Genomic DNA, 57,671 nt, shown 5'->3' with positions numbered 1-57,671 from the left:
TTTAAAAGAAGTCAAAGATCGTTCCGCTAAATTAAATATTCCACTCATTCAAGTAAACAATATGGATGGCCTACATTTAGAATTATTAATACGTATCTCTAAAGCTAAAAAAATTGTGGAAGTTGGTACTTTAGCTGGGTATTCAGGAATATGCATTGCTAGAGGAATTCAAAATGATGGTATTTTGCATACCATTGAATTAGAGCAAAAACATGCCGATGCCGCAAAAGAATCTTTTCAAAAGGCGGGTGTTTCTCATTTAATAAAACAACACGTTGGTCCTGGGATCGAAATGTTAAAATCAATTGAAAAAGAAGGCCCATTTGACGCCATTTTTATTGATGCAGATAAGGTATCTTACCCTAAATATTTAACCTGGGCTGAAGACAATTTAAAAGTGGGTGGATTAATTATTGGTGACAATACTTTTGCTTGGGGAAATATTTATAAAGAAAATATAGAAGACCCAGAATTAAATACAAAAGTAATTGCATTAAGAGAATTTAATTCACGACTCGCAAATAGCTCTAAGTTTAGAAGTACTATTTTACCCACAGGAGAAGGACTCACTGTAGCCATTAAGGTTTCTTAGTTTCTTAGTTTCTTAGTTTATTTCTTTATCATTTTTTTTCTTTAGAATTAAAAAGTAAAAAGTAAAAACAAGAAGAATACTCGAGGCCAACATCACACTTGCCATAGGCAATTGTGATTGTGATTTAAATGCCCCAGATAGATAGCCTGCAAATACCCCAGTCATAATTTCTATAAAGAAAAATAAGCCTGTAGCTACTCCAACCATTTTTGGAAATATATCAATTACACCTACTTGAGTTAAAGGAAAAATAATACCAATTCCTATCATAATTACAATTAAAGGAATTAATATAACAGCAACTGAAGTATAATTTAATATTGCAAAAATAAATAATATACTTGAACCTATTAAACACAAAAAAGTAGCAATTGAAATTAAATTATTTAATGGAATTTTATTGGACATTTTTCTTGCTAAAACAGTACCCGATATATACCCAAATGAAACAAAGCCAAAAATAATTCCATAAACAACTGGAGAAACTCCTATAATATCTTGAAAAATAAAAGAGGATGAAGAGATAAAAGAGAAGAAAACACACCAAGCAAAAGCAATAGTTAAAGTATATCCCATATACATTTTATTAGTTAACATAATTTTGTAATTTTTAAATAAATTTAAAATATTTGTAGCTTTTGGATTTAAATCTTTATTTGTTTCTTCTAATTTATAATATGCTAAAATTAATACCAAAGTAGAAACTATAAATAAAAATACAAAAGACGAACGCCAACCCCAATAACTTTGTAATGTCCCACCTATAATAGGAGCAATGGCAGGTGAAATTGCCATACCAGTAGAAATATAAGTAAACACTTTAATTTGATCTTTTTTCTCGAAGGAATCACGAACTATCGTCCGCCCAATAACAATTCCACAACATCCGCCTAATGCTTGGAAAAACCTAGCTATAATTAAAATCCAAACATTAGAAGCAAAAATACAAATAAAAGTTGAAATAATATATAATGAAATACCACCTAATAATATGGGACGTCTACCAAAACGATCTGATAAACAACCACAAGTTAACATAGATATGGCAAAACCAATCATATAAAAGCTTAAAGTTAATTGAATTAATGCTTGTGTCGTATTTAAGTCATTGACCATATGGGGCAGGGAAGGAACATATGTATCAGTTGAAAACGTAGACAATGAAACAATTAAAATAAGAATAAAAATCTTAAGCGTGCTGGATCGATTTTTCAACTGATATCTCCTCGGAAAGCGCTTGACTACAAAATAACACGCAAAAAATCCATGCAATATCTGCAATAAGTAAATGAATTATTTGCATCCAAACAGGCGCAAGAAGCGCAATATTAATGAACCCAATAAAAATTTGAAGAATAAAAATTCCTGTAATACTAAAAGTTAATTTTTTTTGTATTGATGATGAATTTTTATTTGTTAAACTCCAAGCTGTAAAAACAGTATATATAGCAACAATAACAGCAAAAATAGGATGATATATTCTTAAAGACATTAAAAAATGGGAAGGATTTATTATTTCATTAATAACACCTTCGCCAACAGAATTAGGCCTAAATAAAGTATCGCCTAATGCTGTAATAGCACCAGACATACCCACAACAAACATTCCAACTATAATTAAAGAAACAGGTAAAAACTTTTTAGTTTGCATATTAAATTTATTAAATTTAAATCCAGAAGACCATGCTGCAGTCAAGGAAATAGATGCTATTAATATAAATGTGGCAACTAAATGTAATGACATGACGATTGCTCTAAAGTATGAAGAATTATTAGCTACTAGTCCAAATATAACTAAACCAGCTCCTAATAACGCTTCAAATACCACAAAACAAAATGCAATAATAGCAGAAATTCGTATAGGATCCTTTTTTTTCGTTACTTTAAAAGCCCAGACTAATAAAATAATAGAGCCAATTCCAACGATTCCGCTTGAAACTCTGTGAGTATATTCAATTATTGTATGAAAAGTGGAAAAATTAGGGACAACTACACCATTACATAAAGGCCAATGTTCTCCACAACCTGCACCAGAGCCTGTCGCTCTAACATAAGCTCCACCTAAAATTACGTAAAAATTATAAGCAAGAAACGCCCAAGCAAATCGAGAATAGTTTTTCATTTTTATCATAATTTAGTTCCGATGTGTGATTAGGAAGAATATAATAAATAAACATCGGCCAAATAGTAATTAAGAAAATTTTGAAAATCAACTTTTGGAATTATAAATTACTAATATAAAAAGCAGATCTTAACTAGTTTTTAAGAGGTCATCAATCATCCCATCAACATCATCTTGCGCTAGTTTTTTATTACGTGGATCAGGAAGAGAAGCAATTAAGGAAAGATAATTTCTATATATTTCATCTTCTTCTGAAGAAAATTGTTTTCTTCTTAAATCTCTATGAAGAAAAGAATGAAGAATTTCACCACCTTTACGAACCGCATAAAGAGGATTTGGATAAAGTGATTCATTTTTGGTTAAGTATTCTACGTTAAAAGCACAATTCATCCAGTTTGAAATATCCACAATTGCATTTCGATATTGATTTTCAGACTCAAATTGTGCTGCACTCATAATACTATTAATTAAATTTGAAATGGTAGCAAAAGATTTTTCATCAGGAAGCGGATTTACTTTTTCAGGCTCATAACGACCTAACATAGCAAGAATAAGCCTAATTCTATGCTTAGATTCGCTATATAGATCTTTTATGGAGTCTTTTGAAATCGGTTTATCCGCAGTCAAATTTATTCTCCTAAACAGAGAAAACAAAAGATTTAGATTAAAATCGTCTTTAAGTAACAACTGCAAGCGTAATATCATCTTTAACATGTCTAGGAGGATCAAGACATGATAATTTGCCTAATAATTTTGCCCCTTCTTCTACAACAAGCTTATAGGAGGCAATATCTCCTTGAACCCTAGCAGATGGAGTCAGCCTTAATAACTCAGCAGCATGCAATGTTCCTTCAAACACCCCACTAACCTCAATAACGACCCCTTGTATTTCACCTTTAATCAACGCAGATTCTTCAATAATAAGAACATCTTCTGATATAATTGTCCCTTCCACATGACCAGCTAATCGCGCTTCTCCTTTTAAAATCACTTTTCCTTGAAAAAAGGTTTGACTTCCAAGTAATGAAAAAGGCACGCCTTTATATTTTTTTGAGACATTTTCAATACTTTGAGTAGACGACATTACTTTAGCATCTTTCGCTTTTGAAAACACCACTAAGCTCCTAGAATAATAAAATGCGATTTTTTTGAAACTCAAGATAAATACTCGTAATATAAAGGTATAAAAGTGCAGTAAAAGTTGTGAGATACAAAATGTATTAGGACGGTTAAATGACTTACAAAGAATATATTGCCGCAATTAGAGTTTTTAATCATTTTCCTGATATGCAAAATATTCCCTATGAACGCTTATCCTCTTTATTTCGAGAAAATTTATTATTTTTAAGAAAAAAAGATTGTTATTGTGAGGATGATGCTGGAAATATCCCAAAAATTCCAACAATATACCCTATTTTTCCAACCACAGGAGAAGCTAGTAAAGGCTTTTATAATTCGCTACCTTTTGCCTATATTTCATGGTATATTCCATCGAATGCTTTGCCTATTATTGAAGTCATTGAGACCCCAATCCCCCATAATGAACTCATTTTCAATTCAATGGAAAAAGAAGAAATTGATAAGGCCTTAAGCCCAAAGGGAATAAGTATCATTGGAAGCTTTGAAAAAGTAACATATCCAATTTTAAACGCAGGTTTAACATCTATTAGAAAAAGAGCCTTAAGCAAAATTTTAGAAATTTCCAATAAAAATGCAGTTATTTACCTTTCAATTTTCCGAGATATGCCGAAAATACTTGTTGGAGATAGTTTTTCCAGTTATCAACAAGGTTTTGAGGTTTCTCAAAATTTGAATGGTTGGGCTTACCAATCAAAAAGAACCATGCCAATAATGTTTCAAAAGAAACTTTATGTTTATACCTTGGATTGCTGGGCACTTTCAAAAAAAGATTTGATTATTTAAAGGAACGAGATCCAAAATGAATTTTGTGTGTTACAATTTATTAAAAGTAACTTAAGGAAACTATAATGTATTTTTTATCAAGATTAATACCAATAAAAGCATTGAAAATGTTCCTTATCCCATTATTTGGTTGTGGATTTATTTTATCAAATTCTCAAATTGCACTAGCTCAAAGCGCCGGCAATAAAAACGTAACGATTTTATATTCACAACAAAATCAAAATAAAAATAAAAAAAATTCGAATAAAAAAGTCCGCAAAAGTAACAAAAATGTAAAAGCAAAAAAAACTTCTCGCTCAAAGACAAAGCATAGAAGACAAGTTGAAGAAAACTTTGCTAGAACTGACGCTAAAACGGTTTACGTTACAGCTCAACCCGTCCTATTTTCAGCGTATAACGGTTCATCCATTATAAATCCCACTCGATTTGCTCAAAATACTGTAAAAGTAAAAGCATTTACGGATCCAAGAGAGTCTTTAAATAATAATGGTGCGGCTTTTAATACTCCATTTGGTCAAATTGATTGGCCTGAAGTTGCATCTAAAATGTTTTTTAAAAATGGAAAAACCTATTCTTATTACAAAAATTTCAAACTAGAATTAACAATTGATCCACAGCTTCAAGATGCTTCCGAAAAATATTTAAGCCAAACTAGAATATTAAATGGATCTACAGCAATTATAGATCCTAAAACAGGAAAAATTCTTGCATTGTCTCAAAACGGAGGTAACAGAAATGCCGTCATTTCTGTAAGCTCAAGAGCCCCAGCAGCAAGTTTAATGAAAATTATTACAGCTTCAGCTGCTATTGAAAAACGCAATTTAAATCCTTATGATGAGATCGCTTTTAGAGGAGGATGTGGGTCACTCAGAAATGGAAATTGGCTTGCCGATCCTGCTCGAGATTCACAAAGATTAACATTTGCTAAAGCATTTGGTTCAAGTTGTAATACTGCATTTGCAAGAATTGCTTTGTATGATGTTGGACTCTCTTCCTTAAAGTTTTACGCTGAGAAGTTCATGTTTAATAAAGCAATCCCAAGCGATATTAAATTACAAACTAGCATGTTTTTATTACCCGATCCCGATACAGCTACTCCTCAGGAAGTCGCTGAAGCTGGCGCTGGATTTGGTGCTACTAGATTAAATCCTATTCATGCTGCATTATTATCTGCTGCTATAAATAATCGTGGGGTCATGATGGCACCATTTCTTGTAGAAGCCGCATTTAATTCGGATGGAAGAGAAGTTTATAGAGCAAAACCAATGCAAATAGGAAGAATAGTTTCTCCTCAGACGGCTTTAAAAGTTGAGACCCTTATGCTAGCTACTATTGCCACTGGAACAAGTAGACGCACTTTTCATAAAGCAGGCACACGAGCTGATGCAGATGAAATTGGTGGAAAAACAGGAACTCTACTAGACCCTGAAAATAGAGATGTTCTTTACACATGGTTTAGTGGTATTGCTCCATTAAATAGTCCTAACAGTATTGCTATCGGGACTGTTGTAGCCAGTCCACAAAACTGGGTTGTACGAGCTAGTTCTGTTGCGCAAACGACATTGGCTGATTACTTAAAGTTAGAAAAAAGTGATAGCAGAGTTGCAAGCAGAAGCAATTAACTTAAATCATTAATTTATTAATTATCACTTTAGAAACTTTGTAAATGTAGAGTTTATTTAGTTTTTAAAGTAACATTTAGACAGAATAAAAATGACATCAAATTCTTTTATTGATTTTGTATTCTCTCAATTCCAAGCTACTAATTGGCAAAATGGAATTTCTATTTATAGATCAGGTGGTATTCATAATTTCCAAGCATATGGAGAATTATTAAGCTGCCGCGTTAAAGCGGGAATCGGAGAAAATTACGAAGTCCGTATGAAAATCCATGCGCAAGGACGTTTTGTTCAATGGATGGAATGTACATGCCAAGCAAATAGAAGAAGAGCTGAAAAATGCCAGCACTTAGCCGCATTTTGTATTTATTTAGATCAAGAAAAAGCAACTTATCTTCAAAAATTAAATTTAGGCACAGGGGGTTCTGAACTCCATTTAAGTTCAGTACACACCAAACCTCAAACAGTTCCACTACAAGAAAATAAAAATGCTATTTTTAGTGCTGAAGAAAAATGGGAAATTATTAATGATGCAAAACAAGTATTAGAAAGTAGCAATTTAGAAAATATTTTCTCTTCTAATGTTGCAGAACTTGTTTCTATTGACATTGATAAAGAAGAACCTTGGCTAAACGCATTGGTTCAAATTGATAGTGCCCGAAAATTAAATTATCGTTTTGGTGTTGATGACACTTGTAAACTTTTATTTAATACAAAATATTCTGATAAAGCTTCCGCCCCAGTTCAAAAACTTATTAAACATGAAATTGTTGCAAAAAGATATTTTAATATAAAAAACAATGGGAAATCAGGTTTTTTAATTCAAAAAAATATTGCTCTCGTAAAAGATGGTAAAATAATAAAAAAACTTATTATTGCCGATTTAAACCAAACTCATATTGGTAAAATTGGTATATTTATTAAAAAAACGGGATATATTCCATTTGCAGACAAAATGAATAATACACAAATTTCAAGATGGCACGAATATCCTAAAACAGGCATTGTTGAAGGCGACACTGCCGCAAGCTTGATTGAAAGTGATTTTTCTCGACTTAAAGAAACAGCTGATATTGTTGTAAGCGATAATTTATCAAAAATTAAAGTTTACAAAAAAATATCTATCCCTGAATTTACCTTAAATAAATCATTAGATGGTTCAATACTAATTGATGCTAAATTTAATTCAAACTCAGATGAAAAAATAAGCACGGATACTTCTGGTACTTTATATCAAATTCTTAAAGCAAGAGCTGAAGGTAGACAGTATCTTGAAACAGATAAAGGTTTTATTAAAATCACACCAGAACTTGATTGGTTAAAAAACAAAGTTCAGGAAGATGGTCAATTAAAACTTTCTACTTTAGAATTTGTACGTTTTCATGAACAATTTGGGTCAGAAAGTAAAGTCAAAGGAAAAGCCGCTGTTATTGAAAAAATCCGATCAGGTTTAATTTCAAGAGACAAACTTCAATTACCTTCCTTAAAAGAAACAAATTTGGCTTTAAGACCCTATCAAGAAGACGGTTTAAAATGGTTATGGTGGTTATATAACAACCAACTCGGTGGACTTTTGGCCGATGAAATGGGTTTAGGAAAAACGCACCAAGCCATGGGACTCATTTCAAGCATTACAAAAAATGAGCAGAATTCCATTTCACTTGTTGTTTGTCCTACCAGTGTGATTGATCACTGGCTAGATAAAATGACGAAATACATCCCTAACGTAACAAGCATCTGTTTTCATGGACCATTCCGTAAAAACCATTTATCTAAAATAGATAAATCAAAAAATATTCATTATGCATTTGTTACAAGCTATGGGATTTTACTTCGTGATATACAATTAATTATGCAATTTAAATGGAATTTAGTTGTATTAGATGAAGCTCATTTAGTAAAAAATCAAAGCACACGCACTTATAAAGCTGCTTGTAAAATTAATAGCAACATGAGACTTTGTTTAACGGGTACACCTTTAGAAAATGATCTCATGGAATTAAAAAATCTTTTTGATTATATTGCTCCAAGTTACCTTGGTACAGACAATGAATTTAAAAAGAAATATATGCTCAACGATGAAAAAACAGATCCAATTGCAGATATTGAATTACACCGATTAATTCATCCATTTAAAATGCGCCGAAATAAATTAGATGTATTGACTGATTTACCAGAAAAAGTTGAAGATATTAGATATTGTCATTTAAATCCTTCACAAAAAAAATTATATAATGAAGCTTTAAATTTAAAAGGCAAAAAATTAATTGATGATCTTCAAAATGAAAAAAATCCAATTCCTTATATTCATATTTTTAGTCTGATTAGTTTATTGAAACAAATATGTAATGACCCTGCTATAATTGATCCACAATATGCAAATGTAGGTAGTGGAAAATTACAAGTTTTTGATGAATTACTTAGCGAGGCAATTGAAAGCAACCAAAAAGTTGTTATTTTTTCTCAATATGCAAAAATGGTTTCTAAATTATCTGAAAGATTAAATAATAAAGGCATAAAACACGTCACTTTAACAGGACAATCTATTAATCGAGGAAATATTGTTAAAGAATTTCAAGAAAATGATGATGTAAAAGTATTTATTGGTTCTTTATTAGCAGGAGGAACGGGTATTGATCTTACTTCTGCAAGCGTTGTCATTCATTTTGACAGATGGTGGAATGCGGCAAAAGAAAATCAAGCAACAGATCGTATTCACCGCATAGGCCAAATAAGAAATGTCCAAGTCTACAAATTAGTTACCAAAGGAACCCTTGAAGAACGTATAGATGAAATCATTAGCCGTAAAAAAATGATTTTTGAACGTTTTGTAGAACAAGATGAAGAAGTCTTTAAAAATCTTTCGAGAGATGACTTACTTCAGTTGCTAAAAGCGCCTGTAGATAATAGTGACCTTGGAATTCAAGAAGATGACAGTATAGAAGTATATAATATTTAAAATATTTATTTATTTTATTTTTATAAACTCCTTTAATTTATCAAAAATACTACTAATATAAATTTATTTAATATTAAAACTAAAAATAATGTCTAAAAAAACGACATTATTTTTCTTTATTTTAGATACCCAAAAAATTAAATATAAAAATAAAGGCTCATTGCTTCTTCTATTTTCTAAAGGAAATAAAGCATGATTTCATCTATTTTGAAAAGAATATTACACTATAAAAAACACGTCAGAAAAAAATTTAATTAGCTTCAATTAAATAACAAATACAAAAATAATAAAGGAAATTTTTTTATGAGAAATTCAAATATAGGCCTTATTGCGTTTTTTTTAGGAGCTATTGCAAGTTCTGAAGCATATGCCGAAAGTATTCCAGAAATAATTCCTCCATCATCAAAACAAAATCTTATAATAAATCCATCGGCAAAAACTGAAAATAAAACTTTTAACTATGTACAGTTTTTAAAAGACTATAATAGTAGAATAAAAGATAATAACCAAAAAGTAAATATTGATAATACAACTAAACAATTGGTTGAATTATCTCAAGACGATTATTTTAAAAACCAAGCCTCTCGTATTCAAGCTGAATTAAATATAGTCATAAGTAATGCTCAAAGAAATAATAATCAAATTGATAAAAATTCTTCCGACTATAACCAATTAAAAGTTGATTCCCTTGCCATGCAAAAATATATTAAAGAAAAATATCCTGATGCATATACTTCACTTGAAAAATTAAAAAATGATAAAGAATCTGTAAATTTATTACAAAGTATTCCAAGTATGAGCGTTCTATTAGACTCTTCCGTTTATGCCAATGCAGCCGTGAATACAAATGTATATGCAAACGCAGAAGCTGTTGCAAATGCCGTTGCCGCAACAAATGCTGTTGTTGCTACGAATGGATTTGTTGCAGCCGAAGTTTTCATAGTCATTGCTGTATTTGTAGTATAAGGAAATTTTAAAATGTTAGTTTTACCACATTCTCTTTCATTAATTACAACACACCATTGTACTGCAGCATGTGACCATTGCTGTTTCTCTTGCAGCCCTAAAATTACAACAAGAATTCCAAAAGAAAAAATAACTTCTCTAATTGAGGAAGCACAAAAAATTCCAACGATGAAATTAATCTGTTTTACAGGTGGAGAATGTTTTACTTTAGGAAATGAATTGGATGAACATATTTCTCATGCAACCCGCTTAGGATTTGTAACAAGATGTATCACAAACGGATATTGGGCATTTTCTTTAGAACATGCGAGAAGAAGAATAAAAAAGGCTAGAGAAAGTGGTTTAAAAGAAATTAATTTTAGTACGGGCACATTTCATCAAAAACATGTTCCGATTGAACGGATTCTTAATGGAACTCTTGCTGCTGCTGAAGCTGGAATTTTCGTTGTAATTAATATGGAAATATGTGACCAGAGTGATGAGTATATTAATGATATTATTTTAAAAAATGAAAAATTAATTGAACTTCATAATTCTAAAAAAATTATAATACAAAGGACTGTATGGATTGAAGCAGATGGAAATACTTCTTTAAGCCATCCCGAAAACCGCTCCCGTTTTAACCCTAAAAATAAAAGCTCATGCAGAACAGTGCTCAATGTTCTTTCTGTTACTCCAACTCAAGATCTTATTGCTTGCTGCGGACTTCATTTAGAAAAAATTGACGAATTGCATTTAGGAAGTTTAAAAAATAACTCTATTATGGATGTTTTAAAAAATACCAAAGATGATTTACTTAAAATTTGGATTCATTTAGATGGCGTGGAAGAAGTTTATTTACAAGCCCAAAAAGAAGACCCTTCCATTTCATTACCATATTCTTCAACTCATCCTTGTGAAACATGTTTGAGTTTGTATAAAAATAAAGAAGCTTTTCATGCTATTCAAAAAGTTGTTAAAAAACACGAAAAAGAAATTATGGAAAGATACATGAATAAAATGACATTACAGATTTTTGATCGAAATGTAGTTAACTAAATTGTAAGTATAATAATTTTTTGATATTTTAGCCCCTTAGTTCAATTTTGTTTCTTTATATATAACAATTATTTAATACAGGGGCTAAAATGAAAATATCATTTATATTTTTTAATTTAATAAAATTTTTTTATATTCTTTTATTTATATCATCTTATCAAATATTTTCAAGCACAAATAAATCAAATAATTTAAAAATACCAGAAACTCTTAAAGTTTGTACAGCTGGTGGATTTATCCCTTTTACTTATATTTCTAATGGTAATTGGTACGGATTTGATATTCATATGATGGAAGCTTTTTCAAAACATTTAAATTCTAAACTAGAAATATTAAATTATAGTATTGATGGAATTATTCCTGCTTTAAATGCTAAAAAATGCGATTTAATTTCAACGGGTATGGTTATTACTGAAGAAAGAAAAAAATCTGTACTTTTTAGTAACTCTTATTTCAAAAGCAAAATTATTTACCTATTTAAAAAAAATAATCTAAATATTGATAAAATTAGCAATTTACATGATTTAAATAATTTAAATTATAAAATAGGAGTAAAAATTGGAACTACAAATGATTTTTATGCTGCTAAAAACTTAAATAAAGCAAATATTTTTAAATACAATGAGTATGGAGATCTTGTTAATTCTGTCCGAATTGGAAAGGTGGATGCTATAATAATAGATTCTACTTATGGGTTATATCTAGAGAAAAAATTTCCAAATATTTTTAAATTTAAAGAAACAGAAGGAAACGATCAATATTTTGGCGTTGCAACAAGATTAACAGAGAAAGAGCTCATGAAAGAGTTTAACTATTTTTTGAGTAAATGGAAAAGCAATGGTGAATATGAAAAAGAATATAAAAAATTTTTTTAATGCATTTACTTTGAAATTTGCCATGATTTAGGAAATTTTTTTAGCATAAATTTATTATCTATTATCCTTTGTAAAATTCTTTTATTACTTTCAGTCATATTAAAAAAAACCAATCCAACAAGATTTTCATTTTCATTTTCAAAATGCTTTACCTCTGCTTCAATAGGATCGAGCATTAAGTTAAATTCTTTTAATAATCTTTCATCTTCTATAATCAAGACAAGCCTTTCACCACATTTAAAACTATAGTTATTTGAAATTTTTAATAATGCACCATGAATTGAAATATTTTTAAAAGAGTTATTTGGTGATAATAAAGTCCCATTCCTATATAAAGAAACAACAAACTCTACATTATGTCTTGCACTTTTTCTATTTTCTTTTTTAATTTTAGATACATTAGCCATATAGATTAATAATCCTTAATTAAAGCTTAAAGAAAAGTTCGTCTGAATAGTTTCCTTGTTTTCGGATGTTTCTAGCTGATTGAATAAGATTCAAATAACAATTATAGGATGATGGATAAACAGCAATGCAAGGATGAATAGCGGACTCAGACAAATACCATAAAAACTCGTCCGTTACTTTTTTTTGCATTTCAATTTCAGAAGACTCTGTAACAAGATCTTTTAAAAATGGAATATTAAATTGCTCAGCAAGCCAAAGAAAAAAAGATTTAATATAATCTGAAAACATTTTTACATCAAAAAGAAATAAAATAGATTGAGCACGAATTTCTTGAATATGAGGAAAAATATTTCCTAAATAAACTTGCATAAACTCTTCGGCACTTCGTACATTAAGCAATTCATCTGTAGGAAGATAACGTTTTACATCAATTTTAGAAGAGTGAAAAATGCTTAAATGCTGTCCAATTAATAACCATCTTGAAATAGGAAAATTTGCAATTTCACCCATAGCAACCTGCATAAGTAATGATTCTTTTTCAAAAACAGAAAAATAACCTTGCACAATGCTATCTGAAATCTCATTTTCAAAAAATGTAGGTGTCGAAAAAATGGATAATCCGTTTCCAGAAACGGGAACGCGAGTTGAAAATGAGCCAATTCCAAGAAATGTTTCAGGCAAAAACCCTTGAGATGTCCGATTTAAGACATACTTAGCGCATGCTGCATTATTTTCTAGTAAATGAATTTCTCTCATTAAATAAGTTGCCTTATTTGAAAATGATTAATAACTCGAATTAGCGAACAGACTTAGCAATCGCATCTAAAATTCCATTTACAAAACTTGGAGAGTTTGCTGAGCCATATTCCTGAGCAATAGAAGCTGCTTCCGAAATAATGACGCCAAGATCCGTGTCGTTTCGCTCTAAAAGCTCTATCGTTGCTACTCTCAAAACTGCTAAATCTACCTTTGCAATACGTGATATTTTCCAATTTTTTGCGTTTTTTTCAATAAGCTCATCAATCTTTTTACTGTGATCAAAAATAGCGTTTAGAAGCGACCTTAAAAAGTCTTTTTGTAACTCAACTACTTCAGACTGTCTCATAAAATTATCAAGAGATTGTTTCTGCATAACAAATTGTTGATTTAAATCTTGCTGATAAATAAATTGTACAGCATATCTCCTAATTTGCTTAAAATCTGCTGGTTTTAATCCAGTAGCGCCATCAATCATAAAAATGAATTTCCTAATAGAGAAGATTTTAACATAACCATTTCTAAAACGGCATCAGCAACATCGGCTCCTTTGTTGCCTGATTTTCCACCCGCCCTGTCAATTGCTTGCTCCATTGTATCGCAAGTCAAAATACCAAAAGCGACAGGCACAGAACGTGATAATTGAACATTCATCAATCCAGAAGATGTTGAAGAACATACATAATTATAATGATCTGTCGCACCTTTAATAACAGCTCCTAAGGCAATTACACCATGAACTTTCTTTTGATCAATTAAAATTTGAGCTGCTAAAGGAGTTTCGAAACTACCAGGAACCTCAATTTCTACTATATTTTCAGCCTTAACTCCTCTTCTTAAAAGAAGATTTTTTGCACCTGATGCTAACTTAGAAGTAATTACTTCATTAAATCTTGCAACAACAATACCTATTTTTACTTCTGATGGCTTCATTTTATACCCCCCAAAGTCAAAAAAATTGAATCAATCGGAGAGTGTCTAACACAATGAGTCATTTTAACAAAGGAAAGTTTAATGCCCCAAAAGAATTCTTCCCACAATCATTCTTTGAATTTGTGAAGTTCCTTCATATATTTGAAAGATTTTTGCATCCCTCATTAACATTTCTACTGGATATTCTTTATTATAACCGTATCCACCAAATATTTGAACTGCGTCAGTTGTAATTCTCATACACGCATCTGCTGCAAACATTTTTGCTAAAGAAGCAAAATAAGTATTTTTTCTTCCTTCATCGACTTCACAAGCAGCCTTCCAAACAAGAAGCCTTGAAGCTTCAATATCTCGCGCCATTTCAGCAAGAATAAAGCTAACACCTTGATTTTCTGAAATTAATTTTCCAAATGCAGAACGTTGTTTCGCATAGTCTATGGCACACATCATTGCTCTTTGTGATAAGCCTACGCATTCAGCTGCCACGGCAGGCCTTGTTCTATCAAAAGCGCCCATAGCTAGTTTAAAGCCATCTCCTTCTTTTCCTAATAAATATTTTTCAGGTATTTCAACATTATCAAAGGTAACACCACGTGTATCACTACAGCGTTGCCCCATATTATCTTCTTTTCTTCCAATTGTGACACCTGGTGTTTTTGCAGGAACGACAAATCCCGTCATTCCCTTATGACCAGCAGCAGGATCTGTTTTTGCTAATACAAAAAACCAATTTGCATAATTTGCATTCGTAATCCACATTTTAGAACCATTAATAATATATTTATCTTTTACTTTTTTAGCTGTTGTCTTAATTCCAGCAACATCACTTCCAGCTCCAGGCTCGGTCACACAATAAGAAGCCATTAAACAATCATCCACCATGGGCGCTAAAAACTCTTTCCAAACTTGTTTATTTTCGGACAAAATAACAGGCACAGCAGCAAGATCATTTGCAAGTGCTGCTGTACAAAATCCTGCACAACCCATGGCTAAAGCTTCCGAAATAAGGCAATGATCAAAAGTACCAAGACCTAATCCTCCCACTTCTTCTGGAACAAAAGCATTTAGCATTCCCAATTCATGGGTTTTTTTTAACAATTCAATAGGAAATTTTGCTGTTTCATCTAATTCTTTTGCTTTAGGCCAAACTTCTTTATTTGAAAAATCTTTTGCCATTTCAAATAATTGCTTTTGAGTTTCATTCAAATCAAACATAGCCATAATCTATCTCCGTATAAATTAACAAAACAAGTCAAATTCTCTATTCAATCAAATTATGTTCAAATTAAAAAAGCCGCAATGGTAAAAAATAAAATACAAGACAATTTGGCATTTACTGCAATAAAGGAATATGAGAGTTTGCTCAAATCCATCTAATCAGATAATTTAAAAAAAGCAAAGGTAACTCAATTTGAGAAAAATCTTTTTTTAGGGGGATTTGTGTCAGAAAATACAAAATTTAGTTTTATGAAAAATATTTTTAATGGTCATATACCTGAAAAGTCTTTACATCATTTTCCATTTTTTAATACACATCGTGAAAATGATTATATGTTGATGGCTAATTCAATAAATGACTGGATGAAACAAAATGTAGATAGCATGAAGTTTGATCAAGAAAAAAAATTGCCTAGCGATATTATAAAAGGCATGAAAGAAATGGGGTTATTTGGATTAATTATTCCTGAAGCTTTTGGTGGAAGTGAGTTTACACAAACTCTTTATACAAGAACTCTTGAATTACTAAATAAACACGACGCTTCAGTTACCTTAACAGCAGGCGCTCATAGCTCAATTGGCTTAAAAGGTTTGTATCTTTACGGAAATGAAAAACAAAAAGCGAAGTATATGCCAAAACTCGCCACAGGTGAAATGATAGCTTCATTCGCATTAACGGAACCTACTGCTGGTTCTGATGCGGCTGGAATTAAAACTCGTGCGGTTAAACAAGGCGATCATTATATTATCAATGGATCAAAATTATGGATAACAAATGGTGGATTTGCTGATTTTTTCACAGTTTTTGCGAAAGAAGAAATTAATGGTGAGGATAAAATAACAGCTTTTATCGTAACAAGAGATATGGGCGGAGTTACTCATGGATCAGAAGAACTTAAATTAGGAATAAAAGCATCTTCAACTGTTGAAGTCTTTTTTAAAGATGTAAAAGTTCCAGCAGAAAATATATTAGGTAAACCTGGTGATGGATTTAAAATTGCAATGGGAATTTTAAATCAAGGTCGAATGGGGCTTGCTGGTGGCGCTCTTGGAGCCATGAAATCATTAATGGATGAAAGCATAACTTATACAAAAAATAGAAAAGCTTTTGGCCACTCTATTTCTGATTTTGGACTTGTTCAATCCATGCTTTCCGATATGGCAATGTATATATATGCCTCGGAATCTGTAACTTACTTTGCAACAAATTTAGTTGATTCTGGAGATACAGATTACAGTATAGAAGCTGCAATTTGCAAAGTATTTGTTACTGAAGTTGGTTGGAAAACGATAAATACCGCTATGCAGATTCATGGCGGGAATGGCTATATGGTTGAATACGGAATTGAAAGAAAATTGAGAGATGGGCGTATTGGGCTTATTTTCGAAGGTACTAATGAAATATTAAGATTATTTATTGCTATGACAGGACTTAAAGAAACTGCTTCGCAATATCAACGATTAGGAAAAGAATTACAATCTTTACAAAGTACAAAAAATTTAGACTTTTTAAATAATGCAATTGGAAAAATAGGATTTTTATCTGAGTTTGCTTTTAGTGAAGTGAAAAAAAGTGTTATTGCTGAAAGATTGGAAGGTTTTCACCCAGCTTTAGAAAAAGAATGTGAAAGGCTCTCATCAGCAACTCATGCTTTAGCAAATGCATCTTCAAAATTAATTCGAAATTATGGTCATAAATTAATTGATGAACAACTTCAGTTGGCAAGACTTGCTGATATTGCGATTGATACCTACTTAATAGCTGCTGTGTTAGCTCGCATCAATTCTGTAATAGAAAAACATGGTGGACCTGAAAAAAACGAAACAGAATTAGCAATGGCAAAACTTATTATTCGTGACGCTAAAGCAAGAGTGAATCAAAGCGTTTATAATTTAAAGGCCAACCATGATGATGTCATTAAAAATGTAGCTAAGAAATTAATAGAAAAAGAGAAATATCCTTTCCCTATTGATAATGTAAAATAATTTTATTTTGTTGAAAGTTTTAGACCTATTATTCCGCTAACAATCAATAACAAACAAATAATTCTTATTAAATTAGCGGATTCCCCTAACATTATTATGCCATAAATAGCAACACCTACGGCACCAATTCCAGTCCAAATTGCATATGCCGTTCCTATAGGCAAATTTTTAAGCGCTAAAGATAAAAAAGTAAAACTAATTGCCATTCCCACAATAGTTACAATTATAGGTAACGGCTTAGATAAACCATCAATATTTTTTAACGAAACAGCCCAAACAATTTCAAAAAGTCCTGCTAAAAATAAATAAACCCAAGCCATAACATTTTCCTTAAAAATTTTTAATATAAAAATAAAAAAGAAGAAGAACTCTAACAAAAGAAATTTAATATTTCATATTTTTTTAATTAAATCCAATATATTTTAAAAAATATTTTAATTTATTTTTAAAGAAATTTCATTTCCAATTGCTAAAGCGGAAGTCAGGCCAGGGGATTCAATTCCTAATAAATGAATAGAAAATAAATTATCATTTGTTATTTCTTTAATTAAAAAATCTTCATAAAGATTATTATCAACAAATAACTTTGGTCTTACACCTACATAATCAGGATAGATATCTTCAGTCTTAAGAGATGGAATTAACTTTTTTCCAGATTCTAAAAATTTATCTTGGCATAATAAATCATTTTGATTTATTTTATAAAGATCAATATCTGTAGCTTCATGAGTTTCAGAAAATGACCAATCAATATCGGGGCCTAATTTTAATTTACCATTAAGATCAAATGTAATATGTGTTCCTAAACCTCCCATTGGATCTGGTAAAGGGTAAATTAAATTTTTAAAATAATTTTTATATTTGTAGCTTAGTGAAAAATAACGACCACGACAAGGTTTTATTTTGAAATTATCTTTAATACCACAAGATTTTGCTACTTTATCAGAATTTAATCCAGCAGAATTAATAAAATTTCGACATTTAATATGATATGGTTTATAATTTTCATCTAATATTTCAATTAAATAAGCATCTCTATTCATATCTATCATTTTATGAAAAGAGCTTTTATATACAAAATGTACATTATTTTCAATTGCAGATTGTTCCAAATATTTCATTAAGGAATGACTATCTAATATACCCGTATCAGGTGACCATAATGCTCCAGTAAAATGGGATAAATTTTCTATTTTAGACAATTCTCTTTTATCTAAATATTTTAAATTTACTTCATTATAAAAAGCATTTTCTTTTATTTGAATAAGCTTTGAATACTGTTCATCGTTATTTATTATAATAAATTTACCGCATTTATTAAATGGAATCGAATTTTTTTTACATATATCGTAAATCATTTCTCTTCCTAATTTACAATATTTCGCTTTAAGTGAATCTTTTTTATAATATATTCCAGCATGAATAACTTCACTATTTCTTGATGAAGTTTCTACTCCAAATGTTGGGTTCTTTTCTAAAACAGCAATGGTCATATTTGGAAATTTTTTTGAAATATAATAAGCTATACTTAATCCTAAAATTCCCGAACCAATTACGACAGTATCTACATAAATTTCACTATTCATTAATATTTAAAATCCTTGAGTCATTATGATTTAATTACAGCTTTTTTCTTTTTTATTTCCTCTAATTTATCAAATATATTTTCCTTAGCCAAAGGCTTCAATATATTACCTGTCGCTCCATGTGATAACATATTTTGTATATCTAAAGCTCCATTTTTAGAGGTCATCATAATAACAAAAATTTTAGGATAACGTTTTTTTATCTCAACCAAGGCCTCAAGCCCATTCATAACAGGCAAATCCCAATCTAAAAAGACACAATCTATATTTTTTTCATCTTCAATAGTTTCTAAAGCATCTTTACCACTTTTTGCTAAAAATAATTTATAATCATCAACATTATCGAAATAGTCATTAACAGATGCCAAAACATTTTTTGATGCATCAACTACCAAAACATTCAGTTTAGACATTTAATTTCTCTCTAAAAAATGATTCTTGCAGAAGAAACACTTTATACTTTAAAGAACATTATAATTTTATATGAGTTTAAAGAATTAATCATCATGTGTCATTATTCTGTCAGTATATTTTATGGTAAGTCTGATTTTTTAAAGTAAATCCATTTAAAATTATAATAATTTTTCATAACACCTTGAACAAATTCTTTAATTTTTTTATCTGGAATATATTCCATAAAAATAGCGTCATCATTAATTTTTAAATTATTTTGAAGCCATAAATCAGTTGAAACGACACCTGCTTTATAAGCACTAATTGCATTGACAACATTATTTTTATACTTTTCTAAAGTATTTTTCATATTACATACTTTAGTCAAAGTTTCTTGATATGAAGTTTTTTGATTGATAAAAAAACCTTCTTGTCTAAAGATAGAATACATAATATCAGGATCTACATAACAGCTATCAACAGCAAGTTTTAACTCATCTTTATGAAACTGTGGATAAAATAAGAAATAAAGAAAATTATTATTCTCCGAAAATCTATCTAATGTATTTTTTATTTTTGAAACAAGAAGAATGGCATCTAAATATTCACCAGTTAAATAATTAAGCCAAACAATATTATTTCCAATAATTTCAGGTTTATTTTCTTTAGGCCAATCTTTATAAAAATTTTCCCAATTTTTAGTTAACCATTTAATTTCATCTTTAATAATTAAAATTTCTATATTTTTTTTCGTTTGAAATGTTTTTTGAAAGTCATCTATCTTCATTATTTTATTTTCAATTTTCAACTGTGAAATAAATAAAATAACCGATTTTAAAGCAAGCTCCATAGACGAATTGTTTTGTATTTCTGGATAACGAATCCATTTTACCATTTCATTTTCCCAAGCATCAGGAAATGGAGATAAATCTTTAGTCGATGCTCTACCAGATAAATTTTTAATCATTTGTCCTGAAAGAGAATCATATAATCCTAAAGGATTAGACAATCCAGACATTAAATAATATTTTTTTGCTTCTTTAAAATTATTTTCAGCAGTATATGCTCTTCCTATCCAATAATATGAAGAAGACTTTACTGATATATCGTTAGTACTCTTAGCAATTTTATTAAATAACTCAATTGATTTATAAAATTCTCCATTTAAAAAATAGGAAAGTGCTACTTTTTCATTTAGCATTTCAGCACTATCAATATTTTCACTATTAAAGGATTCCGTATTTGCATTTTCAAAAGAAATATTTAATTTTTTAGGTTTTTTTTCATTATTACCTAAAAAAATTGTATCTATTAATAGTACTGGTTTTTCTTGATCAATTGCAGCAAAAATATCATTAGATAAAATAATGTCATTATACCCTAGAGGCGTAAATAAAATACTTTCATTTTGTACAAGATTTTTCCAACCATAACTATCACATAATGAATTACACTGATCGTTTTGAAATGAAGTAAAATCAAAATTTTTAACAATATTTTCTTTTTTAGAATATTCACTAATTGATAACAATGTAGAAATAGAATATGCTTTAAATGCGAATTTATACAATGAAGTTGTTAAACCTTCTTTATATAAGATATTTTTAGAAATCTCTTTAGCATTACTAAATTTTTTTTCTTTTAAATTTTCAAATGCATTTAATAATAAATTAGTTGTATCCAAAAGAACAAAATCTTCATTTGAAATATCACTTAATAGTAAATTCTGAATTTCTTTTTTTGTACTACCAACTTTAAGATCTTCATGATCTATAGACTTAGGTAACGTAGTACAAGACGAAATAAAAGCCGCGACAGTAAAAGTCACAGCCTTCTTAAAACCAAATAACTTATAAATAAGTTCTTTATGACTCAATTGAATTAAGCCCTCTGTGCTCCTAGCTTATTGCCGAGAATATCTGCCACCATTTTTTCAACTTCACCGGCAAACGGCTTATGAGTAAAAGCGATTTTTCTTCTTACTTCACAAATTTGTACTTTACCATTATCATTTTTAAGTTCAATGCAAATTTCACTTGTACCCATTTTTTCTATTTTAATTATTAGTTCATTATTATTCCAAGAAGTTTTTACATAATCTTTTTTTATTTCTTTTGCTATAAGACCTGTCAATTCTGATTTAACGGATTCAATCTCTTTATTTATAACATAGTTAATTGACATATTTAGTCCTTTTTATAATTGAAAATATTTATAAAAAAATTTGAAATTTAAGAAATTTCAAATACATAAAAAATCACCTTATCAGAGGCTCAAATTAAAAACCAGCTTTTTGAAGCTCTTCAAAAAGTGCTCGATTTTCATCGGAAAGTTCATCTTGAGTAGGTACTTTAACTGAAATAATCGCATAAAGATCTCCTCTTTCAGAAGTTCCCATTATTGGAAATCCAAGACCTTTTAAACGAACTTTTATTCCATTTTGCATTCCTGGTCTTATTTTAATTTGCTTAATTCCTTGAGGCGTATTTACATCTAAAACACCACCTAAACATAAAAGGCTATATGGAGTTTTTGTATCAACTTCAATATCATTATCTTTCCGAACAAAATCGGGGTGAGACATAACTTTTACATTCAAATAAAGATCCGCTTTATGACCATCTGGAGCTGTACGCCCATGATTTTTTACTCTTAACTTTTTACCTGTATCAATCCCTGCTGGTACTTTAATACGGGTTGATATATTTTCACCATTGCTCAAAGAAAAACTAACATATCTCTCTGAACCCAAATAAGAATCCATAAAGCCAATCTCAAGATCATGTTCTAAATCATAACGAGAATAATCTTCGGGTTCTTGTTTAAATCCGCCCCTACGTGCACTTGCTCTATGCTGTTGCTGTGAGGCACCTTTTCCAAAACCTCCAAATTTTCCTCCGCCATTGAATCCACCAAAACCTGAAAAGCCCATTTCTCTGAAAATACTGTCAAAATCCATATTTCTAAAAATATCTTCTTGAAATCCAGTGCCTTGTTGTTGAGTAAAGCGTGCGTCACCTAACATATCGTATTGACGTTTTTTCTCTGGATCTGACAAAACTGCATAAGCTTCTGACATTTCCTTAAATTTTTCTTCTGCTGATTTATTTCCAGGATTTCTATCTGGGTGATACTGCATAGCCATTTTTCGATAGGCTTTTTTTATCTCGTCCGAGCTCGCGTTTTTATTTACACCTAAAATTTCATAATACTTCATTTGGTTCTCCAATCCATAAACGAATTCTTTTAAGAATTACGTTTTATGAAAATTTAATGCCCAAATGAATGATGGCAAGGGCTTTTTCTAAGACTTTTTAACTAGTTGTTCTATATGATAAAATTCATGCTCTAAAACAATTTCCAAGAGCTCTTCATCTTCAAACCCAAAAAATTCAAACCAGTTTATTCCAACCAATTCAGGAGTAGGGGTTACTTTTTCTTCTCCTTCGTCATTTTCATAATATTCAAATGCTTTTTGAACAACTCCATCACCAAGCATTTCAAAATAATGATATCCATCACCATTTAAAAACTGACCATCACGAGAGTCACCAGTCCAAAATTCTCTACAATACCAAACTTCATCGGGTTTTCTTTTGACTCTGACGGGAAAATTAATAACATTTTCCATAATTTAAAAATATCCTTTTAATTAATGAAGCTTTTCATAAAAATTCTCACATGAAATGCTCTGTCTAGGAAGTGACTTTAACAATTTTTCAACGTGAATCAATCTTTCTACCCTCGGCTTTATTCTATTTTCCCCCAAGGGAAATAAAACAGTATGATAAAAATGCTGCTGTGAAAGAAGTTTCTCTCCCGATTTCCTAACATCTAGAAGCAAAGGTAACAAAGCTTTTGCTTGTTCATGGGAACGATTTTCCATTTTAAGGGCTTCTAAAATGTCTTTGAGTACCATTTCTGAAAGTTTTTCAAAATTCTTTACCCGATTTAATCTTCTATTAAAAATTAAAAATCTCAACTTTTTTTTATTTTTAAAATAGCTTTTTTTGAAAGATCTAAAAAAATACAATATCAATAGAATAGTTGGGATAGTAACAGAACTTATGTAAATTGCTTTTAAATTCAAATCCATATTTATTCCCAATATGATTCTTTTATTCGTTTTGTATCGGCAATTTTTTTTTATTAGGAAAAAATATATAGATAAATATGTCAAAAATAATTTAAATTATATGTTTAAACGCGAGGGCCCATAAAATCTTTAGACATGATGTATTCATTTGGAGTTACAAAAGCAGGATTCACTATTTCCTCATTCGATTTTGAAAACTCAATATGATTTGCAAATTCTTCATTACTCCGATGAATTTCGCCAGAATGAAACTCATCAATTTCCTCTTGTGGGACAGCCAATTGTCCTAAACCTGTATAATATTTTTCTGATGATTCCATATCCATTTGCACTGAAGAAGAATTTATAAGTGCTTGAACTTCAAGTTTTTCTTCCTCAAAGTTGATACTTCTTTGCACATCATTTTTAACATCTTGCCAAGAATTTTGCACATCTTTAGCAACTTTTTTTGCCTGATTAAAACCCTTTATCATCTTTTTCATATTTTCAGGTAATTTATCATTACCAAATAAAATAAGTGCAATAAGAGCTATTAAAAGTATTTCACCGCCGCTAAAACCAAACACAAAGATACTCCAAAATAATTGGAAAACATTAAAAATAGCGTACACTTTAGCATTAACAATTGAGATTAATGAAATCAAGCCTTAAGTAGGGCTATCTCCAACCTGACATTTGATGAAACTTTTTAAGATCCTTATCGAATTTTGACATTTTTTTGTCTGTGGAGCAATTCTTTTTTTTCTTTTTTAGATGATTCACTGATTGAATGACGTTTACTTTCCAAATAATGTTTCCCCTTCCATCTGCTAATAACATAACAACATCAGTAGAACCAATTTTTTTTGCTTTTAAACAAATTCTACCTGATAAATAATCATTTTCAATATCCAAAATATCTTTATTTTTAATTGAAATTTCTAAAATTTTTTTTTGTGAAACTATTTTGCATTTTTCAAATAAAATTTGAACTTCTTTTCTCTCAACAAAATTATTTGGAAATATTTTTAGAAATATCATTAAATTTAAAAATAAAATAATAACTTTTAACATTTAATATTTAATCCATTCAGAGCAATTTTGAATATTTTTTAATTTTTCAATTTCATTAAAATCTACAATTAAAGTTATTAATTTAAAAGATTTCATATTTGAATATTTATATAATTTTGATTGATATTTTGCCTTATCAGACTTAAAAGATAAGTTATTATTAATATTTTTATTTAAAAAAAACAAACCTAAAAAACAAATATACTTCCCATCTATTGAATGCAATAATAAATACTTTTTACCAATTATAAGATTAAGTGATTCATGATACAAAATCCAATTATCTTTCATTATAAAATAATCATACTTCATTTCTTTTGGTATATTTTTTAGCATTGAAGTATTGTTTTTAAGTTGATTATTTTTGTCTATATTTAGACTTTTATAAACCTTAAATAAAGAGCTAAAAATTAATACAATAACTGCAATAATTAAAAATAATGTAATTATTTTTTTCATTTATTTAAATTCCTATAAAAAAACCAGAGTTAAATTTAATTAATTTAACTCTGGGATAAATAGGGTGAACAAAAATAATACAACTTTATAAAATTTTAATTCGAAATATTTATTTCTTTTTTAAGTAAGTTCTACTTGGCATAGGAACTTTTTTAACATTACTAATCCCTGTAATTTCAGACTTTAAAGCACCATTTAAGGGGCTTGAAACCACTTCAAATTTTGAAATAGGCATAGAATCATTTAAAGTAGCAGAAAAACGATTCACTCCCGATAAAGGAATTAAAGGCTTTCTGTGGTTCTGAATAGAATCAGAAAATATAGAATCCATTAAAACCTTGCCTTTAGCTAAAGAAGATTCAATTTCATTTTTAAATTTTACCTTATCATCTATACCTGATAAATTAGTATAGAGGTGGCAAAGCTCAGTATGACTGCGAACCCAATCATAAATTTGACGAAGATTCTCAACCTTTTCAAAATCCATGCTAGATATAAAAGAATCATTAAAAAATTTACCTTGCATTATCCACCTCCTTTCTAAAAAATAAAATGAAAATAAGAGCCATCTAAGCCCAATTTTTATATCGACAAAATTTAATTGCAACTTTAGAAATTATAACAGCTTAGAGTTCTTAGGACTTTTTGTCTTCTACAAAAAAATACAAATTAACATAAGGCATTATAACATAAATTTTTAAAAAATGGTGAATTTTTTATAAAAAAAATTAAAGGCTAAACATCTGTAATATCAGATGTTTTTTTTCCGTCTATTAACTGCTGATTTTTCCTAGATAATAAAATGGCACGTATTTGTTTTGCACTCAATCTTGCAAACAAAATACCAACTGCCGATACCGCCAATAAATTGACGGATGTTTGGAGCAGCTGTGAAGAACTCGCGGCCTGGGGTGAAATTAGAAAGAGGGAAAACACAATGGCAGCAATAATTTGCATTCCACCCACACCTGCTATACCTATTGGCAATAAAGAAGCGATAGACAAAATAGATATTGTTGCAAGAATGACTTCAAAAGGAATTTTATTGGATAAGGCAATACTACTTAAATACAAGCCTAAACAGGATAAAAGAACACACATAATGCTATAAAAAAAAGGCTTCCAAAATAAATATAATTTACTACTACCTAATACAATTGCATCTAATAAAGAATTTATTTCATGAAATAATTTTCTAATAATCTTATTTAAAAAACCCTTTTTAAATAAAGCAAGAAATAGACGTTCAAACCTACTTAATATTTTACGAAATACCTTTGATTTTGAGAGAAAAGGCAACATAATTATTGCTATAAATAATAACAAAGTAAGAACTAAAAAACCTTTTAAACTATTTGCTTTATCAATCATATTTAAATTTGAACTTATTTGAAAATAGACAAATGATGAAACAATTAATCCAAATCCTAACATGACAAGTATACCAATTAATCTATCAATAATAGAAACAGCTGCTAATTTTGACTTTAACGCCAACTCTGCCAAGTTTTCTTTTATTTCAATTTCTTTTTTATCTAAATTTTTTTGATTAAGATGTTTATCAGCACCTAACATTAATCCTATTCGTATAACTTCTATAAAAGCCATAGATCCGGGCATCCATTGACCAATACCATTACTAACAAATGTAGCAGCTAAAACATTTTGAAAATCAGTTTTAATTTTAAAAATCTTTAAAAGGCTAAAATATCTTAAAGTCATAAATAAACAAACAGAAATTTGAATAATTGCAATTAAAAGAATTAAACTTTTATTGGTATTAAAAGCATTTTTTAAGGCATTAATATCAATTATTTTTTGATGTAATAAAAAGTAAATTGCTATAACAGAAAACAAAAATAAAACGATAAATTTAATTAATGTTTTCATTTAACTTTTCCTCATCATTATTTTTTTCATTTTCTGGTACTAATTCAAATTGCCTCATTTTTCTATATAAATGGCTTCTTTCCATTCCCATTGCATCTGCAGTTCTTGTTACATTTCCATCAAACTCTTCAAGTTTTTTTAATATGAAAACTCTTTCAAATTTTGCTCTAGCTTCTCTAAAATCAATAGAAGTAAATAAATTTTCAAATTCTTCATTTTTTTCGAATTTAATAGAATTAATTGGAAAAGGTAAATGCTGAGGCTCAATAAAATCTGCTTTAACCATTATAGATAATCGTTCCATAATATTTTTTAATTCTCTAACATTTCCAGGCCATGAATATGTTTTTAATATTTGAATTGCAGAACTAGAAATAACTTTATTTTTAATGCTATTTTCAGCAGAAAATAGGGATAAATAATGAGATGAAATCAATTCTATATCTTCTTTTCTTTGTCTTAAAGGTGGTAAATGAATTGGAATAACATTGATACGATAATAAAGATCTTCTCTAAACGTACCTTTTTTAATTTCTTCTTCTAAATTTTTATTTGTAGCAGCAATAATTCTGGTATCGACCGAAATTGTTTCGTCAGAACCAACTCTCTCAATTTTTTGTTCTTGTAATGCTCTTAATAATTTACTTTGAGTTTTTAAACTCATATCACCAATTTCATCTAAAAATAATGTACCATTGTGAGCTAATTCAAATTTTCCTCTTTTAGAAGAATGGGCTCCAGTAAATGCACCTTTTTCATAACCAAATAATTCACTTTCAATTAATTCATCTGGTATAGCAGCACAATTAATTGCAACAAATGGTTTAGAACAACGATTCGATTTTTGATGTATTAATCTAGCAACATTTTCTTTTCCAGTTCCATTTTCACCTGTAATTAAAATTGTAGTATTTTTATTTGCTACCATTTCTACAGTTGAAATAATATCTTTAAGAGCTTGAGAGCTTCCTAATAAAGTATATTTTTTTTCAACCCTATTTTTTAGATTTTGATTTTCAAATTTTAAATCTTTTAAATGCAATATGTTTTGAACATTTAATAAAACTTTTTCTAGACTTAATGGCTTTTCAATAAAATCTGTCGCACCTAATCTAGTACATTTAACTGCTGTTTCTATATTTGCATGCCCACTCATCATAATGACATATAAATCAGAATTTAAAGCTTTTAATTTTTCGAGAGTTTCTGTTCCGTCAGAGTCGGGTAACCAAACATCTAAAAAACAAACATCAGGGAGTTCTCTTTTAGCCAGTTTTAACCCTGATTCAGCTGAATTTGCAGTTATTACTTTGTAACCTTCATCACTTAATATACCTGATAAAGTAGTACAGATATCTTTTTCATCATCAATAACCAAAATTTTTCCTGGTAAATTTGTCATATTCAAATTATTTTATCCTCATTTTCCCTAAACTTTATAGCAGGGATTTCAACGATAAACACTGTACCTTTTGGAAGGTTTTCTTCAACATAAATTTTTCCAAAATGTTCATCTACAATTTGTTTCGCAATCACAAGCCCAAGCCCAGTTCCTGTTTTTTTAGTACTAAAATAAGGTTCAAAAAGTCTAGCTTTTATTTCTTTTGAAAGGCCCTCTCCCAAGTCCATAACTCTTATTTTAACAAACCTCTCACCTGTATTATAGGATAATGAGACTGTTACTGGCTGATTCGTACCATGAGAGACTGTTACGGCGTTAGAAATTAAATTTACAAATAATCGTACAATTTGGTCTCTATCATAATTACATATGATTACAGGTAAAAGCTCTATACGCTCCTCATTCTTTAATACAACATTATTATTATCTATTTTTATATGAAAAACCATTGACACATTCTCAATGTTACCAACAAATCCTCTTAAAGCCATATAAACAGATTCTACAATATTACCTTCTTGCAAAAAGGATTGAGGCATTCTAGAAAATTTAATAAACTCATCAACTAGTATCTTTATACTTTCTGTACTCTGTAAAATAATTTGAACAGATTCTCGAAATATATTTCTCTCAACTCCAACAAAATGATCCGAAAAACGTCGCTCAATTCGCTGAGCTCCCAATTTAATAGGTGTTAAAGGATTTTTAATTTCATGAGCAATCCTTCGCGCAACATCTCTCCAGGCAGCCATTCTTTGCACTTTAGCAAGTTCAGTAATATCATTTATAAATATTATTTTAACAACTTTTCCTCTAGATGAAAGTAACATACTTACTGCAACTTGTAATTGATAGTCAATTTCAGCAATTTTTCCCGACCATTCTAATTCAATTCTTTTTTGTGATGATTCTGTTATTTCAGATAGAGGTGGTAGAAATGCTTTTTCAAATATATTTTTTTCTATAATTTGAGAAATATGTTTACCTAAAGCTTCTGACTCTTTATAATTAAAAATATTTTCTGCTCTATAATTCCATGTTTCAATATACAAGTCTTGGTCTAATGCAATAACTGCTGCATTTACATTTCTTAATAAAATTTCATTATATTCTGATTTAATTAATAATTCATCTGCTTTTCTTTTTATTTCGTTTGAATATAAATCAACTCTTTCTTTTTCTAATTTCAAATCTGATACCATAGATCTAAAACTTAGAGCTAATTTTCCCATCTCATCATCTGAAACAATATCATCAATTTTTACAGAATAATCACCATGCGCAACGCTTTCTGTTGCATCTGAAAGTATTTTCATTGGAACAGTGATCTCTCTTGCTATTGTAAATCCTAACCAAGTTGCAGAAAAAATAATGAGTAATGTAATAACACCTAACATAACATAATAAGATAATTTTAAAACTTTTGTAGCATTTTTAGATTCAGGATATTCTGACTTTAATAGTAACCATTGAGGATGAAGCATTTTTGGAGAAATAATCCCAAATATAAAGTTTACATTTGATTTTAATAAAATCATTCTTTCGTTATCATATTCAAACCAAATTGCTTTATTAGTTAATTGTGATTTATTTTTTTCAATTATCTCATTTATTTTATGATCACTCTTTAATTCTTTTTTTGATAGATAAATAAATTTATCTTTCTTTTTATCTTTAACGAAATCAAATGTATTAAAATTGTCTTTTGTTGGAATTTGATTATCAAATAAAGAAAGAATTTGAGATTGATACATAGCTTCACTATTCAATGTTTCTTCAGTTGCTTCAACAAAATTTGATGGAAGCCATTTTTCAAAATTTGTATTTACAAATTTTGTAGAAACATACAATAAAACCACAGTAGGTAGTAAAGAAAAAAACAGGAACGCAGTAACGAGTTTAGTATTTAATTTACTACCAAAAGCACCTTGTGAATTATCTACAATTAATTTAACACCACTTCTAAAGGTTAGAAACACAAATAATAAAAGAAGAATTACATTAATATTAACAGCTGAAAAAAATAAAAAAAAGGAACTTCCAAAAAATTTATTTCCAAATATCGCTCCATCGCTAACAATATAATTTTCAATCCAGGAGCCTGTAAAAGCTATAATAATAGCAAAAAAAGCCCATACGAAAAGAACATATAGTCTTGAACGATATTTCATGATTTATTTTGCCTCATTTTCTAACAAAATTTTAGTGGCATTCACCACATCAATAGTATATATGATAGCTTCTATGAAAAATAGAACAATATTTTTTATATTAATACATAAAATGGTGGAATAATGAACGTAAAATCAAATGATGAAATTGAAAAATTAAAGAATATCGGTCAAATAGTTGCCGATACTCTTGTCTTAATGAAAGAAAAAGCAAAGCCTGGAATGACATCAAAAGAATTAGATGAAATTGGCTTTGAATATTTAGATAAATTTGGAGCAAAATCAGCTCCTAAAGTAACTTATAACTTTCCTGGATATACTTGTATTTCAATTAATCATAAAATAGCTCATGGGATACCTTCTGAAACTAAATTAAAAAAAGGCGATTTAATTAATATTGATGTTTCTGCGGAATTATATGGTTATTTTGCTGATACAGGAGGTACATTTACGCTAGAAAATACAAACCCACATTATGAAAGATTATGTAAAGCCACTATTGATTCTATGTATGCTGGTATATTTGCGGCAAAAGCAAATAAAAAAATATCTGATATTGGAAAAGCTATTCAAAAAACGGCAAAAAGCTATAATTATAATATAATTGAAAATTTAGGAAGCCACGGCGTAGGAAAAGCACTGCATGAAGAACCTAAATTTATATCTTCGATTTATGACGATAATGATAAAAGAATTCTTTCAAATGGATCCGTAATAACAGTAGAACCTTTTTTATCAAATGGAAGTAACTACGCAAATGAAAGTCAAGATGGGTGGACTTTATATATTAATAAAAATCACCGAGCAGCTCAATTTGAACATTCCATAATCGTAACAGATGGGGAGCCAATTATTTTAACTATTCCTAGTAGTGGAAGATTTTTTTAGCAAAATTTTAAATATTATTACAACATTAAAAAATTATAAATATTAATAAATTAGATTTCAAATGACATTATTTTAACTCTTTTATTTTAAATTTTGATTTAATAAAATTAAAACTGTATAATTAAAAATAATTATCAATGAGGTGAATCTTTGTTTTTTAAATTTTTAATTAAAATATTTATTTTTATTATTTTATTTTTTCCATTAAATGTGTTTTCTGAAGAAATTACTTTACTCGCAGATCCGAGCTTCACCGGTGAAATTGAAGAAACCAAAGATAAAGAACTTGGAGGACTGGGTGGAATAATTATTGCAAAAGCATTAAAAGAAAAAAATATAAAAATTAATCTTGAATGGCGCCCATGGACAAGAGCTTATAAAGAAGCTTTAGATAATAAGGATAATAAAACATTTATTATCCCTCTAACTAGAATACCTGAAAGAGAAGAAAAATTTATCTGGGTCTCAAAAATATATGATGCTCATACAATGTTTATAACCATGAAACGTTCAAAAAAAATTAATTCTATACTAGATGCAAAAAATTTAAAAATAGGAGTACTTGCATCATCATCATACCGCGCAATTCTAGCTAGACCTGAAAATGGACTAGACTCCAAAGACATAGATGAAATTCCAATTGATATAAGAAATTTTAAAAAGCTAATAGGAAAAAGAATTGATACTTGGTTTACGATTGATATTGTTGCAATACATGCAATTAAAACATTATCTTCTGCAGAAAATTTATCAGAAAGCGACTTTAAAATAGGAAATTCAATTTCAATTCAATCTAAGTATATTGGAACAACATCAAAAACTTCCCCTGAATTAATTAAAAAAGTTCATAATGCTGTAGAATATTTTAAAAAATCAAAAGAATACCAAAAAATTATAAATCAAATTCCGAAAAAAAATAGTAATAAATAATTTTTATAATATTAACTATTAATAATTAAAAATTAAATAATCAAAATAAAATTGATCTTTATTAATTTTAGACATTCCATTATTAAAATCTTTTAAAATTTTATTATTTAATTTATTAGAGTTAATCTCTTTAAATGTAGCTCTTCCTGAACTAGTAAGACTGATAAATGTAAGACTGTCAATGATATCTCTTCTATCGGATATTGTTCTTCCAAATAAACTTATTATTATGGATTTAAACTTCATCTTATTGAAATATTTAGAAATACAAAATTATCTATACCAAATATTAATATAGTAACAATAGTAATATTCATTAATTAACTTTAATTAAAGAGGAAATTCTGACTATAAAAACTAAATTTCTAGCTAAAAATTCGTATATAGTTAAAAAAATAAAATATAAATTTGACTTTATTTTTTCATAATTGCATTTTCCAATTAAACTTTCAAAATCAAAAAAGGAGCTTTTTTTCTGATGAAGAAGTTTATTCAAAAATAGTTAGTTCTTGAAAGCGGTCAATCGAAATTCTCTTCAACTCATTAATAAAAATTAGTGGAATTCAAATCGCATCAAAAGTGTGATCCACTAAGGGACTAATAGTTCATATTTTCGGACAATTTTCGCCTAAATATTTAATTATATATTATAAACTCTTAATTGAAAATATTACAATACTCGAAGAAACTAATTTCAAAGTTGAAGTTGAAGAAAATCAAGTGAAAAAATCATTGAAAAATAATTTTTTAATTTTAATATTTAAGAATAGATGATGATTTATTTAAAATAATTTTAATATTCATTCTTTTAAAAATGTCTTTTTTTATAAGTATTTTAGCCCCCCAATCCGTATATTGAACTAAATTATTTTTGCAAATATTTAAAAAATAATTTAGTTCAATATTATTAATTAAATCATGATAAGATGAAAATTTTTCTTTAATAGATATTTTTACATATTTTTTACTATCAATTATATTAATAAAAATAGAATTATCTTTCCCAACACACTTAATAGAATAATCAATTAAATCAGATAATAATTTTTTAAACTCAAAGGGATTTATTTTTGAAAATATTCTTGATGTTTTTTCATCGTATTTTAATTCTATTTTTGCATATTTACTTATTGGATACTCAATTTTTTTAGTAATAACAACCGAAATAACAAAACATAATATCAATTGGTTTGTTGAATGATTTTTACTCAATTTAAAATTATTTATATTTATATTTTCATAACTAAGATTTTTAAAAATAGCATTCATAAATGTATTCCATAATATAAAATATTTAAACCTAAAGAAAAATATAGGCTTAAGTATTTTATATAAACCTATATTTTTAATGTAAAGAAATTGATATATCTTTCGTATTTATCGTTTGGCAAAATCTTTATCGGAATTTCCGTAAGAAAAAACATGATTAAAATATAGTCAATAAATTTTAATCACAAGCCCAAAAAAGTTATAATTGAATCTTCTTGACTAAGATAAAATTATAATGAATATCTTATATTTGTAATATTTTGATTTATATTGCAATTTTTAAAATTTTATAGATAAAATATTTATTTAAGGTTATAAAATGTATGAATAAGATATTTATTTTAATAGTAGTTCAATTTTTTCATAGTATTGTATTTGCAAATATAAGTAAAATAGCAAATGAAGATATGGTTACATTACACTTCACGTCAGATAATAGATTACCTTATAAAATAGGAGTCCCATTTATAAGTTATGGAACATTTACAGAAGCCGTCCAAGGACTTTTAATTGAATCAACAGATTCAAATCTGCCAGATTTTCAAGATAGTTTATCATCATTAGAATATGCAGAACCAAATAAAAGCGATCCTTCAATTATAAATCTTAAACTAAAGAAAAATTTATATTTCATTGATGAAGATTCATCATGGGAAGCCACTGCAGATGATGTTAAATTTTCTCTAGCTAGGTATTTTTTCACCAATTTAGATATAAATGCAAAGCATAGTTTGTCAAATATTGAAGGCACAGAGAATATTAAACCTGGTACTCCATACGATCCTGAACTCATAAAAGCAATAAGCGTAATTAATAAATATGAACTTACAATTAAGCTAAAAAAAATTGATATTCATTTTATAGAAAAATTAACACATGCGGGTACTCCTCTTGTTTCCATAAAGACTCTAAAAGATAATTATTTTAGCTGGAAAAAATGGCCTATTGGAGTTGGCCCTTATTACGTTTTATCATCTAATTACGAAACCGGTGAAACAATTATTAAAAAAAGAGAAAATTCAAAATATGATTCAGCGCCAAAATTCGTTAGATTTATTTCATCAAATAATAGTGAAGGCGACATATTTTGGAAAGATATGTGGAATTTAAATCATGAAATTTATAAAAAGGAAGTTATTAACGTTTCATATGGAACTCTAGGAATATTTTTTAATTATGATAGTGAACTTGGAAAAAATGAAAATTTCAGAAAAGCAATATCACTGTCAATAAATAGAGATGAACTGGTAAATAATATTAATTATATCGTTAAAAACAGTGAAATGATACCTATAAGTATTTGGGGAAGAGCTAATATTGATTTAAAACAAAACATAAATTTAGCTAAATTTTATATAAATAAAGTTCCGAAATATTTATTAAAAGATACTATTGATATTAATACTTTTGGACAAAATACTGATGCTTTAAGTAAAAGCAATTTTGTTAATTTAAAAAAACAATTAGAAATTTTAGGAATAAAAACTAGATTTATTTTAGATGATGGAAAATTAAATTTAAATTCTCCGATGCATATTGTTGGAATTCAAGCTTCACATAAGGATCCATCATATGTTTTTAGTTATTTTAGAAAAGGGAGTTTTTATAAAAATAGTTATCCTAAAAATGATGAAAATATTGAAGACTATTTTAATAAAATTATTTTATCTAATGACCCCAAAGAAAAATTAAAGTATTCTAAATTATTAAGTACATATTTATCTGAAAGTGCTATTGTAGTTCCTTTATGGGATTTATATTCTGTTTATTTTTATAACTCAAATAAAATTGACTCATCAACTTTTATAGCGCAGCCAGGAGGCATGAGATTTAAGGTATGGGAGATTAAATATAAAATAAATAAATGATAAATAATTTAGAATTAAAAAAAACAACACACATAATATCTTTTTCGATTTTTTTAATATATATTTTTATCATTTTTATATCTTTTTTCTATTTTTCAATTCAAACATATAAAGAAAAAACTATTTATATATTAAAATATAATAATACTTCATTTATAGCTTCTTTATTATATATGGATATGGATAAATCCATACGAAACTCATTACAGTCAATGTTAAAATCTGAAATAATAAATTCATATCAAATATATTTTAATAATTTTTTAATATCAAAAAGTAATTATAATATAAATTGCAAAACTGGGTATTTAATATATTCTTCATTATACAATAATTTTATTAACGAAAATATTTATATATTAAATAGCAATAGAGAAATAGAGATATGCTATGAAAAATATTATTATAATAATGACAATAAATTCATAGGATCAATTCAAATATCTGTTCCTGTAAAGCTTTCTGATTATAAAGATTTTTTTGTAATAATTATAATGTTTTTTATTATTATTTTTATAATATATATATATTTATTAATTTACATAAAAAAATATATAAGAATTGTTGAAAAATCTAGAATTTTATCGCATGATATTACATTACCATTACTTATGGTTGAAAATAATTTGAAAAACTTACTAGTCAGAAAAGATAGAATCAAAAAAAATATTTTTAACTGCATTAATACTGTTAAAACTTCTAGAAGTATAATTGAATATTTCATTGATAAGTATATTTATAATAAAGAACAGAATCACAATAAAAGTTATAAATTACTAGAAAAAATTATACATGATTCATTTCTTTCTTTAAAAAACTTTAAAAAAATAAATATTTCTTATGAAATAATTAATACCAATAAATTATTTATTAAAATAATTAAAGAAGATTTATATATTATATTTATAAATTTAATTAAAAATGCAATTGAATCATCTTTAAATAATAATTTAAATTATATTCACTTTTTAATAGATTATAAAATACAAAATAATAATTTAATTATTAATTTTTTTAATTCAAACACTTATATGAGTGATAAAAATATAAATAAATTTACTAATCAAAAATTTAATAAAAACATTAATTCTAAAGCAAATGGTGCTTTTATAATTTTTAATGCTTTAAAAAGGAATAATGGTAAAATTGAAATTAATAATAACCAGATAACAAAATATCTTGAAATTAAGCTTATTTTTTATAAAATTGAATTTATCGAAAAAAGAATCTCAAAAATTGATTCTAAGAAGCTGAATTTTATAATAATTGATGATGATTACAAATCACAGGATATTTGGAATCATTTATTAAAAAAATGTCAAATTAAATTCTATTTTGAACCGGATACATTTTTTGAAGATATCATATTAGGAAAAATAAATATTAATAAATACGACGTAATTATATCTGACTTTATATTTAAAAGCGATAATACATCCAACATTTTAACAGCTGATAAAATAAAGATTAGCTATAAATTAAAAGAGAAATATAAATATAATGGATTACTTTTATTATCTAGTAGTTTGAGCGAAAATGAATTTAATAATAACAAAGATCTTTCTTATTTTGATAAAAATATTGAAAATAAATTTTTATCCTATAAAAAAATTAGAACATTATATTTAAAAAAGAAAGAAAAAATGAGTAAGATAATTGAAATTGATGGAAATATAATTGAATATTATATCATTGGAAATTCTAAGCATCAAATTTATTTATTTAACGGATTTGGTTCATTTATAAATAATTGGAGTAAGAAATTTTTAATTAAACTTTCTAAAAATTTTCAAATTATATTATTTAATTATCCAAATTTTGGATTATCAAAATCACAAGAAAAAGTTATATCCTTTGACGATTATTCAAGATTTTTCTATTTATTATTTAAGAAAACTTATAAAGAAATAAATTATGCATTACTTGGGTATTCAATGGGCGGATATGTTTTAAGAAATACTTTATTATTATATCCCAAACTTGCCCCAAAAAAAATCATATTTTGTTCTACTTCATACGGAGGTATATATAGAATTCAGCCAAACAAAAAGATAATCGATCTTATTATAAAACAAGATATAAATTTAAAAAAAGTTATATATAATAAAAATTATTATACAAACTTTAAAATAAATAAATTATCTTATAGGAAAAATAATATTAAAAATTGCAATGAAAATTTAAATTTACAAACAAATCTTATTTATAAGTTTTTTAATGAAAAATGCGATGGAATAAAAATACATATAGATTCATTAATTATACATGGTAAAAATGATTTAATTTTCCACAAAAATAACGCTGAGTTATTAAGATTATTTTGCAATAAAAATTCTGAAATATATTATATAAATAGTGGCCATGGTTTGTTATTTACTGATAATTCTATTGTAGTTAATAAAATTAATAAATTCTATTACAATTAACATCTAATCTATAGATATTTTTAATAATTTAATTATTGATATTATTTTATTTTTTTCCTTAATATCATTTTGATTGTATTTATTGATTATTAGAATAAATAAATTTAATATTTCTTCTAAATCTTCTTTTTTTTTCATATTACATATAAATGAAATAATTGAACATAATTTAATTCTATTTTCAAAATCTTCGTCATTTAATTTTATCATATTTTCCTTAGCTTTTGAACTCCAAGTCTTTTTTTCACAAGTTAATTCTGAACTAATTTCATTTGTTTTTATGCCAAAAAATGAGTTTATAAAGTCATTTAAATTATTAAATTTTCCAACTTTGGCTAATTCATTCAATGTTTCAAAAGCATTAAAAAACTTATCATATTCAGATCTCCAACGCCTTAATTTATTTTTTTCTATTCCAGTTTCTTTTGATAACTTAATCCATTCTTCTTCCAAATATATTTCAGATTTATTTGTATCTTTTAAAAATCTTCTTTGCACGCCAATTTTTTCAAACGAATTTCTGTAATAGTGAAGTATATACTGCTTAAATTCTAATTCCTTCATAAAATAGATTTCCTAAATTTTTCTACTTGGATTTATTCCTAAAACACGCTAATAGCAAACTTATCCCCATACTAAGACTTAAAAAGGAGGTGGATATGGATTACTCTAAGGCAATTAGTCATTTAATTCCATTTATACTAGAGAAATATGAAAACTTTGAATTAGATGCTGAAAATGCTACTAATAACTTTTTAGAACAGAATCCCTCTGAAAAAATAGCCTGTACTAAAGGATGTGGAGCTTGTTGTTACTTTCCTTTAGTTCCCATTACGGCTGGAGAAGCATTTGTTTTATTAAATAGACTTCTTGCAGAAGGGATTGACCTCAACCAATTAGCTGAAAAATTATTCCTTTATGCTGAAAAATACTTTGAATTCGCATATGAAAATAATTCACTTCCTTTTAAAGATTCAGACCAAAAAAAGTTTTTAACAAAAAAACTTCCTTGCCCTTTTTTTGTGAAGGAACAGAAAAATGAATTTTCAGGACATTGTGGCATATTTGGTTTACGTCCTCTAATTTGTGGTTTTTATAATAGTATTGATTCTCCCAAACTATGCACACAAAAATTATCACATCGAAGTATCGAACAAACAGTTGGATTAGGCTCATTCACTCAAGATTCCATAAGAGATTTTGAGAGAAAAACTTTTGGAAGAAGTACATTAGGACATCTTCCTTTATTATTAGCTGCACTTTGTACAAAAGAAGGATTAGAAGCTTTTTTAAATGAAGTTCCTCTATCCGATGAAGAATTAAAAGAAGAATTTGCAGAGGGAATCCACGACTTTTCGCTTTATACCGAAATGTTAAAAAGTATTGGATACGAAATTGGTGAAAATGATTTACTTGCTTTGGAAGAAGCTCAATCAGAAATGATTAAAAATTGTTTACCAACATAAATACCATTTTTTAAATAAATCTTGGTTGTTATTTTTTTTGCTTGTTTCATATTTAAAAAATATTTTTTGCATGAATATGTATTATGTTTTTCTTTAATATCTGAACCAGAGATATTAGGTAATGTTATTCTATCTATTAAAATATCATCAACGTACCATTCATGATATATTCTTGAATAAAAACCTGATGGAGCAATAATGGGAGATATTGCACAAATTTGTTTCCCGGAATTTATCGTTTTTAAAAATTCTTTTCTTGTTCTAATATTCCCTTTAATAAGCTCATAAGAATTACTACTAGGTTTTTCAATTGAATAGTTACTATTTTCAACCCAAATTGAGATAACAGGAAATTGATATTCTGATGGTATAAAAGAATGAATAGCAATAATAATAGTTAAAATAAATGAAGCCGCAATTTCTTGAATTTTAATTTTTCGATTTATAACAAAAGAATTCCAAGGAAAAATAACAAAAAAACAAACTACTGTAAACCAAACATAATAATAATCTATGAATTTAGGAAATAGCACAGCATATAAAAAACCAAAAGCCATACAAGAAGAAATAAGTCTTAAAAATAATCTAAAAATTTGTATTTTAAATAGCCTTACCCAAAAAGGATCCCATAAGGTCATTCCAACAAAAAAGGATAAAAAGAAAAGCCAAATCCATTCTTGCTTAAAATATAAAAAAGGAAGGCAAAACATAAATATATATTGAATAAAATATTGAGTTGCGGTTAACCCAACAAACTCTAATAAATCTTTTTGTTTATGAATATTAATATGAATTTTAGTTAATTTATTATGACTTTGTAAAGAGATTTTTGTAATATAACTATACCAAGTTGACATAATTATAATTAATAAAAAAAAGGCTAATGTAAAAAAACCAAGTCTATTTGCTTTATCATAATCACGAGTAAGCCAAAAACTAGAACCTATACCCCAAATTAAACTCGCCCATGGCAATAGGCGAGAGTATTTACTATATAAGGATTTTATATGGCTTAAAAGTTTCAAATTACTCCCAAGCTACCTTTCCTTTATTACATATTTGAAATAATAGCTTTAGCAAATTCAGAACACTTTACTTCTTTTGCCCCTGGTAGCTGACGAGCAAAATCATAAGTCACTACTTTTTGAGCCAAGGTTTTTTCAAATGCTTTTTCTATTAAAGAAACAACTTCATTCCAACCAAGGTATTCAAACATCATGTTACCACTTAAAATAACAGATCCTGGATTTACTTTATCTTGACCAGCATATTTAGGTGCTGTTCCATGAGTTGCTTCAAATAAAGCGTAACCATCTCCAATATTAGCACCAGGAGCAATACCTAATCCACCAACCTGGGCAGCTAATGCGTCTGAAAGATAGTCTCCATTTAAATTTGTACATGCAAGAACTTCATATTCATCAGGACGTAACAAAGCCTGTTGGAACATATTGTCAGCAATAGCATCTTTAACTAGAATTTTTCCTGCTGGAGGATTTCCATTACACTCATCCCAAGTTACGCATTGATCACGGAACTCAGTTTTAGCAACTTCGTAGCCCCAGTCACGGAATGCACCTTCGGTAAATTTCATAATGTTACCTTTATGAACTATAGTAACATTTTTACTTTTATTTTTAATAGCATAATTAATGGCTGCACGAACAAGACGCTTTGAACCAAATTCACTAATTGGTTTAATTCCTAAACCAGAATCTTCGCGAACTTTTTTTCCAAGTGTATTTGCGAGAAATTCACGTAATTTTTTTTGCTCTTCCGTGCCTGCTTTAAATTCAATACCAGCATAAATATCTTCTGTATTTTCACGGAAAATACACATATTCACTTTTTGTGGCTCACGAACAGGAGATGGCACATTTGTGTACCAACGAACAGGACGAACACATTGATAAAGATCTAAAATTTGGCGAAGTGCAACATTTAAACTTCTAATACCACCACCAACTGGAGTTGTTAGAGGTCCTTTGATAGCAACGCGGTATTCTTTAATAGCATCAATTGTTTCGTCAGGAAGCCAACTTCCATTTCCATTAAAAGATTTTTCTCCAGCTGGAACTTCCATCCAATGAATTTTCTTTTTACCACCATATGCTTTTTCAACGGCTGCATCAAAAACCATTTGTGACGCTTTCCAAATATCTGGTCCCGTACCATCTCCTTCAATATAAGGAATAATAGGATTATTTGGAACCTCTAATTTACCGTTAGAATCTGCTTTAATATGAGAACCGCCTTGTGGGACAGTAATGAGCTTATATGACATTATGGAAATCCTCCCTTTTTACCAAGATAGTGTTTTGGAAAGGTTGGCCTTTCCAATAAACAACGAAACAAGATACATTTTGATAAAACTATCTACAAATATTTTCAAGCTGATATGACATTTTTACGGATATAAAATTATTTAACATCTTCAAAAATTTTTATTATACGTTGAAAATCTTCTGGCAAAGAAGAATGAAATTCAAATTTTTCATTATTTAATTCAAAAGAAAGATTGCTTGCATGTAACATATGTCTTAATGCAAATTGAGCATATTTATGCCCATATATATTTTGTGAATAAGTTTTATCTCCTAATAAAGGACAACCTATTGCAGACAAATGTACTCTAATTTGATGAGTTCTTCCTGTTTTAGGTAAACAAGAAATTAAAGAGACATCACAATTTTTATAAGATTTTTTTACAATATAATTTGTTTCAGAAGATTTTGCATCTTTATTTTTTGAATTTGGATTTGTAATAGCAAAATAACAATTTTTTCTTGAATTATCTTTTGCAATTGGAAAATTAATTTCACCTTCTAATTTTTTAGGAGTATAAAAACATAATGCATCATAAGTTTTTTGAATTTTTTTGTCTCTAAAAAGATCTTCAAATTTCTTTTGAGCACTTTGGTTTTTTGCAATAATCATTAAGCCAGAAGTATCTTTGTCTAAACGATGAACTAGAAACATATTTTGAATATCAAATTTAGAGGAATCAAAATTAGCTAATGCATGCAAAATAGTATCTTTACTTGAAGAAAGAGTTGCTTGAGATGCAATTCCAGCTGGTTTATTTATTATAAAAAAATCTTCATTTTCAAATACAAGTGTATTATTATCAATAAAAGTCCCTATCGTATTTTTTAAACTATATTGATTATGTTCCTTCTTTTTTTCACTTGAAATTTGATTTTCTTCCCAAAAAACTTCAATTTTATCTCCATTTTTTACTACTGATTTTGCCATTTGCACTCTTTTTTTATTAATGTAAGCACCCCCAGCATCAATAATGGATTTAATTTTTTTTCTACTAAGCTCTTCAAATAGAGCTGCTGCAGCTACATCAAATCTTTCGCCATTATACTCAGCAGTAATTTTGGCACTCATAGATTTCAACATATTTATTCCTTAATAATAGTATGTTATAAAAAATTCGGAAAATTTGGATGACAGGCCAAGGTTTTTATTGCATACAAGCCTTTCAAAGTGATTTTAGTCTTACTATAAACATGGCAGATCACTCTACTAACATTTTTAAAGGCAAGTGAGAGTATGCAACTTAAACGAAACATATCCAAAACAAGTCTCCTATTTTTATCTATAGGATCTATTGTAGGTTCTGGATGGCTATTTGGATCATTTTATACTGCACAAACAGCTGGTCCTGCTGCAATCCTTTCTTGGATATTAGGTGGAATTTGTGTTGGGATTATTGCTCTAACTTTTGCAGAATTATCTACTATGCTTCCATTAAGTGGAGGATCCACTGCTTACTCTTTAATAAGTCATGGTAAAATGACTGGCGCCATTTTTGCTTGGATTACCTGGTTGTGGACAATGGTAGTTGCTCCCATAGAAGTTCAAGCCGTACTTCAATATGCTTCAAATTATATCCCAGATATTTCTCAAAAAGTTGGAACATCTCACGCATTAACGGGAAAAGGCCTAGTCTTAGCAACATTATTAATGGCAATTTTATCCATAATAAATGTAATTGGCGTTAAATTTATGGCTGAAACCAATAAATTTGTTGTCATTTGGAAACTAATTATTCCTATAGGCGTAGCAATACTTCTATTAACAGCAAACATTCATCCTTCTAATTTAACTTCAGCTGGTTTTGCACCATTTGGTTTCGATGGAATTCTATCTTCAATTGCTGTTGGTGGAGTAAGCTTTTCTTTTTTTGGATTTCAAACAGCTATTTTCTTAGCTGGAGAAGCTAAAAACCCACAAAAATCAATTCCATTTGCTTTATTTGGTTCCATATTAGCAAGCATGACATTATATGCAGTTTTGCAATTAGGATTTATTTTATCTGTCGACCCTTCCGCGATTTCTGGTGGTTGGGACAAAATTAGTTTTTCTGGTGATTCTGGACCTCTTGCAGGAATATGTATTTCTTTGGGTTTTGCTTTTATGGTCAAAGTTTTATATTTTGATGCTATTATTTCTCCTTTTGGAACCGCAGTTGGATTTGTCGCATCTTCATCAAGAATTTTATATTCAATGAGTTTACAGGGAGATGCACCAAAAGCTTTTTCAAAAGTAAATCGTTTTTCAATTCCTTGGGTTTCTATTGTAGCAAATTTTGTCATAGGAATGCTTTTTTTCCTTCCATTTTCTGGTTGGCAATCTATGATAGCTTTTTTATCTGCTGCAATTGTATTATCTCTTGCATGTGGGCCAATATGTTTACCAATATTCAGAGAAAAATTAAAAGATATTGAACGTCCCTTTAAACTTCCTTTTCCTAAACTTTTATCTTTTTTAGCATTTTATGTTTGTAACCTTATGCTTCAATGGACAGGATGGGAAACTGTTTGGAAACTTGAAGTAGCAGTTGCACTTGGTATTCTTATTTTTATTTCATCACATTTATTAAATAAAAAAACAAGAAACGAAAAATTGCATTTAAAATCTTTTAGCTGGTTAATTGTTTATCTTATTTTATCAGGAATTGTTTCGTATCTTGGTACATTTAAAGGTGGAACGGGGCTCATTACAATGCAAATGGCATTTTTAGTTGTTGCTATCACGAGTTTCATTGTATTCATTTTAGCTGATAAAACAGCATTATCTGAAAAAGAATCAAAAGAAATTTATTACAAGTTAATAAAGGATCACTCTTCTAGCAAAAAATAATTTATATTAAGCTAGAAGATTAGCTTTGTTTTTTTCATTTGGTTTCTCTTTATAAAATAAAAATGAATATAATCCACTTAAAACAAATAAACCTAAAAATATAATCGATAGTAATAAATTAAAATAAATTAATGATAATAAACATACAAAAGATAACACTAAAGCAATTAATGGAAAAATAGGATAAAATGGAGTTAAAAAAGGTCTCTCTAAACTTGGTTCTTTAGATCTTAATTTGAATAATGATAACATTGAAGTTATATACATTATAATAGCACCAAAAACAGACATTGTTACTATATTTGCGCTTAAAGATTGTCCACCAATTACAATTAAATTATCACTAAATATAATTCCAATCCCAAAAATTCCACCAGCAATAATTGCTATATATGGGGTTTTAAATGTGGGATGAATTTTTGCTAAAAATTTAGGTAAGAATCCTTCTCTTCCTAAAGCAAATATTTGTCTAGAATAGCCCATAATGATGCCATGAAAAGATGCTACTAAACCAAATAATCCTAACCAAACTAGCATATGCAACCAACCGCTTTTTTGCCCTACAACAACGCGCATTGCTTCTGGAAGAGGATCATTTATGTTCGATAATTTTCTCCAATCACCTACACCTCCAGCAAAAATCATAACTCCAATAGCTAATAAGATAAGTGTTAAAATTCCTGCTATATATGCTATTGGAATTGTTTTTTTAGGATTTTTAACTTCTTCCGCTGCCATCGCAGCCCCTTCAATTGCTAAGAAAAACCAGATAGCAAATGGAATGGCTGCCAATATTCCTCCAATAGTATGAAAACTAAAATGATTCTCACCAGCCCAGCCTGCATGAATAAAGTTTGTAATCGAAAAACCTGGAGAAACGATTCCCATAAATACAATTAATTCTATTATTGCTAAAATAGTTACAAAAAGTTCAAATGTAGCTGCAATACTAACTCCAACAATATTAAGAATCATAAAAACAAAGTAACAAAATGTTGCTATCCATTTTGCGCTTAAATCTGGAAATTGAACATTTAAATAAGCACCAATCGCTAAAGCAATAGCTGGAGGAGCAAATAAAAATTCAACCAATGTTGCAAAACCTGCAATAAAACCGCCTACAGGTCCAAACGCTCTATTTGCATAAGCAAATGGACCACCAGCATGAGGAATAGCGGTAGTAAGTTCAGTAAAACTAAATATAAATGTGAAATACATAACTGAAATAATTGCTGTAGTTACTAAAAACCCTAACGTTCCAGCTGTTCCCCAACCATAACTCCAACCAAAATATTCACCAGAAATAACAAGTCCAACAGCAATTCCCCAAAGTTGAAAAGTTCCCAAAACAGGTTTCAGTTTTGGTGCTGAATAATCCATAATTATACCCTTTCTTTCCATAGAAAGATCTATTTAATAAAACTTATTTCAATTTTTTTTAATTACCATAAATTAAATATTAGTTCTATATTAATATTTTTTAATTTATGGTTATCTCTATTTAAAATTTTTATTATATTTAATTCTTATATATAAATAGATTTTTAATTATGAATTAAAATTAAAATGATAATCAAAATTTTAAGTATAATTTATTTTAAATTTGTTTTTTTATTTTTAAAGTAACATCCAAAAAAATACATTTTTAAATTTGCTATAAATTTAATCTAATTTTTCCCAACTTTCAAAAAAAACACACTAAAAAGACCCTAGAAAGGTCAAAAAATATTTGTAATAATTTTACTTATTCTTTAAGTACAATATTTTTTAACCCATTGAAAACCAAATAAGATGAATATAAGATGACTTAAAGGAGGAATTTTACCCATGGTTACTCGTCAATCTGGTATCCGCTTTTTTAAGCTTGGAGAAGAATGGAGAAATGCTTGGATTTCAGGCATTACAGTAAAAGACATAGCAAAAAATGCTGGCCAAAACCCGCAAATTGTAAGCAGAGCAATATGGCTAGCTCGCATACCAGAGAGCTTAAAAAATGAGATGAAATCCTACCCTGAAATTTTTACTAGAAAATTACTTTTAGATACCTTTGCGGCAAAAAGAAGGCAATGTGAAAAAGATGGTTTCAAAAAACTAAGCCAAGAAGTGAGGCGATTTATTGAAAATGGAGCGGAAACAAAATCTAGTTTAAAAAAAACAAATAAAAAAATAGCCTTAAAAAAGAAAGAAATTAAAACAAATCCTATTATAAACATTCCAGAAGCCCTTTCTGGAGAAGCCAAAATAATCTCTCAACTCAAAGCACATTGTCGAATTACTTTTGACTCTCAGGGTGAGGGAGGAGAAATTCGAATTTTTTTTAATAACAAGAATGAATTGGATAAAATTATAAATAAAATTACAAATACAACTAAATTTATTTAAGAACCTACTGGCTCATTATTTTCTTTACCTTTGATTGTATCTAAATCTGTTTTTTCTCTATTGATAATCTTCCAAGAAGATAGGCCTACAATTAAAACAAAAAGAACAAATAATATATAAAATAATGGGCTAATAAAAACAGATAATGTTAAACAAATAAAACCTAACGTTCCACAAACAACAATATTTGTCATGACTTTATCAGAAGTATTTAATGGCAATTCTGCATCTAAAACTGCTTTTGTATATCCTTGAATTAAAATCCGCCGTTCCCTTACGGTTGTAAAAAATTTAAAAAAACTTTTTGGTGAAAAGGAATAACGAATAAACCAAAATGGCATATGAACGATATGAAGGCCTACAACTTCTATTTCAGTTCGATGTTCATATAAGGTACCTATTTTTGTTTTAGCCATTCTTCTGTGATACTCATTAATTTGATCTTTAGCTCTAGTAACCGCAGATAATTCTTTTGTTTGGATACTTGCCACAGCAATTTCATTCGCCTGTTCATATTTAAATGGTACTTTGGCTTCATAAATTGGTTTAACACCTTCATCTTGAACGCCCATAGTTTCATCTAAAGGAAAGCCCTCCCAATCAACCATAACGCTTTCTCTTGGGTGATGTAGACGTTCTAGGCCCCAATGTTCTTTAGGCGATTTTCTTGCTAAAATTGCCCAACGATATCTTCTGCTAAAGCGGCCTTCTTCTTTTAAATATCCCGATGCTAAGTCTCGCACTCTCCCTGGATATAAATTTTTCTTTGCGCTATGACCACTCCAAAAAGTATGTGCCTCTACTGAAATAACCCAATAAGGTAACATAACTCCGTACGAACCTAAAATATTAAATTCACTTTTTATTTTAGAAGGATTATGATACCTCTTCATAATCCAATCATTAAATATTTCTTCTATATTTTCTTTTTGAATATTTGAAGGAATAACATAGTGATCACCAATAAGATCTTTTGCACCTTCTTCTGAGTCTATAATAAAACCAGCTGAGCAATAAGGACATAAATGAATATAATCATCTGGATTATATTCAAATGAAGCTTGGCAAGATGCACAAGATACTTCAAACATTTTAATAAATCCTCTTAAAAAAGAAAAAATATTCTTTTAAAATAATACAAAAATATAATTCATTATTGAAGATAGAAATATTAAATTTTAGCGTCAATATTTATTGAGATTTAAAATTTTTAGTTAAATAATTTAATAATTTATTAGCAGATTCTTCAAGATCTTGAATACTTAAAGAATTATCAATGACATAATCTGCATGGGTAATTTTTTCACTATCAGACATTTGAGAAGAAATAATTTTTTTTGAAATTTCTTCAGATAAGTTTCTTTTTTCATTTAACCTTTTAATTTTAATATTTTCATCTGCAATCACAACAATGCAAAAATCAAAAAATGATTTTCTTCCCAATTCTAAAATTAAAGAAGCTTCATAAAATATCCATGAAGAAGGAGAAACTTTACTTATAATAGACATTTTTGAATTAAAAAGATCAAACATCGCTGGATGTAAAATTTTTTCAAGATCTTTTTTTAATTTTGGATTTTCAAAAATGATATTACGGATCATTTCTCTATTTAAATTACCATCGCTAATAAAAGCGGAGTCACCAAATATTGTTTTTATTCTTGATTGTACTTCGGGCAAAAATAAAACTTCTCTGGAAAATATATCTGCATCCCAAACACAATATCCTCTTTGAGCCAATATTTTTGCTAAAGATGATTTTCCTGAGCCTATGCCTCCAGTAATAGCTATTTTTTTAGACATATGGATTAACGTTTATTATTATCTCGTTGTTGTCTGTATTGATTTCCCGTTTGCTGGGTATTTGTTGATGAAGATTGATCATCATAAAATCTTTGCGAATTTTGATAATTTGGTCTTGAATTAAATCTTTGTTGTTGAGGATTGTTATTATTATTTGAATATTGGTTTCTAAAACCGTTTTGGTTATTATTAGGTTGTCTATTATTATTATTATTTTGTTGATAATTTCTGTTGTTTACAGAATTTCTATTATTATTATTTTGTTGCTGATGCTGAGGATTTCTTTGTTGAAAACTAAATCTATTATTTCTATTTTGTAAATTATTTTGCTGTTGTCTATTATTATTCATCATATGATGACTTAAATGAGGTTGCGGAGCAGATTGAGTTCCATCCGAATGTACATAACCTGTTCTTGTCATTAAATGACTAGGCGTTGGACGATTTTGGTCTTCAAACACGCGCTTAGCAACACCTTCTGCAACTAATTCAACAAGTAAATCTTCTACAGAAATACCTTCCATTTTGGACATTTGTCTAAGTTGGTTCATTAGTGACCAAGAAAAACTTAAAGAAACATTATTTTGAGAAAAGTCTCTAACTTCAGGAACATTTTCATCAATATATTCTTCTTCATAATTATCATCAAAATTTTGATTTTCATCATCTAATTCAAAAGCAATATTTTGCTCTGAATCCCAATTCATTTCTGTATTTACTTCTTCTGCAGGATTCACTTCTTCAATTACATTTTCATCAATTGTGCTTAAAGCCACGATATTCTCCACTTCTTTTGTAGGCTCAAGATCAGATTCTATTTCACTCGAAAAAGTTGTTGCTAATAATTCTTCTTTGCTCAAATCATTTTTATCAGATAAATCTGATGCAACTGCTTTTAATTTTGGAGGTCTACCCCTACCTCTTTTAACAGGGGAACCTTCAATCATGGAATCTTTTGATGATTCCTCAAAAAGTGACAAAGAAAAATACCTACGGGAGTGAAAATAAATCACGACGATACTCCAAATATAAAGTAACAAAAATAAAGGTTATTTAATAAATTAGTAATTCAGGTAGAATCTCAATAAAAAAATCCTATGCAATTAATATAACTTGAAACATTTAGAAGGAGAGGTTTTCTCGCTTCTTACACAATCCCATAAATGAATCATTAAAACAAGTAGCTAAAAAGTAACTAAAAAGGAAAATTTTTCCTATATTGCTAATTTAAAATTAATTAGCGTCATTAGGATCTTGCAAGTCAGCATATTCTGAAAGCATATTTAAATTTTCGGTCCAACCTGGTTTTACTTTAACAAAAAGTTCTAGAAATACCTTTTTTTCAAGGTGCCTTTCCAAGGAAATTCTTGCATCAGTTCCAATACTTTTTAGACGTGAACCACGCTTACCAATTACGATTCCTTTTTGGGAATCACGATCCACAATAATAGTTGCAGAAATATTTGTTACATTATTTTTATGCTCAAATATATCAATAACAACTGCTATTTTATATGGTAATTCCTGACCAAGTTGACGGAAAATTTGTTCGCGAATTATTTCTGCGCAAACAAAACGTTGCGGTCTATCTGTAAGATCATCTTCTCCAAATAGCCACTCACCTTCAGGCATCTGCGATAAAATGAACTGCCTTAATGATGAAATTTCCTCTGGTCTCTTAGATGAGATTAATTGAGGCACTTCTCCAATAAGTTGACATTTTATTTCAGACGACGCCTTAATTCCTTCAAAAAGGTTTTGGAATCGATTTACAATATTTAACCTACCGTGCTCTACTTCTTCTATCTTAACCTTATCTGTCTTAGTTGCAAGGACAAGAAGCTTTTTATCGAATTTTTTTAATATGCCTTCGAGCCAAAGAGCGTCGTCTTCCGACCAGCCTTGCGTTACATCAATTAAATAACAAACTAAGTCGGCATCACTGAGGACACTCCACGCAACTTTATTCATGACTTGATTCATTTTAGGAAGACCTTGAGATTTATGAATCCCAGGGGTGTCTAAAAGAAGTGCTTGGCTATTTCCTTCTGTACTGACTCCTAATATTTTATTTCTTGTTGTTTGTGGTTTGTTACTTACAACGGCAAGTTTTGCACCTAAAAAGGCGTTTAGAAAGGTACTCTTTCCTGCATTTGGTCTACCTAAAAGAGCCACGTATCCGCATTTTTTTATCATTTTTCCCTTCCAAAAAAACTTATAATCATTTCTTTTGTTAGCTTTCCTGTTTCTATTTTTTCTACAATGAGTTCAGCAACTTTCTTACTTGCATCTCTTTTACTAGCGGCAGTTGCTCTACCTATTTCCGTATTGCCTATAAAAGCAGCGACAATAAAAAAAGTTTCTTGAGGAGTGCCTTCCGTTCCAATTGTTCTATACACAGGTGGAACCCCGATTATTCCTTGAGTCCATTGCTGAAGTTTACTTTTTGAATCAAACTTTAAAAGAATATCTTGGCCAGCTTTTAAATCCTCTGCAAAAACTTTGAGAAGCCACGAATGGGCTTTGTCTTCTCCAGCATCTAGAAGTAAAGCCGCTGTAACCGCTTCAAAAGCATCAGCTAAAACGTTATCTCTTCTCTGAGGATTGGAATTCATTTCAGCTTTACCAACAAGCAAACAATCACCTATACCAAGATCCCTACTTTTTAAAGCAAGATTTTCAGTTCCTACTAAAGCAGCTCTTAATCTTGAAAGATCACCTTCTTGCAAAGACTTATGCTCAATCATAGCCTCAGAAGCTATAAAAAAGCTTAAAAAAGCGTCTCCTAAAAACTCGAGTCTTTCATTTGAAAAGACACCAGATTTATCTGTTGGCCAATAAACTAAAGAGGATCGGTGTACTAAAGAAATGGCAGCTAATTTTTTATCTTGATATCTATATTCTTGAATTTCTCCAAGCTTATCTATATTTGCTTCTATTTGTGGAAAAACTCGGCTTAATTTAGCAAAATTTAGCTCACGAAAATGAGACCTTAAAAGCGTAAGTCGTTTTTCCAGCATCAGATAAAGACCTTATCAATAAAACCGCCCCCTACAACCTCATTGTCTTTATACAAAACAGCTATTTGTCCAGGTGTTACGGACTTTTGGGGGGTTTGAAACCGAAGAGTCACAAAATCACCATTTTTTTCTAAAATTGCTTTGCATGGGGCAGAACGGTAACGAATTTTAACTTCAAAATCTATTTCTGAGCCAAAATTTCGAACCATATGAAACTGTTTAAAGGAAAAACCAGAACGAAGCAGGTATTTATCTTCTCCCGCAAAAACCGTCCCTGTTTCAGAATCTATTCGGGTAACGTAAAGAGGGTTAGCATAAGATATTTTAAGACCTTTTCTTTGCCCAACAGTAAACTGATGAATACCATCATGGGTGCCCAATAATTGCCCCTCTTCATGACGAATCTCACCTTTAATTAAATCAGAATCTTGAACTCGATTAGAAATAAACTTTGCATAGTCGTTGTTAGGAATAAAGCATATTTCCATGCTTTCTTTTTTTGCTGCATTTACCAGGCCATATTTTTCAGCAATTTCTCTAACTTCGGGTTTTGATAACCCACCAACTGGAAAAAGGACTTTTGAAAGCCTTTCTTGAGTGAGTGAATATAAAAAATAGCTTTGATCTTTTTGAGAATCAAGACCTTTTAGTAATTTATATTCATCATAAATTTCATCATATTGTATTTTTGCATAATGCCCAGTTGCAACATAATCACAACCCAGCCTTTGAGCTCTATCTAAAAGATGATCAAATTTAAGAAAAGTATTACAGGCTACACAAGGATTTGGAGTACGACCTTTTAAATATTCGTCTGTAAAATAGTCTACTACATTTTCTTTAAAATCATCTTGATAATCAAAAACATAAAAAGGAATTCCTAATTTATGAGCGACTAATCTAGCATCTGCAACATCATCTAAACTACAGCATGTATCAAATTTGCTATTTGGATCACAACTAGATTCATTCTTAGAATAATCCCAAAGTTGCATTGTAACACCAATAACATCGTAACCATTTTCAACTAAAAGTGCAGCGGCAACGGAGCTATCAACTCCTCCAGACATTGCTATAAGTACACGTTTTTTCATTTTGATTAAGTCTCGGAAGAAATAGAATGGATTTCATAATCTCCATGCCCATGTTTACTTAAAAAATCATTAGCATAGTTTTCTAGTTGAAGATTTCTTACAAATCCTCTTATATAAAAATGAATTCCTTCAAATTCATGTTTGCTCCAATCTAATGGAACAAAAACATTTCTCTCTTCGGAAAAGTAATTTGTCCAATATAGATCAAGATAATCTAACATTTTAAAAGCAACTTCCGTTTCTTTAAAATCACTAGAAGATTCTTTAACAAAAACACATTCAATAGGATAATAATAACTCTTATCACTTTTTGTTAAAGTAACTTTTAACTGAACTTGATCTTTTGTAGCACCAGATTCAATGATAAATTCTTCATTTTCAAGATAAACTAAATGTTTTTTGTCTAAAAGTTTTTTTATTTTTTGATTTTCCTCTTCAGACCAAATTAAATTTAATTTTTCACTAGATAAATAAGATAATTTTTGCATATATAAATTACTCCATCACTATATTATGATGAAAATTATGAATAAATTCTTTCGCACTCTTAATTTCTTGAAGAGTTTCAAAAGGTTTAAAAATTGGACTTACTTTTTTTGCCCCAATTATTTTATCTACAGAAAGAAGCTCTGAATACATTGGAACACGACCAAAGAAAGACTCAAGAACCAAAAATAATTCAACAGAAATAGTGGACTCAATTGATGATAGCCAAAAACGAATATCTGGATATCTTTGGTTTTCAACAAGCTTATCCAAATAAATTTCTAAAACGGAGGAATCACTAAGACTAATCTTGCGGATCGTCTTTAATTTACCTTTATAAACAATATGATTTAAATCAATATCTGTAATTTCTTTTGCTAATTCTTTTTGCAAAGATAATATAATATTCCAACCTAATTGAAATAAATATTCAAGCCCAAGAACTTGAATACAAGTAATACTTTTATCTATATCAGTTGTATTTTTATCAAACTCTAAACCATAATCAGTTGGATTAACTAAACAACTTTCAAGACCAATATTTAATACTCCACGAACAATTGATATTGCGCGACCTAAAGCATCATTATCAATAGAATTCATAATACCTGAAACAAAAATATTTGATAATCTTGCAACACGATCTTTTAAATAAATTGCATTTTCTGAATCTTTTTTCATAAACTCGTAAAATGCCTTTTCAATTAAAAGGCTATTACTGTGTATTACTTTAGAGTTTAAAAACTCAGAACGCAATAAAACTTTATTACAAATTTGAATTATTTTTTCAGTTGACTCCGCAATGAAATCTTCATCCTCATAAAAATAAGAAGGATCAATATTTTGTGATCCTGTAATTTCTTTTAGTTCATCACTACCTAAAGCAAGCTGCATATAACGCACACCTTCTTCAGGTTCTAAGCTAGACAAAAAGAGTACAATATTTTCAAATAAATCGGGATCGATAGTCTCTTTATTTTCATTAGATAAAGAATAAGAAGACATTTTTTCTAATGTTTCTTTTCTTTTTTTCTCAAGTAATTTTGCTTCATGAATAGATTGTTTAATAAATTCAAGTTTTTTAGGAGCAAGAATTTTTAAAGCTTCTTCTTTAGACACAAACCCCTGATCCGCCAAACGAGCTGATTTCCAGCGTAATCCAAATTCTAAAGACTCTTGACGAACAAGCATAGCAGAATGGGCAAATACAGAAGCAGCAATTCGAGCATTATATTGATATAATGCATCTACAAAAGGTTTTAATAGCTCAAAAGAATCACTGCTATCATCACGGATTCTTAAAAAGAATTTATTATCTGCAGATTGCCACCAATTTTCTCTCATATCTTCTGTTACTTGAGAAACCCCATCTGGGATAATTTCAAATAATTTAGATATAATAAGGACTATTGTTTCTTCTTCAAGTTCAAGAATTCGTTTTGCTGCGAATTCTGGGCCAATTTCCATCCAAATTCTTAGCCAAGATAAAAACTTACTGGCAGAAATATCGCCCTCTTGAAATTCAAAAGAGTTTTCCCACAAATCAAAATCAAGTATTTTTTGAAGCTGTTCTCCGCGAACCCATTCAATCACTTCAATGGAATCTTCCATGCCATGTGCCATTATACTTCTATAAAGCAAATGCGCAGGAGCTATTTGAGCAATAAAAGGCAATAACGGCTGTGCGGTAAGCCAATCAATATCCAGCAAAGCAGGCGCTAGGGGACTTTCAAGGTTTGCCGGTTTCCAAGCAACACGATTCCCCTCTATAAGCTCATTTTTTAGATGAAAATCGCTTATAGGTTCAATTTCTTGAGATAAATTTTTTGGCGTAAGACGCATGAACATTTTTACCAACTCCTTGACCTAAATACCTAGAAACAGGCAGTCTTATATTTAGAGTATTTAAATATAAAGCGGATATCGCATCTATACAGAAGGACGGAAAGCCTAGGTATCAACTTCAAACAGTCTGCCGTAGCATGTAATATTAGATTACGGAAGGAGAATTTGTGGCCCAAGTCCATAGCAGGGTCAAATATCAGAGAAAATCTAATGATTCAATGAAAGAAAACTCTACTCAAACAGAACAATTTGTTACTTTTTGGGGGACTAGAGGTACTATTCCAATAACGAATGAAAATATGTTAAAATACGGCGGAAATACGTCTTGTGTTGAAGTGATATCCATTAAAAATAATATAAATAAATCAATAATTTTAGATGCAGGGACAGGCATTATAAAATGCTCTGAAAACGCACTATTACGTGGAGACAGGGTTTTTCACCTTTTCATGAGCCACATGCATTATGATCATATCATAGGATTAACAAAATTCATCCCTTTTTTTAGGGAAGATTGTGAAATACATATATATGGTCAAGCAAAATTTGGTAACTCTTTAAAAGAAATATTTCAACGTTTTTTTTCAGCTCCTTTTTTTCCTGTTGAATTTTTCCAATTACCCGCTCTAAATAAGATCCATTTTCATGAATTAAATGGAATTAAAAACATTCAAATTGATGATATTTTTGTTGAAATCCAACCTCTTAATCACCCTCAAGAAGCACTAGCTTATAAAATTTGGGATTTTAATAAAATAAATTGTGTAGTTTATGCAACAGATCACGAACATGGAACACGAAAAGATTTAGATCTTGAAAAATTTATTAAAAATTCAAACTTGTTTATTTATGATTCAACATATTCTGATAGTAATTATAAAAATTATATTGGATGGGGACATTCAACGGCTGCTGCTGGAGCAACTTTAGCAAAAAATTCAGGTGTGAAATATTATGGAATATTTCATCACGATCCTGCAAGTACAGATGAATACCTTGAGACAAAAATTTTAGTCGAAGCACAAGCTATTTTTAAAAACAGCTTCCTAACTGCAGAGTTCCAAACCATAAATATCAGTGAGCTAAATACGTTATTGACGAATAAGTGATATTATGGGAGATAATTAGTTTGGGCTACGTCATTCTTTTTAAGGCAACACCCATTCTTTTAATTCTCTGGAATGATACCAAATGACATTTCAAAATAAGAACAACCGTTCCTTTAAGCCTGCTTATAAGACTGTTCGCAAAGAACAATCACTTCCAACTGAGATAATTACCAATCCAAACCGTCCTCAATGGTTAAATCTTTTACCATCACAAATGGATATTGTTTTTTTTGATTTAGAAACTACAGGTGGCAATCCTTATAATAGTTCCATCATAGAAATTGGAGCTATTAAATATAAACAAGGAAAAGAAGTAGCAAGATTTGAAACATTAATTAATCCTAAAAGACATATTCCAAGCATTGTTCAAAAAATTACTAAAATAAACAATGAAATGGTTTCAAAAGCACCAACAATAAAAGAAATATTTGATGACTTCATTAAATTTATTGGTAATTCAATTATAGTAGCTCATGGTGCTCAAGGAGATATTGCTTATTTAACATATCACATGAAAGAATTTAAAAACGAGGAGTTCAAAAATTTCTATTTTTGTACTCATTTAATTGTTTCAAATATATTAAATGAAATTCCTTCTAAAACACTTACTGGAGTTGCAAATTATTTTGAAATTCCAATACTTGAAGCACATAATGCACTTGCAGATGCCGAAATGACGGCAAATGTTTTTTGGAAACTTATTGAAGTGTGTGAAAGACACGGATTTAAATCCTGTGACGATATTTTAAAAATTCAATCCGATGCAGAAACAATTCGAAAATTAGGACCAGGAATTAATCCAGCTATAGTTGAAAATATTCCAACAACTCCAGGGTTATTATTTGTTTTAAATTCACATCATGAAATTTCATATTTAACTGCGAGTTCTAGCATAAGAAAATCTCTTCAGCAATTAACTGAAATTGGTCTTGATAGAGAAATGAATAAAATTATTGTTGACGCATCTGGCTTTAAATTTGAACGTTGTAGCAGTTTATTAGACTCTCTAATTCAAGAAAAAAAAGAATTAAAACGTATTTCTTTATCAATTGATCCACGAAAAAGTCAAAGTCGTAGTGAGAACTTTTTACAAATATTTATTCCCGATGACATGCTCGATTATGCAAGAGTTTTTCCAGAAAAAGTTCCTTTTTTAATTCCACAACATGGTGAACTTCATATAGAAGAATATGAAGAAGATGAAACATATATTAGCGAAAATAAAGAAAATACAAATTTATATGTTACTTTTGGCGAACAAGATGATGCTGTTATTCCAATAACAAGAACAAGACGTAACGCCTCTATTTACAAATCAGATAAATTTAAAATATCTAGAAGACGCAATAATGACAATGAAGCTTTAGTAAGAATAGGGCATCTTAAGGAAGGAATTGGTTATTGTTTTGGACCTTTTCAACAACCAAAAGTTGCATTATCCGAAATTCAAGAAATTATTAAATGTTTTCCCTTTGAACATAATTCT

General features: G+C 28.8%; 55 protein-coding genes (2 of these 55 cut by a window edge). 17 read left to right on the top strand and 38 right to left on the bottom strand.

Annotation, left to right across the window (positions count from 1 at the left end; translation table 11 throughout):
- Positions 1-592, top strand: partial view of an O-methyltransferase gene (locus tag GCL60_RS09125; RefSeq protein ID WP_161998150.1) — the 3' portion only. The gene continues 77 nt to the left of window position 1, outside the view; the window shows 592 of its 669 coding nt (coding positions 78-669); its start codon lies off the left edge, out of view; the stop codon is at positions 590-592.
- Between the two features lie 12 nt (positions 593-604).
- On the opposite strand, the gene GCL60_RS09120 is transcribed toward GCL60_RS09125, so the two are convergent.
- The 4 genes from GCL60_RS09120 to GCL60_RS09105 form a co-directional block, all read right to left on the bottom strand.
- Positions 605-1,807 (bottom strand): multidrug effflux MFS transporter, encoded by a 1,203-nt coding sequence (locus GCL60_RS09120; protein WP_161998149.1) that lies wholly within the window; start codon positions 1,805-1,807, stop codon positions 605-607.
- Complete coding sequence (locus tag GCL60_RS09115) at positions 1,782-2,723, bottom strand: COX15/CtaA family protein (protein ID WP_153420346.1); 942 nt, start codon at positions 2,721-2,723, stop codon at positions 1,782-1,784. Before GCL60_RS09115 ends, GCL60_RS09120 begins: the two co-directional genes overlap by 26 nt.
- A 120-nt stretch (positions 2,724-2,843) precedes the next feature.
- Positions 2,844-3,341 (bottom strand): hypothetical protein, encoded by a 498-nt coding sequence (locus GCL60_RS09110; protein ID WP_153420345.1) that lies wholly within the window; start codon positions 3,339-3,341, stop codon positions 2,844-2,846.
- A 49-nt stretch (positions 3,342-3,390) separates the two neighbouring features.
- Complete coding sequence (locus GCL60_RS09105; protein ID WP_153420344.1) at positions 3,391-3,828, bottom strand: bactofilin family protein; 438 nt, start codon at positions 3,826-3,828, stop codon at positions 3,391-3,393.
- A gap of 119 nt (positions 3,829-3,947) precedes the next feature.
- Here GCL60_RS09105 and GCL60_RS09100 point away from each other — a divergent pair, with 119 nt between their 5' ends.
- The 6 genes from GCL60_RS09100 (at position 3,948) to GCL60_RS09075 (ending at position 12,094) form a co-directional block, all read left to right on the top strand.
- Positions 3,948-4,637: a hypothetical protein gene (locus GCL60_RS09100; protein WP_153420343.1), complete on the top strand. Its 690-nt coding sequence runs from the start codon at positions 3,948-3,950 to the stop codon at positions 4,635-4,637.
- A gap of 65 nt (positions 4,638-4,702) precedes the next feature.
- A complete protein-coding gene (locus GCL60_RS09095; RefSeq protein WP_153420342.1) occupies positions 4,703-6,259 on the top strand; it encodes a penicillin-binding transpeptidase domain-containing protein in 1,557 nt (518 codons plus the stop codon).
- Between the two features lie 91 nt (positions 6,260-6,350).
- Positions 6,351-9,215: a DEAD/DEAH box helicase gene (locus GCL60_RS09090; protein WP_153420341.1), complete on the top strand. Its 2,865-nt coding sequence runs from the start codon at positions 6,351-6,353 to the stop codon at positions 9,213-9,215.
- Positions 9,216-9,518: 303 nt separating this feature from the next.
- Positions 9,519-10,181, top strand: a complete 663-nt coding sequence (locus GCL60_RS09085; RefSeq protein WP_153420340.1) for a hypothetical protein — start codon at positions 9,519-9,521, stop codon at positions 10,179-10,181.
- A gap of 12 nt (positions 10,182-10,193) precedes the next feature.
- Complete coding sequence (locus tag GCL60_RS09080; RefSeq protein ID WP_153420339.1) at positions 10,194-11,219, top strand: radical SAM protein; 1,026 nt, start codon at positions 10,194-10,196, stop codon at positions 11,217-11,219.
- An 89-nt stretch (positions 11,220-11,308) separates the two neighbouring features.
- Positions 11,309-12,094 carry an ABC transporter substrate-binding protein gene (locus tag GCL60_RS09075; RefSeq protein ID WP_153420338.1) on the top strand — a complete coding sequence of 262 codons (786 nt, stop codon included), beginning with the start codon at positions 11,309-11,311 and terminating at the stop codon, positions 12,092-12,094.
- A gap of 5 nt (positions 12,095-12,099) precedes the next feature.
- Here the strand turns inward: GCL60_RS09075 and GCL60_RS09070 are convergent, their stop codons facing one another.
- The 5 genes from GCL60_RS09070 to GCL60_RS09050 form a co-directional block, all read right to left on the bottom strand.
- On the bottom strand, positions 12,100-12,501 hold the full coding sequence (locus GCL60_RS09070; protein ID WP_153420337.1) for a PilZ domain-containing protein: 402 nt from the start codon (positions 12,499-12,501) through the stop codon (positions 12,100-12,102).
- A gap of 19 nt (positions 12,502-12,520) precedes the next feature.
- Positions 12,521-13,258: a hypothetical protein gene (locus tag GCL60_RS09065; RefSeq protein ID WP_153420336.1), complete on the bottom strand. Its 738-nt coding sequence runs from the start codon at positions 13,256-13,258 to the stop codon at positions 12,521-12,523.
- A gap of 40 nt (positions 13,259-13,298) precedes the next feature.
- Entirely contained in the window at positions 13,299-13,736 is a 438-nt protein-coding gene (gene nusB, locus GCL60_RS09060; protein WP_153420335.1) for a transcription antitermination factor NusB, read from the bottom strand.
- Entirely contained in the window at positions 13,733-14,191 is a 459-nt protein-coding gene (ribH, locus tag GCL60_RS09055) for a 6,7-dimethyl-8-ribityllumazine synthase (protein ID WP_153420334.1), read from the bottom strand. Before ribH ends, nusB begins: the two co-directional genes overlap by 4 nt.
- A gap of 78 nt (positions 14,192-14,269) precedes the next feature.
- Positions 14,270-15,412 (bottom strand): acyl-CoA dehydrogenase family protein, encoded by a 1,143-nt coding sequence (locus tag GCL60_RS09050; RefSeq protein WP_153420333.1) that lies wholly within the window; start codon positions 15,410-15,412, stop codon positions 14,270-14,272.
- Between the two features lie 219 nt (positions 15,413-15,631).
- On the opposite strand from GCL60_RS09050, the gene GCL60_RS09045 reads away from it, so the two are divergent.
- Complete coding sequence (locus tag GCL60_RS09045) at positions 15,632-17,395, top strand: acyl-CoA dehydrogenase family protein (protein ID WP_153420332.1); 1,764 nt, start codon at positions 15,632-15,634, stop codon at positions 17,393-17,395.
- A gap of 2 nt (positions 17,396-17,397) precedes the next feature.
- Here GCL60_RS09045 and sugE read toward each other — a convergent pair whose 3' ends face one another.
- The 15 genes from sugE to GCL60_RS08970 form a co-directional block, all read right to left on the bottom strand.
- A complete protein-coding gene (gene sugE / locus GCL60_RS09040; protein WP_153420331.1) occupies positions 17,398-17,715 on the bottom strand; it encodes a quaternary ammonium compound efflux SMR transporter SugE in 318 nt (105 codons plus the stop codon).
- A gap of 114 nt (positions 17,716-17,829) precedes the next feature.
- Entirely contained in the window at positions 17,830-18,981 is a 1,152-nt protein-coding gene (locus tag GCL60_RS09035) for an NAD(P)/FAD-dependent oxidoreductase (RefSeq protein WP_153420330.1), read from the bottom strand.
- A gap of 23 nt (positions 18,982-19,004) precedes the next feature.
- A complete protein-coding gene (locus GCL60_RS09030; RefSeq protein ID WP_153420329.1) occupies positions 19,005-19,394 on the bottom strand; it encodes a response regulator in 390 nt (129 codons plus the stop codon).
- Between the two features lie 119 nt (positions 19,395-19,513).
- Positions 19,514-21,250: a hypothetical protein gene (locus GCL60_RS09025; RefSeq protein WP_153420328.1), complete on the bottom strand. Its 1,737-nt coding sequence runs from the start codon at positions 21,248-21,250 to the stop codon at positions 19,514-19,516.
- A gap of 5 nt (positions 21,251-21,255) precedes the next feature.
- On the bottom strand, positions 21,256-21,558 hold the full coding sequence (locus GCL60_RS09020; RefSeq protein ID WP_153420327.1) for a hypothetical protein: 303 nt from the start codon (positions 21,556-21,558) through the stop codon (positions 21,256-21,258).
- 94 nt (positions 21,559-21,652) lie between these two features.
- Positions 21,653-22,591: a DnaJ C-terminal domain-containing protein gene (locus tag GCL60_RS09015; RefSeq protein WP_153420326.1), complete on the bottom strand. Its 939-nt coding sequence runs from the start codon at positions 22,589-22,591 to the stop codon at positions 21,653-21,655.
- Between the two features lie 87 nt (positions 22,592-22,678).
- Positions 22,679-23,005 carry a hypothetical protein gene (locus GCL60_RS09010; protein ID WP_153420325.1) on the bottom strand — a complete coding sequence of 109 codons (327 nt, stop codon included), beginning with the start codon at positions 23,003-23,005 and terminating at the stop codon, positions 22,679-22,681.
- Positions 23,006-23,026: 21 nt separating this feature from the next.
- Positions 23,027-23,470, bottom strand: coding sequence for a hypothetical protein (locus GCL60_RS17275; RefSeq protein ID WP_161998148.1), 444 nt, complete (start codon positions 23,468-23,470; stop codon positions 23,027-23,029).
- A gap of 104 nt (positions 23,471-23,574) precedes the next feature.
- Positions 23,575-24,036 (bottom strand): twin-arginine translocase TatA/TatE family subunit, encoded by a 462-nt coding sequence (locus tag GCL60_RS09000; RefSeq protein ID WP_161998147.1) that lies wholly within the window; start codon positions 24,034-24,036, stop codon positions 23,575-23,577.
- Between the two features lie 91 nt (positions 24,037-24,127).
- Positions 24,128-24,523 (bottom strand): hypothetical protein, encoded by a 396-nt coding sequence (locus GCL60_RS08995; protein WP_153420322.1) that lies wholly within the window; start codon positions 24,521-24,523, stop codon positions 24,128-24,130.
- On the bottom strand, positions 24,524-24,982 hold the full coding sequence (locus GCL60_RS08990) for a hypothetical protein (protein ID WP_153420321.1): 459 nt from the start codon (positions 24,980-24,982) through the stop codon (positions 24,524-24,526).
- A 109-nt stretch (positions 24,983-25,091) separates the two neighbouring features.
- Positions 25,092-25,508, bottom strand: coding sequence for a hypothetical protein (locus GCL60_RS08985; protein WP_153420320.1), 417 nt, complete (start codon positions 25,506-25,508; stop codon positions 25,092-25,094).
- A 209-nt stretch (positions 25,509-25,717) separates the two neighbouring features.
- On the bottom strand, positions 25,718-26,872 hold the full coding sequence (locus GCL60_RS08980; RefSeq protein ID WP_153420319.1) for a lysylphosphatidylglycerol synthase domain-containing protein: 1,155 nt from the start codon (positions 26,870-26,872) through the stop codon (positions 25,718-25,720).
- On the bottom strand, positions 26,856-28,274 hold the full coding sequence (locus GCL60_RS08975) for a sigma-54-dependent transcriptional regulator (protein WP_153420318.1): 1,419 nt from the start codon (positions 28,272-28,274) through the stop codon (positions 26,856-26,858). The genes GCL60_RS08980 and GCL60_RS08975 overlap by 17 nt, the downstream gene beginning before the upstream one ends.
- Positions 28,275-28,276: 2 nt before the next feature.
- Entirely contained in the window at positions 28,277-30,445 is a 2,169-nt protein-coding gene (locus GCL60_RS08970) for a sensor histidine kinase (RefSeq protein ID WP_153420317.1), read from the bottom strand.
- A 123-nt stretch (positions 30,446-30,568) separates the two neighbouring features.
- Here GCL60_RS08970 and map point away from each other — a divergent pair, with 123 nt between their 5' ends.
- Positions 30,569-31,333 (top strand): type I methionyl aminopeptidase, encoded by a 765-nt coding sequence (map, locus tag GCL60_RS08965; protein ID WP_153420316.1) that lies wholly within the window; start codon positions 30,569-30,571, stop codon positions 31,331-31,333.
- 150 nt (positions 31,334-31,483) lie between these two features.
- On the top strand, positions 31,484-32,263 hold the full coding sequence (locus GCL60_RS08960) for a substrate-binding periplasmic protein (protein WP_153420315.1): 780 nt from the start codon (positions 31,484-31,486) through the stop codon (positions 32,261-32,263).
- Between the two features lie 753 nt (positions 32,264-33,016).
- On the opposite strand, the gene GCL60_RS08950 is transcribed toward GCL60_RS08960, so the two are convergent.
- Positions 33,017-33,532 carry a hypothetical protein gene (locus tag GCL60_RS08950; protein ID WP_153420313.1) on the bottom strand — a complete coding sequence of 172 codons (516 nt, stop codon included), beginning with the start codon at positions 33,530-33,532 and terminating at the stop codon, positions 33,017-33,019.
- A 323-nt stretch (positions 33,533-33,855) separates the two neighbouring features.
- On the opposite strand from GCL60_RS08950, the gene GCL60_RS08945 reads away from it, so the two are divergent.
- A complete protein-coding gene (locus GCL60_RS08945) occupies positions 33,856-35,400 on the top strand; it encodes an ABC transporter substrate-binding protein (RefSeq protein WP_153420312.1) in 1,545 nt (514 codons plus the stop codon).
- A 179-nt stretch (positions 35,401-35,579) separates the two neighbouring features.
- Entirely contained in the window at positions 35,580-37,826 is a 2,247-nt protein-coding gene (locus GCL60_RS08940; RefSeq protein ID WP_161998146.1) for an alpha/beta fold hydrolase, read from the top strand.
- 3 nt (positions 37,827-37,829) lie between these two features.
- On the opposite strand, the gene GCL60_RS08935 is transcribed toward GCL60_RS08940, so the two are convergent.
- Positions 37,830-38,390, bottom strand: a complete 561-nt coding sequence (locus tag GCL60_RS08935; RefSeq protein WP_153420310.1) for a hypothetical protein — start codon at positions 38,388-38,390, stop codon at positions 37,830-37,832.
- A 95-nt stretch (positions 38,391-38,485) separates the two neighbouring features.
- Between GCL60_RS08935 and GCL60_RS08930 the strand changes: the two genes are divergently transcribed.
- A complete protein-coding gene (locus GCL60_RS08930; RefSeq protein WP_153420309.1) occupies positions 38,486-39,292 on the top strand; it encodes a YkgJ family cysteine cluster protein in 807 nt (268 codons plus the stop codon).
- Here the strand turns inward: GCL60_RS08930 and GCL60_RS08925 are convergent.
- The 3 genes from GCL60_RS08925 to GCL60_RS08915 form a co-directional block, all read right to left on the bottom strand.
- Complete coding sequence (locus GCL60_RS08925; protein ID WP_153420308.1) at positions 39,256-40,317, bottom strand: hypothetical protein; 1,062 nt, start codon at positions 40,315-40,317, stop codon at positions 39,256-39,258. The genes GCL60_RS08930 and GCL60_RS08925 overlap by 37 nt on opposite strands.
- A gap of 26 nt (positions 40,318-40,343) precedes the next feature.
- A complete protein-coding gene (gene icd / locus GCL60_RS08920; protein WP_153420307.1) occupies positions 40,344-41,576 on the bottom strand; it encodes an isocitrate dehydrogenase (NADP(+)) in 1,233 nt (410 codons plus the stop codon).
- A gap of 137 nt (positions 41,577-41,713) precedes the next feature.
- The gene (locus GCL60_RS08915; protein WP_153420306.1) at positions 41,714-42,700 is read right to left on the bottom strand and encodes an RluA family pseudouridine synthase; all 987 of its coding nucleotides are present in this window, start codon (positions 42,698-42,700) and stop codon (positions 41,714-41,716) included.
- Positions 42,701-42,853: 153 nt separating this feature from the next.
- On the opposite strand from GCL60_RS08915, the gene GCL60_RS08910 reads away from it, so the two are divergent.
- Complete coding sequence (locus GCL60_RS08910) at positions 42,854-44,446, top strand: APC family permease (protein ID WP_153420305.1); 1,593 nt, start codon at positions 42,854-42,856, stop codon at positions 44,444-44,446.
- 6 nt (positions 44,447-44,452) lie between these two features.
- Here GCL60_RS08910 and eat read toward each other — a convergent pair whose 3' ends face one another.
- Entirely contained in the window at positions 44,453-45,826 is a 1,374-nt protein-coding gene (gene eat, locus GCL60_RS08905) for an ethanolamine permease (protein ID WP_153420304.1), read from the bottom strand.
- A gap of 447 nt (positions 45,827-46,273) precedes the next feature.
- Between eat and GCL60_RS08900 the strand changes: the two genes are divergently transcribed.
- On the top strand, positions 46,274-46,828 hold the full coding sequence (locus GCL60_RS08900) for a hypothetical protein (protein ID WP_153420303.1): 555 nt from the start codon (positions 46,274-46,276) through the stop codon (positions 46,826-46,828).
- Here the strand turns inward: GCL60_RS08900 and GCL60_RS08895 are convergent.
- From GCL60_RS08895 to GCL60_RS08860, 8 genes are all read right to left on the bottom strand, one after another.
- Positions 46,825-47,919 carry a hypothetical protein gene (locus GCL60_RS08895; RefSeq protein ID WP_153420302.1) on the bottom strand — a complete coding sequence of 365 codons (1,095 nt, stop codon included), beginning with the start codon at positions 47,917-47,919 and terminating at the stop codon, positions 46,825-46,827. The genes GCL60_RS08900 and GCL60_RS08895 overlap by 4 nt on opposite strands.
- 100 nt (positions 47,920-48,019) lie before the next feature.
- Positions 48,020-48,631: a dephospho-CoA kinase gene (coaE, locus tag GCL60_RS08890; RefSeq protein WP_153420301.1), complete on the bottom strand. Its 612-nt coding sequence runs from the start codon at positions 48,629-48,631 to the stop codon at positions 48,020-48,022.
- A gap of 5 nt (positions 48,632-48,636) precedes the next feature.
- Entirely contained in the window at positions 48,637-49,611 is a 975-nt protein-coding gene (locus tag GCL60_RS08885) for a hypothetical protein (RefSeq protein ID WP_161998145.1), read from the bottom strand.
- A gap of 253 nt (positions 49,612-49,864) precedes the next feature.
- Positions 49,865-50,827 (bottom strand): GTPase Era, encoded by a 963-nt coding sequence (era, locus tag GCL60_RS08880; protein ID WP_153420299.1) that lies wholly within the window; start codon positions 50,825-50,827, stop codon positions 49,865-49,867.
- The gene (locus GCL60_RS08875; protein WP_153420298.1) at positions 50,824-51,651 is read right to left on the bottom strand and encodes a ribonuclease III family protein; all 828 of its coding nucleotides are present in this window, start codon (positions 51,649-51,651) and stop codon (positions 50,824-50,826) included. Before GCL60_RS08875 ends, era begins: the two co-directional genes overlap by 4 nt.
- A complete protein-coding gene (gene mnmA, locus GCL60_RS08870; protein WP_153420297.1) occupies positions 51,651-52,745 on the bottom strand; it encodes a tRNA 2-thiouridine(34) synthase MnmA in 1,095 nt (364 codons plus the stop codon). Before mnmA ends, GCL60_RS08875 begins: the two co-directional genes overlap by 1 nt.
- 5 nt (positions 52,746-52,750) lie before the next feature.
- Positions 52,751-53,233: a hypothetical protein gene (locus GCL60_RS08865; RefSeq protein ID WP_153420296.1), complete on the bottom strand. Its 483-nt coding sequence runs from the start codon at positions 53,231-53,233 to the stop codon at positions 52,751-52,753.
- A 7-nt stretch (positions 53,234-53,240) separates the two neighbouring features.
- A complete protein-coding gene (locus GCL60_RS08860) occupies positions 53,241-55,079 on the bottom strand; it encodes a DUF6178 family protein (RefSeq protein WP_153420295.1) in 1,839 nt (612 codons plus the stop codon).
- Between the two features lie 164 nt (positions 55,080-55,243).
- Here GCL60_RS08860 and GCL60_RS08855 point away from each other — a divergent pair, with 164 nt between their 5' ends.
- Both GCL60_RS08855 and GCL60_RS08850 read left to right on the top strand, forming a co-directional pair.
- On the top strand, positions 55,244-56,185 hold the full coding sequence (locus tag GCL60_RS08855) for an MBL fold metallo-hydrolase (protein WP_153420294.1): 942 nt from the start codon (positions 55,244-55,246) through the stop codon (positions 56,183-56,185).
- 82 nt (positions 56,186-56,267) lie between these two features.
- Positions 56,268-57,671: the 5' portion of a 3'-5' exonuclease gene (locus GCL60_RS08850; RefSeq protein WP_153420293.1), read on the top strand. 525 nt of this gene lie beyond the right edge of the window; only the first 1,404 of its 1,929 coding nucleotides appear in the window; it begins with the start codon at positions 56,268-56,270; the stop codon falls past the right edge of the window.

It is taken from the genome of Silvanigrella paludirubra, from assembly GCF_009208775.1.
GTDB classification, from domain to species: Bacteria; Bdellovibrionota_B; Oligoflexia; order Silvanigrellales; family Silvanigrellaceae; genus Silvanigrella; species Silvanigrella paludirubra.
This window is presented reverse-complemented; position numbering and strand designations above follow the sequence as displayed.

What these genes read in the sequence shown, in the direction of transcription:
- GCL60_RS09115 (WP_153420346.1), bottom strand. Translation starts at nt 2,723, where the DNA reads ATGATAAAAATGAAAAACTATTCTCGATTTGCTTGGGCGTTTCTTGCT.
- GCL60_RS09100 (WP_153420343.1), top strand. Translation starts at nt 3,948, where the DNA reads ATGACTTACAAAGAATATATTGCCGCAATTAGAGTTTTTAATCATTTT.
- GCL60_RS09095 (WP_153420342.1), top strand. Translation starts at nt 4,703, where the DNA reads ATGTATTTTTTATCAAGATTAATACCAATAAAAGCATTGAAAATGTTC.
- GCL60_RS09090 (WP_153420341.1), top strand. Translation starts at nt 6,351, where the DNA reads ATGACATCAAATTCTTTTATTGATTTTGTATTCTCTCAATTCCAAGCT.
- GCL60_RS09085 (WP_153420340.1), top strand. Translation starts at nt 9,519, where the DNA reads ATGAGAAATTCAAATATAGGCCTTATTGCGTTTTTTTTAGGAGCTATT.
- GCL60_RS09080 (WP_153420339.1), top strand. Translation starts at nt 10,194, where the DNA reads ATGTTAGTTTTACCACATTCTCTTTCATTAATTACAACACACCATTGT.
- GCL60_RS09075 (WP_153420338.1), top strand. Translation starts at nt 11,309, where the DNA reads ATGAAAATATCATTTATATTTTTTAATTTAATAAAATTTTTTTATATT.
- GCL60_RS09070 (WP_153420337.1), bottom strand. Translation starts at nt 12,501, where the DNA reads ATGGCTAATGTATCTAAAATTAAAAAAGAAAATAGAAAAAGTGCAAGA.
- GCL60_RS09065 (WP_153420336.1), bottom strand. Translation starts at nt 13,258, where the DNA reads ATGAGAGAAATTCATTTACTAGAAAATAATGCAGCATGCGCTAAGTAT.
- nusB (WP_153420335.1), bottom strand. Translation starts at nt 13,736, where the DNA reads ATGATTGATGGCGCTACTGGATTAAAACCAGCAGATTTTAAGCAAATT.
- ribH (WP_153420334.1), bottom strand. Translation starts at nt 14,191, where the DNA reads ATGAAGCCATCAGAAGTAAAAATAGGTATTGTTGTTGCAAGATTTAAT.
- GCL60_RS09050 (WP_153420333.1), bottom strand. Translation starts at nt 15,412, where the DNA reads ATGGCTATGTTTGATTTGAATGAAACTCAAAAGCAATTATTTGAAATG.
- sugE (WP_153420331.1), bottom strand. Translation starts at nt 17,715, where the DNA reads ATGGCTTGGGTTTATTTATTTTTAGCAGGACTTTTTGAAATTGTTTGG.
- GCL60_RS09035 (WP_153420330.1), bottom strand. Translation starts at nt 18,981, where the DNA reads ATGAATAGTGAAATTTATGTAGATACTGTCGTAATTGGTTCGGGAATT.
- GCL60_RS09030 (WP_153420329.1), bottom strand. Translation starts at nt 19,394, where the DNA reads ATGTCTAAACTGAATGTTTTGGTAGTTGATGCATCAAAAAATGTTTTG.
- GCL60_RS09020 (WP_153420327.1), bottom strand. Translation starts at nt 21,558, where the DNA reads ATGTCAATTAACTATGTTATAAATAAAGAGATTGAATCCGTTAAATCA.
- GCL60_RS09015 (WP_153420326.1), bottom strand. Translation starts at nt 22,591, where the DNA reads ATGAAGTATTATGAAATTTTAGGTGTAAATAAAAACGCGAGCTCGGAC.
- GCL60_RS09010 (WP_153420325.1), bottom strand. Translation starts at nt 23,005, where the DNA reads ATGGAAAATGTTATTAATTTTCCCGTCAGAGTCAAAAGAAAACCCGAT.
- GCL60_RS17275 (WP_161998148.1), bottom strand. Translation starts at nt 23,470, where the DNA reads ATGGATTTGAATTTAAAAGCAATTTACATAAGTTCTGTTACTATCCCA.
- GCL60_RS08995 (WP_153420322.1), bottom strand. Translation starts at nt 24,523, where the DNA reads ATGTTAAAAGTTATTATTTTATTTTTAAATTTAATGATATTTCTAAAA.
- GCL60_RS08990 (WP_153420321.1), bottom strand. Translation starts at nt 24,982, where the DNA reads ATGAAAAAAATAATTACATTATTTTTAATTATTGCAGTTATTGTATTA.
- GCL60_RS08985 (WP_153420320.1), bottom strand. Translation starts at nt 25,508, where the DNA reads ATGCAAGGTAAATTTTTTAATGATTCTTTTATATCTAGCATGGATTTT.
- GCL60_RS08980 (WP_153420319.1), bottom strand. Translation starts at nt 26,872, where the DNA reads ATGAAAACATTAATTAAATTTATCGTTTTATTTTTGTTTTCTGTTATA.
- GCL60_RS08975 (WP_153420318.1), bottom strand. Translation starts at nt 28,274, where the DNA reads ATGACAAATTTACCAGGAAAAATTTTGGTTATTGATGATGAAAAAGAT.
- GCL60_RS08970 (WP_153420317.1), bottom strand. Translation starts at nt 30,445, where the DNA reads ATGAAATATCGTTCAAGACTATATGTTCTTTTCGTATGGGCTTTTTTT.
- map (WP_153420316.1), top strand. Translation starts at nt 30,569, where the DNA reads ATGAACGTAAAATCAAATGATGAAATTGAAAAATTAAAGAATATCGGT.
- GCL60_RS08950 (WP_153420313.1), bottom strand. Translation starts at nt 33,532, where the DNA reads ATGAATGCTATTTTTAAAAATCTTAGTTATGAAAATATAAATATAAAT.
- GCL60_RS08945 (WP_153420312.1), top strand. Translation starts at nt 33,856, where the DNA reads ATGAATAAGATATTTATTTTAATAGTAGTTCAATTTTTTCATAGTATT.
- GCL60_RS08940 (WP_161998146.1), top strand. Translation starts at nt 35,580, where the DNA reads ATGGATAAATCCATACGAAACTCATTACAGTCAATGTTAAAATCTGAA.
- GCL60_RS08935 (WP_153420310.1), bottom strand. Translation starts at nt 38,390, where the DNA reads ATGAAGGAATTAGAATTTAAGCAGTATATACTTCACTATTACAGAAAT.
- GCL60_RS08930 (WP_153420309.1), top strand. Translation starts at nt 38,486, where the DNA reads ATGGATTACTCTAAGGCAATTAGTCATTTAATTCCATTTATACTAGAG.
- icd (WP_153420307.1), bottom strand. Translation starts at nt 41,576, where the DNA reads ATGTCATATAAGCTCATTACTGTCCCACAAGGCGGTTCTCATATTAAA.
- GCL60_RS08915 (WP_153420306.1), bottom strand. Translation starts at nt 42,700, where the DNA reads ATGTTGAAATCTATGAGTGCCAAAATTACTGCTGAGTATAATGGCGAA.
- GCL60_RS08910 (WP_153420305.1), top strand. Translation starts at nt 42,854, where the DNA reads ATGCAACTTAAACGAAACATATCCAAAACAAGTCTCCTATTTTTATCT.
- eat (WP_153420304.1), bottom strand. Translation starts at nt 45,826, where the DNA reads ATGGATTATTCAGCACCAAAACTGAAACCTGTTTTGGGAACTTTTCAA.
- GCL60_RS08900 (WP_153420303.1), top strand. Translation starts at nt 46,274, where the DNA reads ATGGTTACTCGTCAATCTGGTATCCGCTTTTTTAAGCTTGGAGAAGAA.
- GCL60_RS08895 (WP_153420302.1), bottom strand. Translation starts at nt 47,919, where the DNA reads ATGTTTGAAGTATCTTGTGCATCTTGCCAAGCTTCATTTGAATATAAT.
- coaE (WP_153420301.1), bottom strand. Translation starts at nt 48,631, where the DNA reads ATGTCTAAAAAAATAGCTATTACTGGAGGCATAGGCTCAGGAAAATCA.
- era (WP_153420299.1), bottom strand. Translation starts at nt 50,827, where the DNA reads ATGATAAAAAAATGCGGATACGTGGCTCTTTTAGGTAGACCAAATGCA.
- GCL60_RS08875 (WP_153420298.1), bottom strand. Translation starts at nt 51,651, where the DNA reads ATGCTGGAAAAACGACTTACGCTTTTAAGGTCTCATTTTCGTGAGCTA.
- mnmA (WP_153420297.1), bottom strand. Translation starts at nt 52,745, where the DNA reads ATGAAAAAACGTGTACTTATAGCAATGTCTGGAGGAGTTGATAGCTCC.
- GCL60_RS08865 (WP_153420296.1), bottom strand. Translation starts at nt 53,233, where the DNA reads ATGCAAAAATTATCTTATTTATCTAGTGAAAAATTAAATTTAATTTGG.
- GCL60_RS08860 (WP_153420295.1), bottom strand. Translation starts at nt 55,079, where the DNA reads ATGTTCATGCGTCTTACGCCAAAAAATTTATCTCAAGAAATTGAACCT.